The 56,358-nt window shown below is 63.6% G+C and carries 56 protein-coding genes and 2 pseudogenes (1 of these 58 cut by a window edge); 28 read left to right on the forward strand and 30 right to left on the reverse strand.

What is annotated here, in order from left to right:
- Positions 1–172, reverse strand: the 5' portion of a protein-coding gene (locus tag HOP58_RS12715; protein WP_010628131.1) for an AraC family transcriptional regulator. Its footprint begins 662 nt before the window's first position; only the first 172 of its 834 coding nucleotides appear in the window; the start codon lies at positions 170–172; its stop codon lies off the left edge, out of view.
- A gap of 237 nt (positions 173–409) precedes the next feature.
- Between HOP58_RS12715 and HOP58_RS12720 the strand changes: the two genes are divergently transcribed.
- Positions 410–1,936 (forward strand): GGDEF domain-containing protein, encoded by a 1,527-nt coding sequence (locus HOP58_RS12720; RefSeq protein WP_010628130.1) that lies wholly within the window; start codon positions 410–412, stop codon positions 1,934–1,936.
- 74 nt (positions 1,937–2,010) lie between these two features.
- Here HOP58_RS12720 and HOP58_RS12725 read toward each other — a convergent pair whose 3' ends face one another.
- The 3 genes from HOP58_RS12725 to HOP58_RS12735 all read right to left on the reverse strand — a co-directional run bounded on the left by HOP58_RS12725 (position 2,011) and on the right by HOP58_RS12735 (position 6,525).
- Positions 2,011–3,363: a cytochrome P450 gene (locus HOP58_RS12725; protein ID WP_010628129.1), complete on the reverse strand. Its 1,353-nt coding sequence runs from the start codon at positions 3,361–3,363 to the stop codon at positions 2,011–2,013.
- Positions 3,364–3,489: 126 nt separating this feature from the next.
- Positions 3,490–5,196 (reverse strand): methyl-accepting chemotaxis protein, encoded by a 1,707-nt coding sequence (locus tag HOP58_RS12730; protein WP_010628128.1) that lies wholly within the window; start codon positions 5,194–5,196, stop codon positions 3,490–3,492.
- 117 nt (positions 5,197–5,313) lie between these two features.
- Positions 5,314–6,525, reverse strand: a complete 1,212-nt coding sequence (locus HOP58_RS12735; protein WP_010628127.1) for a methionine gamma-lyase — start codon at positions 6,523–6,525, stop codon at positions 5,314–5,316.
- Between the two features lie 130 nt (positions 6,526–6,655).
- Between HOP58_RS12735 and HOP58_RS12740 the strand changes: the two genes are divergently transcribed.
- From HOP58_RS12740 to HOP58_RS12755, 4 genes are all read left to right on the forward strand, one after another.
- On the forward strand, positions 6,656–7,111 hold the full coding sequence (locus HOP58_RS12740) for an Lrp/AsnC family transcriptional regulator (RefSeq protein ID WP_010628126.1): 456 nt from the start codon (positions 6,656–6,658) through the stop codon (positions 7,109–7,111).
- Positions 7,112–7,216: 105 nt separating this feature from the next.
- Positions 7,217–8,122, forward strand: coding sequence for a cation diffusion facilitator family transporter (locus HOP58_RS12745; protein ID WP_234260490.1), 906 nt, complete (start codon positions 7,217–7,219; stop codon positions 8,120–8,122).
- Between the two features lie 70 nt (positions 8,123–8,192).
- The gene (locus tag HOP58_RS12750; protein ID WP_234260491.1) at positions 8,193–8,810 is read left to right on the forward strand and encodes an exopolysaccharide biosynthesis protein; all 618 of its coding nucleotides are present in this window, start codon (positions 8,193–8,195) and stop codon (positions 8,808–8,810) included.
- A gap of 9 nt (positions 8,811–8,819) precedes the next feature.
- Positions 8,820–9,767: a threonine/serine dehydratase gene (locus HOP58_RS12755; RefSeq protein ID WP_234260492.1), complete on the forward strand. Its 948-nt coding sequence runs from the start codon at positions 8,820–8,822 to the stop codon at positions 9,765–9,767.
- 18 nt (positions 9,768–9,785) lie between these two features.
- Here the strand turns inward: HOP58_RS12755 and HOP58_RS12760 are convergent, their stop codons facing one another.
- On the reverse strand, positions 9,786–10,388 hold the full coding sequence (locus HOP58_RS12760) for a LysE family translocator (protein ID WP_234260493.1): 603 nt from the start codon (positions 10,386–10,388) through the stop codon (positions 9,786–9,788).
- A 99-nt stretch (positions 10,389–10,487) separates the two neighbouring features.
- Between HOP58_RS12760 and HOP58_RS12765 the strand changes: the two genes are divergently transcribed.
- Positions 10,488–11,885 carry a PLP-dependent aminotransferase family protein gene (locus HOP58_RS12765; protein WP_234260494.1) on the forward strand — a complete coding sequence of 466 codons (1,398 nt, stop codon included), beginning with the start codon at positions 10,488–10,490 and terminating at the stop codon, positions 11,883–11,885.
- Positions 11,886–11,970: 85 nt separating this feature from the next.
- On the opposite strand, the gene HOP58_RS12770 is transcribed toward HOP58_RS12765, so the two are convergent.
- The 6 genes from HOP58_RS12770 to HOP58_RS12795 all read right to left on the reverse strand — a co-directional run bounded on the left by HOP58_RS12770 (position 11,971) and on the right by HOP58_RS12795 (position 16,813).
- The gene (locus tag HOP58_RS12770; RefSeq protein WP_234260495.1) at positions 11,971–12,762 is read right to left on the reverse strand and encodes a DUF2182 domain-containing protein; all 792 of its coding nucleotides are present in this window, start codon (positions 12,760–12,762) and stop codon (positions 11,971–11,973) included.
- Complete coding sequence (locus HOP58_RS12775) at positions 12,759–13,346, reverse strand: DUF1326 domain-containing protein (RefSeq protein ID WP_234260543.1); 588 nt, start codon at positions 13,344–13,346, stop codon at positions 12,759–12,761. Before HOP58_RS12775 ends, HOP58_RS12770 begins: the two co-directional genes overlap by 4 nt.
- Positions 13,297–13,476 carry a hypothetical protein gene (locus tag HOP58_RS12780; protein ID WP_234260545.1) on the reverse strand — a complete coding sequence of 60 codons (180 nt, stop codon included), beginning with the start codon at positions 13,474–13,476 and terminating at the stop codon, positions 13,297–13,299. Before HOP58_RS12780 ends, HOP58_RS12775 begins: the two co-directional genes overlap by 50 nt.
- Complete coding sequence (locus tag HOP58_RS12785; RefSeq protein WP_010628118.1) at positions 13,466–14,047, reverse strand: TetR/AcrR family transcriptional regulator; 582 nt, start codon at positions 14,045–14,047, stop codon at positions 13,466–13,468. The genes HOP58_RS12780 and HOP58_RS12785 overlap by 11 nt, the downstream gene beginning before the upstream one ends.
- A gap of 130 nt (positions 14,048–14,177) precedes the next feature.
- Positions 14,178–15,398, reverse strand: a complete 1,221-nt coding sequence (locus HOP58_RS12790) for an acetate/propionate family kinase (protein ID WP_234260496.1) — start codon at positions 15,396–15,398, stop codon at positions 14,178–14,180.
- Positions 15,395–16,813, reverse strand: a complete 1,419-nt coding sequence (locus HOP58_RS12795) for a bifunctional enoyl-CoA hydratase/phosphate acetyltransferase (RefSeq protein ID WP_234260497.1) — start codon at positions 16,811–16,813, stop codon at positions 15,395–15,397. The genes HOP58_RS12790 and HOP58_RS12795 overlap by 4 nt, the downstream gene beginning before the upstream one ends.
- A gap of 151 nt (positions 16,814–16,964) precedes the next feature.
- On the opposite strand from HOP58_RS12795, the gene HOP58_RS12800 reads away from it, so the two are divergent.
- Positions 16,965–17,366, forward strand: coding sequence for a RidA family protein (locus HOP58_RS12800; RefSeq protein ID WP_234260498.1), 402 nt, complete (start codon positions 16,965–16,967; stop codon positions 17,364–17,366).
- Between the two features lie 10 nt (positions 17,367–17,376).
- On the opposite strand, the gene HOP58_RS12805 is transcribed toward HOP58_RS12800, so the two are convergent.
- The 9 genes from HOP58_RS12805 to HOP58_RS12845 all read right to left on the reverse strand — a co-directional run bounded on the left by HOP58_RS12805 (position 17,377) and on the right by HOP58_RS12845 (position 25,621).
- A complete protein-coding gene (locus HOP58_RS12805) occupies positions 17,377–18,372 on the reverse strand; it encodes a substrate-binding domain-containing protein (RefSeq protein ID WP_234260544.1) in 996 nt (331 codons plus the stop codon).
- Between the two features lie 116 nt (positions 18,373–18,488).
- The gene (locus HOP58_RS12810) at positions 18,489–19,007 is read right to left on the reverse strand and encodes a gluconokinase (protein ID WP_026038087.1); all 519 of its coding nucleotides are present in this window, start codon (positions 19,005–19,007) and stop codon (positions 18,489–18,491) included.
- Positions 19,008–19,022: 15 nt separating this feature from the next.
- A complete protein-coding gene (locus HOP58_RS12815; protein ID WP_234255447.1) occupies positions 19,023–20,306 on the reverse strand; it encodes a TRAP transporter large permease in 1,284 nt (427 codons plus the stop codon).
- Between the two features lie 3 nt (positions 20,307–20,309).
- Positions 20,310–20,900, reverse strand: coding sequence for a TRAP transporter small permease (locus HOP58_RS12820; RefSeq protein ID WP_010628111.1), 591 nt, complete (start codon positions 20,898–20,900; stop codon positions 20,310–20,312).
- A 63-nt stretch (positions 20,901–20,963) separates the two neighbouring features.
- Complete coding sequence (locus tag HOP58_RS12825; RefSeq protein WP_234260499.1) at positions 20,964–22,034, reverse strand: TRAP transporter substrate-binding protein; 1,071 nt, start codon at positions 22,032–22,034, stop codon at positions 20,964–20,966.
- Positions 22,035–22,235: 201 nt separating this feature from the next.
- Positions 22,236–23,324: a serine hydrolase gene (locus tag HOP58_RS12830; protein ID WP_234260500.1), complete on the reverse strand. Its 1,089-nt coding sequence runs from the start codon at positions 23,322–23,324 to the stop codon at positions 22,236–22,238.
- Positions 23,325–23,361: 37 nt separating this feature from the next.
- Positions 23,362–24,468, reverse strand: coding sequence for an acyltransferase family protein (locus tag HOP58_RS12835; RefSeq protein ID WP_234260501.1), 1,107 nt, complete (start codon positions 24,466–24,468; stop codon positions 23,362–23,364).
- A gap of 54 nt (positions 24,469–24,522) precedes the next feature.
- On the reverse strand, positions 24,523–24,876 hold the full coding sequence (locus HOP58_RS12840) for a hypothetical protein (RefSeq protein WP_010628106.1): 354 nt from the start codon (positions 24,874–24,876) through the stop codon (positions 24,523–24,525).
- Positions 24,877–24,970: 94 nt separating this feature from the next.
- Positions 24,971–25,621 (reverse strand): LysM peptidoglycan-binding domain-containing protein, encoded by a 651-nt coding sequence (locus HOP58_RS12845; protein ID WP_010628105.1) that lies wholly within the window; start codon positions 25,619–25,621, stop codon positions 24,971–24,973.
- 289 nt (positions 25,622–25,910) lie between these two features.
- On the opposite strand from HOP58_RS12845, the gene glnH reads away from it, so the two are divergent.
- The 6 genes from glnH (at position 25,911) to HOP58_RS12875 (ending at position 30,504) form a co-directional block, all read left to right on the forward strand.
- On the forward strand, positions 25,911–26,648 hold the full coding sequence (gene glnH / locus HOP58_RS12850; protein WP_010628104.1) for a glutamine ABC transporter substrate-binding protein GlnH: 738 nt from the start codon (positions 25,911–25,913) through the stop codon (positions 26,646–26,648).
- 46 nt (positions 26,649–26,694) lie between these two features.
- Positions 26,695–27,351 carry a glutamine ABC transporter permease GlnP gene (glnP, locus tag HOP58_RS12855; protein WP_010628103.1) on the forward strand — a complete coding sequence of 219 codons (657 nt, stop codon included), beginning with the start codon at positions 26,695–26,697 and terminating at the stop codon, positions 27,349–27,351.
- On the forward strand, positions 27,348–28,076 hold the full coding sequence (gene glnQ, locus HOP58_RS12860) for a glutamine ABC transporter ATP-binding protein GlnQ (protein ID WP_010628102.1): 729 nt from the start codon (positions 27,348–27,350) through the stop codon (positions 28,074–28,076). The genes glnP and glnQ overlap by 4 nt, the downstream gene beginning before the upstream one ends.
- Complete coding sequence (locus HOP58_RS12865) at positions 28,066–29,121, forward strand: C45 family peptidase (protein WP_010628101.1); 1,056 nt, start codon at positions 28,066–28,068, stop codon at positions 29,119–29,121. Before glnQ ends, HOP58_RS12865 begins: the two co-directional genes overlap by 11 nt.
- Complete coding sequence (locus HOP58_RS12870; RefSeq protein ID WP_083861832.1) at positions 29,090–30,016, forward strand: MurR/RpiR family transcriptional regulator; 927 nt, start codon at positions 29,090–29,092, stop codon at positions 30,014–30,016. Before HOP58_RS12865 ends, HOP58_RS12870 begins: the two co-directional genes overlap by 32 nt.
- 83 nt (positions 30,017–30,099) lie before the next feature.
- Positions 30,100–30,504, forward strand: a complete 405-nt coding sequence (locus tag HOP58_RS12875; protein WP_234255452.1) for a glutaredoxin — start codon at positions 30,100–30,102, stop codon at positions 30,502–30,504.
- Here the strand turns inward: HOP58_RS12875 and HOP58_RS12880 are convergent.
- Complete coding sequence (locus HOP58_RS12880; protein WP_010628098.1) at positions 30,492–32,033, reverse strand: PH domain-containing protein; 1,542 nt, start codon at positions 32,031–32,033, stop codon at positions 30,492–30,494. The genes HOP58_RS12875 and HOP58_RS12880 overlap by 13 nt on opposite strands.
- Positions 32,030–32,569, reverse strand: a complete 540-nt coding sequence (locus HOP58_RS12885; protein WP_010628097.1) for a PH domain-containing protein — start codon at positions 32,567–32,569, stop codon at positions 32,030–32,032. Before HOP58_RS12885 ends, HOP58_RS12880 begins: the two co-directional genes overlap by 4 nt.
- A 139-nt stretch (positions 32,570–32,708) precedes the next feature.
- Between HOP58_RS12885 and HOP58_RS12890 the strand changes: the two genes are divergently transcribed.
- Positions 32,709–33,179 (forward strand): YbaK/EbsC family protein, encoded by a 471-nt coding sequence (locus tag HOP58_RS12890; RefSeq protein WP_010628096.1) that lies wholly within the window; start codon positions 32,709–32,711, stop codon positions 33,177–33,179.
- Positions 33,180–33,268: 89 nt separating this feature from the next.
- Here HOP58_RS12890 and HOP58_RS12895 read toward each other — a convergent pair whose 3' ends face one another.
- On the reverse strand, positions 33,269–34,279 hold the full coding sequence (locus tag HOP58_RS12895; protein WP_010628095.1) for a M28 family peptidase: 1,011 nt from the start codon (positions 34,277–34,279) through the stop codon (positions 33,269–33,271).
- Positions 34,280–34,498: 219 nt separating this feature from the next.
- On the opposite strand from HOP58_RS12895, the gene HOP58_RS12900 reads away from it, so the two are divergent.
- Positions 34,499–35,620: a site-2 protease family protein gene (locus tag HOP58_RS12900; RefSeq protein WP_010628094.1), complete on the forward strand. Its 1,122-nt coding sequence runs from the start codon at positions 34,499–34,501 to the stop codon at positions 35,618–35,620.
- On the opposite strand, the gene HOP58_RS12905 is transcribed toward HOP58_RS12900, so the two are convergent.
- The 3 genes from HOP58_RS12905 to HOP58_RS12915 form a co-directional block, all read right to left on the reverse strand.
- The gene (locus HOP58_RS12905) at positions 35,589–37,220 is read right to left on the reverse strand and encodes a sensor domain-containing diguanylate cyclase (protein WP_234260502.1); all 1,632 of its coding nucleotides are present in this window, start codon (positions 37,218–37,220) and stop codon (positions 35,589–35,591) included. The two genes, HOP58_RS12900 and HOP58_RS12905, sit on opposite strands and share 32 nt — an antisense overlap.
- Before the next feature lie 126 nt (positions 37,221–37,346).
- Positions 37,347–38,558: a methyltransferase gene (locus HOP58_RS12910; protein WP_234260503.1), complete on the reverse strand. Its 1,212-nt coding sequence runs from the start codon at positions 38,556–38,558 to the stop codon at positions 37,347–37,349.
- A complete protein-coding gene (locus HOP58_RS12915; protein ID WP_234260504.1) occupies positions 38,530–39,060 on the reverse strand; it encodes a hypothetical protein in 531 nt (176 codons plus the stop codon). Before HOP58_RS12915 ends, HOP58_RS12910 begins: the two co-directional genes overlap by 29 nt.
- 309 nt (positions 39,061–39,369) lie before the next feature.
- Between HOP58_RS12915 and HOP58_RS12920 the strand changes: the two genes are divergently transcribed.
- From HOP58_RS12920 to yejK, 9 genes are all read left to right on the forward strand, one after another.
- Positions 39,370–40,002, forward strand: a complete 633-nt coding sequence (locus HOP58_RS12920) for a glutathione binding-like protein (RefSeq protein WP_010628090.1) — start codon at positions 39,370–39,372, stop codon at positions 40,000–40,002.
- On the forward strand, positions 39,999–40,889 hold the full coding sequence (locus HOP58_RS12925) for an SDR family oxidoreductase (RefSeq protein WP_234260505.1): 891 nt from the start codon (positions 39,999–40,001) through the stop codon (positions 40,887–40,889). The genes HOP58_RS12920 and HOP58_RS12925 overlap by 4 nt, the downstream gene beginning before the upstream one ends.
- Before the next feature lie 2 nt (positions 40,890–40,891).
- On the forward strand, positions 40,892–41,212 hold the full coding sequence (locus HOP58_RS12930; RefSeq protein WP_010628088.1) for a hypothetical protein: 321 nt from the start codon (positions 40,892–40,894) through the stop codon (positions 41,210–41,212).
- 17 nt (positions 41,213–41,229) lie between these two features.
- The gene (locus HOP58_RS12935; protein ID WP_234260506.1) at positions 41,230–41,517 is read left to right on the forward strand and encodes a DUF1330 domain-containing protein; all 288 of its coding nucleotides are present in this window, start codon (positions 41,230–41,232) and stop codon (positions 41,515–41,517) included.
- Positions 41,518–41,591: 74 nt separating this feature from the next.
- A complete protein-coding gene (locus tag HOP58_RS12940; RefSeq protein ID WP_010628086.1) occupies positions 41,592–41,870 on the forward strand; it encodes a peptidylprolyl isomerase in 279 nt (92 codons plus the stop codon).
- Between the two features lie 252 nt (positions 41,871–42,122).
- Entirely contained in the window at positions 42,123–43,046 is a 924-nt protein-coding gene (locus HOP58_RS12945; RefSeq protein ID WP_026038082.1) for an ABC transporter ATP-binding protein, read from the forward strand.
- Positions 43,043–43,804, forward strand: coding sequence for an ABC transporter permease (locus HOP58_RS12950; RefSeq protein ID WP_010628084.1), 762 nt, complete (start codon positions 43,043–43,045; stop codon positions 43,802–43,804). Before HOP58_RS12945 ends, HOP58_RS12950 begins: the two co-directional genes overlap by 4 nt.
- A 221-nt stretch (positions 43,805–44,025) precedes the next feature.
- The gene (locus tag HOP58_RS12955) at positions 44,026–45,252 is read left to right on the forward strand and encodes a GGDEF domain-containing protein (protein WP_234260507.1); all 1,227 of its coding nucleotides are present in this window, start codon (positions 44,026–44,028) and stop codon (positions 45,250–45,252) included.
- A 130-nt stretch (positions 45,253–45,382) separates the two neighbouring features.
- A complete protein-coding gene (yejK, locus tag HOP58_RS12960) occupies positions 45,383–46,399 on the forward strand; it encodes a nucleoid-associated protein YejK (RefSeq protein ID WP_010628082.1) in 1,017 nt (338 codons plus the stop codon).
- A 12-nt stretch (positions 46,400–46,411) separates the two neighbouring features.
- Here the strand turns inward: yejK and HOP58_RS12965 are convergent, their stop codons facing one another.
- On the reverse strand, positions 46,412–47,137 hold the full coding sequence (locus tag HOP58_RS12965) for a glutamine amidotransferase (RefSeq protein WP_010628081.1): 726 nt from the start codon (positions 47,135–47,137) through the stop codon (positions 46,412–46,414).
- Between the two features lie 178 nt (positions 47,138–47,315).
- Between HOP58_RS12965 and HOP58_RS12970 the strand changes: the two genes are divergently transcribed.
- Entirely contained in the window at positions 47,316–49,790 is a 2,475-nt protein-coding gene (locus HOP58_RS12970; protein WP_234260508.1) for an NAD-dependent epimerase/dehydratase family protein, read from the forward strand.
- 117 nt (positions 49,791–49,907) lie between these two features.
- Positions 49,908–51,683: an ABC transporter transmembrane domain-containing protein gene (locus tag HOP58_RS12975; protein WP_234260509.1), complete on the forward strand. Its 1,776-nt coding sequence runs from the start codon at positions 49,908–49,910 to the stop codon at positions 51,681–51,683.
- Between the two features lie 24 nt (positions 51,684–51,707).
- On the opposite strand, the gene HOP58_RS12980 is transcribed toward HOP58_RS12975, so the two are convergent.
- Both HOP58_RS12980 and HOP58_RS12985 read right to left on the reverse strand, forming a co-directional pair.
- Positions 51,708–52,676 (reverse strand): DUF523 and DUF1722 domain-containing protein, encoded by a 969-nt coding sequence (locus HOP58_RS12980; RefSeq protein ID WP_010628078.1) that lies wholly within the window; start codon positions 52,674–52,676, stop codon positions 51,708–51,710.
- 81 nt (positions 52,677–52,757) lie between these two features.
- The gene (locus tag HOP58_RS12985; protein ID WP_234260510.1) at positions 52,758–54,293 is read right to left on the reverse strand and encodes a methyl-accepting chemotaxis protein; all 1,536 of its coding nucleotides are present in this window, start codon (positions 54,291–54,293) and stop codon (positions 52,758–52,760) included.
- 546 nt (positions 54,294–54,839) lie between these two features.
- Between HOP58_RS12985 and HOP58_RS12990 the strand changes: the two are divergent.
- Both HOP58_RS12990 and HOP58_RS12995 read left to right on the forward strand, forming a co-directional pair.
- A pseudogene (locus tag HOP58_RS12990) lies at positions 54,840–54,991 on the forward strand (general stress protein); the annotation flags it as partial.
- Between the two features lie 12 nt (positions 54,992–55,003).
- Positions 55,004–55,199 (forward strand): annotated as a pseudogene (locus tag HOP58_RS12995) (general stress protein); the annotation flags it as partial.
- A gap of 129 nt (positions 55,200–55,328) precedes the next feature.
- On the opposite strand, the gene HOP58_RS13000 reads toward HOP58_RS12995, so the two are convergent.
- Positions 55,329–56,315, reverse strand: coding sequence for a patatin-like phospholipase family protein (locus HOP58_RS13000; RefSeq protein ID WP_010628075.1), 987 nt, complete (start codon positions 56,313–56,315; stop codon positions 55,329–55,331).
- Positions 56,316–56,358 lie beyond the last annotated feature (43 nt).

Below are 56,358 nucleotides of genomic sequence, written 5' to 3' on the forward strand. Positions count from 1 at the left end.
GGCGGTCGTCCCGGTAGCGGAAGGTACTCTCCCCCGCGGTGATCGCCCCCAGCGACCATTGGGTATGACTGTGTGGCGCGTAACAGACCTTGCGCCCATCCTCTACCTTGCGCAGCTCCACGTGGGGCATGCGCGCATCGCGCCAGAACAGCGGCTTGGTGGGAGTCGTCATGATGAGTTTCCTTACTGGCAGCTCACCACAGTGTAGCGCCTTGCCACACTCGATGCGCCACAGCCACATCTTCACACTCACACGATAAAGGGCGTTGGCCTGAATACGAACGATCCCATTGATGGGTACTGTCTACTGCTTTCACTAATGCTAGGCTAATGGAAATTCGTACGAGACGCCCGGGCTCAATGTGCTAGCGCCGTCTCATCCGTTCGGCCTTCAAAATAGACTGAGATCTTGCTGACATCCAAGGCCTACTCTCACAAGTTGCTCGGTGCCAGGCGTCCTCATCGACTCGCCCTGGCAACGCTGCCTCCCCGTGCCTTTGCCTTTCTCCACACCTTCGGCCTTACAGTATGGATCGCGCTCGCGGAAGGCCGCGGCTGGTCGCTGATTCTACCGGGGCTGCTCCTGCTGCTATGGCCGGCGATGGCCTACCTGCACGCGGCCCAAGCCCAGGATTCGAAGCGAGCCGAGTTCAAGAATCTGCTGTGCGACAGCCTGCTGTTTGGTGTGTGGTGCAGCGTGCTGGATTTTTACGTGCTGGCCACACTGTCCATCGCACTCGCCTGCTTCATGAACAACATGGTGGTAGCCGGCCCGCGCCGCATGCTGGTCTCCATGTCACTGTTCGCCGGCGGCGCCCTGGGCTGGAGCGCGTTGTCCGGCTTCGAGATTCGGCCTTACGTCAGCACCGGGCTGGACATCTATCAGGGAGCCGGCGCCGTGGTCTATTTTCTGGCCATTGCCTACGTGATGTACGGGCAAAATCGTCAGCTCGGTCGCAGCATGCGCGAGACCAAGTTCCAGAACCGGGTCTTCCACGCCCTGCTCGAACTGGGCGGCGTTGCCAACAGCGCCTCGAACATTCATATGCTGCTGGACGACTCCCTGAAACACCTGCATGCCGATTTCCCCGAGTACGGATTCGCCGTGTTCCTGCAGGAGCGCAGTCGGCCCGAAGTGACACGCTACGCCGCCGTGGCCGGTCTGCAGCTCGGCGTCGAGGATGAGCGACGGCTGGGCGGCCTGCTGGCAACGCTCCATGATCGGCAGGAAAGTGTGGTCAAGCTACGCGAGCAGAGTGTCGGCGAACAGCTTTATGCTACCTCGATGGCGGGCCGGCTAAGCCTGTACGATGGCTGGTTGATCGTGCGTGCCCCCATGCTGGATGACCGGCTGGAGCGCATGCTGCCCCTTTTCGTCGACCAGTTGGCGGCCGCCACCGAGAACAAGCTGCTGCACCTCGCGCTGAAGAAAACGGCGGAGCGCGACGGGCTGACAGGGCTCTACAACCGTGGCTTCTTCGAATCGGCCTTGCAGTTGAGCATCCAGGGTAAGGGGCAGACGCCAAGCCTGAATTTTGCCGTGTTGATGATGGATGTCGACGGACTCAAGGCGGTGAACGACCGCTACGGTCATGTAGCGGGCGATCAGCTCATCACCACGGTGGCCGAGCGCCTGCAAGTCCACTGCCGCGCCAGTGACATCCTGGCGCGATACGGCGGTGACGAATTCGTCGTCCTGTTTCCTTCTGCGGACCTCACGGCCGCGAATCGCCTGGCCAGCCTGATCAGAACGCATATCGAAGGCCAACGCTGCAGCATCACCACGGCCGACGGCAAGCAACTGACGCTGGAGCTACGCTTGAGCCTCGGTAGTGCCAGCTCCACCGAGGTGCCTGCCCAGGAAGTGCTTGCCCTGGCCGACGAGCGCATGTACGACGACAAGAGCGAGCGGCGCAAGCAGCGAGCCCTCAGTTGAGCGACACCGCACCCCTCATGCTGTGGTAGCACGGTGTCACTGCTGAGTGGTACCCACATTCTCTATCTAGATGTTCACTGTCTGCCGCCGACCTTGAACTCCAGGTCGTAGTTGTTGAGCAGCGGCGGCATCGGTTTGCTGCTGAGCAGGCGCGTCGGTGGGTTCAACTGGAACTCTCGGCCTTGCAACAGCTTGGCTAGCATGTGGCTGGTCACCGTCAGCACCACGCGGCGCCCCGGGCAGATGCCGGTACCGCCGCTGAAGGGGATCAGCGGCCAGTCGCCAACGGCATCAGGCTTCAGCCAGAGGTCGGGGTTGAAGCGATCGGCTTCATCCAGGTGGCGATCATCGCGATGGAAATAGGGCGCCAGGATGAGTATCGACGTTTCGGCCGGCATGGTGCCGTTCTCCCACTCGGTCTCCTCGGTGGTCTGGCGCAGCACCATGGGCGTGGTGGGCCATAGCCGCAGCGACTCGAGCAGACAGGCTCGCAGAAAGTCGAGTTTGGGGGCGGGGTTACCGGCATTCTCGGCTATCTCGGCCTGGGCCCGCTCGGCCTGATTGGGGTGAGCGGCAAGCAGCGCCAGGGCGCGGAAAGTAGCCATACCCGCGGGGTCGAAGGCGAACAGGTACTGTGGCACCTGATGTTCGGGCTGAGTGGTCTCGTTGGTCGGCGTGCGGGCGATCTCCCCTGCCAGGCTGCCCTCTTCCCCACGCTTCAGGTAGGTGCGGATTCGCTCGAGAAAGTCGTCCTTCACGCGGTCGTGGCCCGGGTGGAAGAAGGCCCAGTTGGCAGCGGAACGCAGCTTCTCCAACATCTCCGTCAGGGCATGGTCGTCGCGGGCGGTATCGCCCAGTACCACACGGCGTACCACGCGATTCCAGGTCGCTTCGAACATGTCCCAGTCGAGCTTGTTCTCATGCCGTTCGACCTGGGTGAGCAGCTCGCCGGCCTCTTGCTCGACCACTTGCACGAAACGAGCCCCCAGGCCGTGCACCGGGCACTCGCTGTGCAGCACCTTTTCGTTGAAACGACGGCGCTCGGCCCGTTCGGGACCGTGAGAAACCAACGCCATATCGGGCTCGAAGTGCTCGAGCGCCTTGCGCTTGGCCCATTCGGCAGTAGCGAACGGCTCGGGAGTTTCGTTGAGCACCCGATTGGCGTGGTCGGGGTCGAGAATCAACGCCATCGGCTTGCCCTCGGGCGTGTTCAGCATCAGCGGGCCCGGGCCGTACTTCTCGTTGAGCGATTTCAGGCGGCTAATGGCTCTCGCATCGAGGCCAAGTTTTTCCGCCACTCCCACCACCTTGGGCCGGCGAATGATCACCCCTTTGGCGATGTTGGGTACGAAGACATCGCCCATCACCGCCAACGTTTCGCCTGTGGTGGCTTGAGGCAGGCTGTTGGATGTCGAATCCTTCGTCATGTTGCACTCCTTCTGCTATCCATCCTGGTTCGCAGTCTAGTCGCGCAACTTATGACAAGCCTTTGTTCTCACAAAAATTTACAGCAGTTAACTCGAAGCTTCCGACTCACCAACGGCGAGAAGCGGTTAGAACTCGCTCCAGTCCTCCTCTACGGTGGAGCGCCGACGTGCCCCTGGCTTGGGATCGACCAGTTTGACGGACTGACGCTTCTCGGCAGGCCCTTGCGTCGTTTCGCCCTGCTCCGGGTGACGCTCACGCGGCTGAGCCGCGGCAGTGGCCGAGACGGCATGTTCGTCGACGCGGAAGGTGGCAATCAATCCCGCCAGACTGCTGGCCTGCTGCTCCAACGAGGCAGCGGCGGCACTCGTCTGCTGGACCAGAGAGGCATTCTGCTGGGTGACGGAATCCATCTCGGTGAGCGCAGCATTGATCTGCTCGATGCCGCTGTTCTGCTCTCGTGTCGCGGTGGAAATCTCGGCCATCAGCGCGGTGACCTGCCGAATCGAGTCGACGGTGGCATTGATGGTTTCACCGCTGCGCTCGGCCTGCTCGGCACCGGTGCCAATCTGGCTGGTAGTGGCTTCGATCAGGGTGCGAATCTCTCTGGCCGACTCCGCACTGCGGCTGGCCAGGGAGCGGACCTCGCTTGCCACCACGGCGAAGCCGCGACCCTGCTCGCCCGCCCGCGCCGCCTCGACCGAGGCATTGAGCGCCAGGATGTTGGTCTGGAAGGCAATGGAATCGATCACGCCGATGATCTCGTTGATACGTTTGGCACTCTCGGAAATCTCGCGCATCAGCTTGACGGTGCGCTCCACCTCTTCGCCCCCCGCCTCGGCGGTTTTCGAAGCCGAAGCGGCAAGCCGGTCGGCCTCGACGGCGGTGTCGGTATTCTTGCTCACCGTGGAGGCCATTTCCTCCATGCTGGAGGCCGTCTGCTGCAGGGCAGCAGCCTGCTCCTCGGTACGCGACGATAGGTCCTGGCTGCCCGAGGCGATCTCTCCGGCGCCGGTGAAGACGAATTCACTGCTTTGCCGCAGCGATACCACCAGCGTCTTGAGCTTCTCCTGCATGCGCCCCAAGGCACCGTAGAGCTGGCCGATCTCGTTGCGGCCCCGGTCTTCGATACGTGCCGTCAGGTCGCCATCGGCGATACGCTCGAAGTGGGCAATGGCTTCACGCAGGGGTGTCACGACCGCCCGCATCATGGCGAGGCGAATGAAGAAAGCGGCGGCCAAGGCCACGATCAACAGACCGAGGGCAGTCGCCCCGATGCGATTGCTCAGGGTTTTCACTTGTGCGATGGCAACGGCGCCACGCTGATCGCTGTAGGCAATGAAGGCCTCCATGGCATCGTCCAGGCCTGCCCCCAGTTCGGCCAACTGGTCCTGTCGGCGCTGTACGAGGAAGGGAGCGGCATCCAGTAGCGGCACCAGCCCTTCATTGACGTAGGCATCGTATGCTTCGGCAATGGCTGCCACGTATGGCGCGCGGGTATCGTCAGGCGCGATGGCAATCTGCCGAAACTCGGCGAAACGCTCCTGCGCGGTCTCTACCGCCGCCACGGCCATTTCCTGATTCTCGCGGCCGAGGTCGGGGTTGCCCTGGGCGCTGTGCGCGGCATAGCGATCGAGGAAGGTTTGCGCACGCAGTACGTTGACCTGGGCGCGGTTGGCCAGGTTGGAGAGCTGAGCATTGGTTTCCGCCAGCTCGTGCAGGGCGGCTTCACTGGTGCTGTTGGAATAGAACGCCAACCCACTGATCAGTCCGATCATCAGCACCAGCGCGGCCAGGGCTGCCGTCAGGCTCCACTTGATGGAAAGATGCTTCATCGTACCGCTCCCATGGGTCGTAGAACTTTGTGAAACCTCCAGATATAAAGTTTTCATCGGCAGCCAAGCGGCAGATTTTAGCCAAAAGTCCAAAATTACGACTTTTGTCTATCCCGATTACGTCCTGGCCTCCAGCGCCTGGGCCAGATCCGCTTGTATGTCCGACGGCGTTTCAAGTCCCACGGAAAGGCGGATCAGCGTTTCGGAAATCCCATGCTCGGCACGCTCTTCGGGGCTCAGTACCGAGTGGGTCATGCTGGCCGGATGCTGGATCAGGCTTTCCGCGTCGCCCAGCGATACGGCTCGCTGAATCAGTTCGAGGCGGTTCATGAAGCGGCGCCCTGCCACCAGGCCACCGGCGAGTTCGAAGGCGATGATGCCGCCGAAATCGCTCATCTGCCGCCGCGCCAGCTCATGCTGCGGAAAGCTGGTAAGCCCGGGGTAATGGACGCGCTCGACCGCCGGATGCCGCTCCAGCCAGCGGGCCACCTCGAGCGCCGAGGCAGATTGCCGCTGCATGCGGATTTCGAGCGTCTTCAGGCCGCGCATGATCAGAAAGGCGGTGAAGGGCGACATCACCGCGCCGGTGAAGTCCTTCAGTCCGGTGAGACGCACCCGGTGCATCTCCTCCTCGCTGCCCACCAGCATGCCAGCGATCAAATCGCCGTGGCCGCCCAGGTACTTGGTGGCGGAGTGGACCACGAAATCCGCGCCCCGCTCGATAGGCCGAGTGATGACGGGGGTGGCGTAGGTGTTGTCCACCACCACGCGCGCGCCGTGCCGGTGCGCGATGCGGCTCACCGCCTCGATGTCCACCAGACGCATGGTGGGGTTGGCCGGCGTCTCGAAGTAGACGAGCTTGATGCGCTCGCCGATTGCCGCTTCCAACGCCTCCGGTCGGGAGAGGTCCACGTGCTTGACCCGAATGCCGAACTCGGTCAGGCCGTGATGAAAGAAGGCATGCGTACAGCCGTATAGATGGCTGTCCGTAATCAGCTCATCCCCGGGGCGCAGCAGGCTCCACATCAGCGCGGTGATGGCCCCCATGCCCGAGGCGGTGGCCAGGCCGGCCTCGGCACCCTCCAGGTTGGCCATGCGCTGTTCCAGAGTGGCCACCGTGGGATTGGAAATCCGGGAGTAGAAATGGCCGGGAGCTTCGCCGGCAAAGCGTTCGGCGCCCTGCTCGACACTCTCGAAGGTGAAAGTAGAGGTCAGATGCACGGGCGGCGTCAGCGCCCCTTGCTCGTCCCGGCTGTCGTAGCCGGCATGAATGGCTCGCGTGGCGAAGCCCTGTTCTTGGTGATAACAGCCCTGCTGAGAATGCTGCATGACTCGACTCCACGGTGAGGAATGTCGCTTGTTGTCTTGTCATGCTATGCCCGCATCAAGAGAATTTGCTTTCGTTCTCTGCCTCGTTTGGCTAGTTTTTGGCAATAATATTCCAAGAACAGGCTCAGTCATGGACAAGATCGACCGCAAGATCCTGCATGAGCTCCAGCTCGATGGACGCCTGAGCAATCAGGACCTGGCCCAGCGGGTCAATCTCTCTCCCTCCCCCTGCCTGCGGCGGGTCCGGCGGCTCGAGGAGCAGGGTGTGATACGCGGCTACACGGCAATCATCGATCAGAAACGCTACGGCTATCCCCTAACCGTCTTCACCCGCATCTCGCTGGCCCGCCACGATACCGAGACGGTGGCCAAGTTCGAGCGCAGGGTGCGGGAGATCGACGAGATCATCGACTGCTTCGTGCTGACGGGGCAGCGCGATTACCAATTGCGCGTAGTGGCAGCCAGCCTCGAGGACTACGAGCGCTTCATGCGCGACACTCTGCATACTATCCCCGGCATCGGCTCCATCGATACCAGCTTTGCGTTTGGGGTGGTGAAGCAGGCGCCGTCGCTTCCACACCTTTAGCCGCTTCCTCACCTTTAGCCTCTTTCACACGCCTAGTTGCCCTCCCTCTCCCCTCTTTCTCCCGGCTCGGTTAGCATGAGAGGTTTTGCGTTTCGAGGAACCATCATGCAAGCCTCTCTCGAGCAGCGGGCGCTCAAGATCTCCATCGTCGTCACCCTCGTGGTCTCCAGCCTGGGGGTGACGTTCGGGCTGCTGGCCGGCTCACAGTCGATCCTGTTCGACGGGGTGTTCTCTACCATCGACGCCGCCATGTCGGCACTCGCCCTGCTGGTGGCAAGGCTGGCGGTGCGCGAGGCCAGCCAGCGCTTTCAGCACGGCTATTGGCACCTGGAACCGCTGGTGGCGGCACTCAACGGCAGCATCCTGATGCTGCTGTGCTTCTACGCCTTTCTCAATGCCCTACAGGGGCTGATGGAGGGCGGCCAGCCGCTGGCCTTCGACATGGCCATCGGCTACGCCGTGGTAGTCGCCACCATGTGCTACGCCATGGTGTTCTACCAGCGCCGCATCAACCGCCGGGCGCAGTCGGAGTTCGTGCGGATCGACATGCAGGGCTGGCTGATGGCCGCGCTCATCACCACCTCGCTGCTGGTGGCTTTCAGCATCGGCCTGCTGCTGCAGGGCACCGAGTGGGAACACCTGACCCGCTACATCGATTCGCTGCTGCTGGTAATACTCACGGTCTGCTTCATGCCGGTGCCCATCGGTATCGTGCGCCGTGCGCTGCGCGAGATCCTGCTGATCGCTCCCAGCAATATCGACCGCGAAGTGCACGCCGCCATGGAACCGGTGATGCAGCGTGAAGGACTGCTCGAATACTTCAGCCACGTGGCCAAGGCCGGGCGCGGGCATTACATCGAGATCCATATCGTCACCACGCCGGAGTTTGCCGCCGAGCGGGGCATCGCCGCGCTGGACGAGATACGCGAGGAGATCGCCGCGCAACTCAGCCCGCCGCCGGAGCGACGCTGGTTCACGGTGGCCTTCACCGCCGACCCGCGCTGGGCCTAAGCGATAGTGAAGCTATGCTGAATGTGGCGCCGCCCCTGAGGCGGCCCTGGACCCAGGCAGCGAGGAGACTATGGCAGTATCCAAGGGGGACACTGAGGATGAGCCCAGAGAACCGCACAATCTGATCGAACTGATCGAGACCATCGAAGCGATCGAAACCCCCTCGGGCAAGCTGCGTTTCGATGCCGTACTGGAGGCGATCGGACGTCGCTCCTTCGGCCCCCTGCTGTTGCTGGCTGGCCTGGTGACCTTGGCGCCGGTCATCAGCGGGATTCCCGGGGTGCCTTCACTGATGGGCATGTTTACCTTTCTGGTATGCGCTCAGTTACTGGTCGGCCGACGCACCTTTTGGCTACCGGCTTGGCTGCGAAATCGCCAGCTTTCAAGCGACAAGGTTCACAAGGGTCTGGGCTGGATGCGCAAGCCATCACGAATGATCGACCGCCTGGTCTACCATCGCATCTCGTTCATGACCGGCGACTTCGCCATACGTGTGATCGCCGTAACCTGTTTCGTGCTCTCCATCGCCATGCCCCCCATGGAACTCGTACCGCTGACGGTCAACATTGCCGGCGTGGCGCTGACCTTCTTCGGCTTGGCGATCATGGCCCGTGATGGGCTGCTCTCCATCATCGCCTTCATCATTACCGGTATCAGTCTGTTCACCATGCTCTACAACTTGCTGTAGGAGTCTTCCATGCTACCGCTTGAACGTATTCTGGAAGCCCAGCGCCGTATCGCCGACAGCCTGCCGCCCACGCCGCTGCTGCTCGACCATGTGCTGTCCGAGCAGTTCGGGCGGCGCATCTGGCTCAAGGGCGAGCTGTTTCAGCGCACCGGCTCGTTCAAGCCTCGCGGTGGGCTCAACTGGTTGCGCAGCGCCGGCGAAGAGGAGTTGGCCGGCGGGCTGGGAGCGGTCTCGGCGGGCAATCACGCTCTGGGGCTCGCCTGGGCGGCCGGCGAGGCTGGTGTGCCGGTGACAATCGTGATGCCCGAGAACGCCAGCGCGTTCAAGGTGGAAGGCAGCCGCAGGCTCGGCGCCGAGGTGATTCTGCACGGCGACATCAACCAAGCCTGGGAGCTGATGCACAAGCTGGTAGCGGAGCGCGGCCTGACCCTGGTGCACCCCTACGACGACGAGCGCATCATCGCCGGCCAGGGCACGGTGGGGCTGGAGATTCTCGAACAGGCACCCGAGGCTACCGCCATCCTGTGCCCGGTGGGTGGCGGCGGCCTGATCGCCGGTATCGGCTCGGCCGCCGCAGCACTGAGGCCCGAGCTTGCCTTGATCGGCGTGGAACCCAGCGGGGCCGCCAGCATGGCCGCGGCCTGGTCGGCCGGCGCACCTGAGCGCCTGGCGCGGGTCGCTACCTGCGCCAAGAGCCTGGGCGCCGCCATCGTCGGTGAGCATACCTACCCCGTATGCCGTAAAACGACCCAGACACTGCTGCAAGTGGACGACGATGCCATCGGCCGCGCCATGCGCCATCTGCTCTACCAGGCCAAGCTGCTGGCAGAACCGGGCGCGGCCGTGGGTGTGGCCGCCCTGCTCGAAGGGGCGGTCGCACTGCCCCCCGAAGGCGATGTGGTGGTGGTGATCACTGGCGGCAACATGAGCCCGGAGGAGCTGACCGATTTCCTGTAACCACGGTTACCCCCTCGATCAGGCCAGGATGAAGTAGACGCAGGCGGCGGTCAGCGTCCCCATGGTCCAGTTGAAGATTCGCCAGGCGCGGGGCGTGTCGAGCCAGCGCCCGATGGCCACACCGAACCCGGCCCACAGGGCGATGCAGGGCAGACCGACCAGCTCGGCGAAGGCCGCCAGCATCAGTGCGTTGATCACCAGGTTACCGCCTTCAGGCAGAAACCCCGCCATCAGCGCCAGCCCCATGACCCAGGCCTTGGGATTGGCGAACTGGAACGCCGCCGCCTGCCAGAAGCTTAAGGGTCGTCCTTCGCCCTCCAGGCGAAAATCGGGCGGCGGCGCGGTGGCAATCTTCCACGCCAGATAGAGCAGGTAGGCACTGCCGATCACCCGTAGCACCGTCTGCACCGCCGGGTAGCGCTCGAAGATCAGCCCCAACCCCAGGGCAATGCCGGCGAACAGCAGGAAGCAGCCGCCCAGAATGCCGAAGATGTGCGGCAAGGTGCGCATGAAGCCGTAGTTGGCTCCCGAGGCCGTGAGCATCACGTTGTTGGGCCCGGGAGTGATGGTCATCGAGATCATATAGAGGGCCGCCGGCCCGAGTAACGCCAAAGCTTCCATTGCATTTGCACCCATACAATTTTTGATTTTCGCTTGGATTGTGCGCACAATTTCCAGCATAATCCTGCCAATATTGGCGTCAAAGGTTTTATTGTCACCATGACAATATGGGTTCCTCAGCTCCCTTCCGAGGGCGTGCGCTACCGCGTGATTGCCGATGCCATCGCCCTGGCGATTCAGACCGGCGAGCTCGCTCCGGGTCAGAAGCTGCCGCCGCAGCGCCAGCTGGCCGACCGGCTTGGCGTTACGGTGGGCACCGTGACCCGCGCCTATGCCGAGGCGGAGCGCCAGGGCCGGGTAGTGGCCCGCGTGGGAAGCGGCACCTACGTGCGCGGCAACGAAGCGCCGTCGGGCCAGTACTTTCTCGCCAGTCGCCCCGCCGAAGACGGCCTCATCGACCTCAGCCTGAGCCTGCCCCCGCCGCATCCGCTGCGGGCCGCCTCGCTGGGGCGCGTACTGCAGGAGATCGCCGTCGAGGAGCCGCTGCTGCAGCGTGCGGTCGAATACCAGTCGGATCGCGGCGTGCCGGAGCACCGCGAACGGCTGGCGGCCTGGATGATCGAGCTCGGCATGCCCGCCGAGGCCGAGTCGCTGCTGGTCACCCAGGGCGGGCAGCACGGTATCAGCCTAGCCCTGCAGGCGCTGACACGCCCGGGCGAGCGCATTGCCGCGGACGTGTTGACCTACCCCGGGTTGATCAGCGCTGCCAGCCAGGCGCACCTCAAGCTGCTTGGCGTGCCGATGGACGAGCACGGCATGGACGTCGATGCCCTCGCCCGGCTGTGCGCCCAGCAGCAGCCACCGCGGCTGGTCTACGTCACCCCCGATCAGAACAACCCGACCGGTACGCCGCTGAGCGAGAGCCGCCGCGAACGACTGGCGGCACTGGCCCACCGCCATGACTTCTGGATCGTCGAGGATGGTGTGCAGTACCTGCCCGCCGTGGAGCGGGGCACCCCGCTCTATCGCTTGGCACCGGAACGCACGCTGTTTATCTTCAGCACCTCCAAGGTACTGGCCGGGGGACTGCGCATCGGTACCCTGCTGGCGCCCGCCATGCTGCGTGAACGCTTGGGGACGGCGCTGCGCGCTCAGAGCTGGATGGTGCCGCCCTTGATGGTCGAGGCGGTGTGCCGCTGGGTCGCCAGCGACGACAGCCGTGTACTGCTCGACTGGCTGATCGAAGAGCTGGGAGCACGCCAGCGGTTGGCACGAGAACGACTTGTCGGATACTCCCTAGGTGGACGGGCACACGGCAACAATCTGTGGCTGCCGTTACCCGAAGGCCAGCGCAGCGCCATCCTGACGGCGGCCCTGGCGCAGCGTAACGTGCTGGTCAGCAGCGCAGAGCCCTTCTGCGTAGGCAGCGAACCGGCGCCCCAGGCACTGCGGCTGTGCCTCAGCGCCGCCGTGTCGCGGGAGGCACTGACCCAGGCGCTGGACACACTAGTCGAACTGCTCGCCGAGCCCCCTGCCGCTCCCTGGCAGACGCTGTAGCATTCCCCGGCATGGCACGGCGGCTCCTGCACGGCAGGAGCCACCGCGAACTTCCTTTCAATCCATGTTCATCAGTGCAGGTTCATCAATGCATGTGCACCAGGGTCGGCATCCACGCCGGGCCGATGAACACCAGTGCACCCAGCAGGATCAGGGCCGTGCCGGCCGGTCGCACCAGCCTGTCTCCATGGCGGCCGATCTTCTCGTAAATCATGAGCGCAGCCAGGGGCGCCATCCACGCCAGGTTGGCAATGCCGACCACGAACATCACCAGCATGAGCGCCCAGCAACACCCCAGGCAGAACAGCCCATGTCGGAGGCCGAGCGTCATGGCCCCACCCAGCCCTCGCCGGTAATGCGCCAGCAGGAAGGAGCGTGGCTGGCGGCACTTGTCCAGACACCGCGACTTGAGTGAGGTGAACTGGAAGGCTCCGGCCAGCACCAGCACGGCTCCCATCATCCATTCAGGTCGATGCATCAACCAGTGCCAGTCCGAAAGAACCATCCCCAGCAGCGTGTCACCCAGCAGGGCCAACACACCGAACATGGTCCACACGACCAGATAGCCGCCCAGGAAGCAGGCCCGCGCTACCCCCGGATGGGGCTGGCCGGTTGCCGCCTGACGGAACAGGCCGATCATGGGCAGGGTGGACGGCAGCATCATGGCTGCGATGTGCAGCTGCCAGGCGAGCAGGAACAGGAGCAGGCTGATCCATAGCGCCATGTCGTCGACGACCAGCTGGTGATGATGCACCCACTGCACCCTGCCGGTCAGCTCGGCCACGATGGCCAACAGCCACGCCAGGCAAATGATGCCCAACAGCAGAAGGTTATCAGCGGTAATCCGATTCGGCTGACGGTCGAGCGCGGCACTCACGGCTCGAACTCCATCTTCCAGGCGGTCTGGATGGCATTCTGCCCGTCGTGAGTCCAGCTCATGCCATGCTGCGGCATGCTGACCCGATAGCGCCGTGACTTGCCGAGATAGGCCGGGGCACCCTTGACCGTGGTGAAGGCACTGTCATGCATCGTGGCCGTGGTTCCGTCCGGTGAGGATTGGATCGGGGCAAGTTCCGCCTCGACCCTGCCCTGTGCGATCAAGCGCCCTTCCACCTGCTGCGTCTCATGCACGATCGGCACACGCTCCACGGCCACGATCTCACCTACCAGGCCTGCAAGGTCGGCCAGCGGCCCACCCAACTTGCCACCGAAGGCGTCCAGTAGCGCTTCGTATTGCGCGTCGTCAGCGGCACTGTCGATCAGGATGACCGAACGCCAGCCGCCGGCCAGCGCATTGCCCGGTATGTGCGCCACGTTCATGAGAGTCAAACCGGATACATCGACGCCCCTGGCCTGCCCGTTTTCCAGCTTGAAGGCGATCACGCCATGGCATTCGCTGCCGTCGGGGTCTTCACCGAGAAAGCATGGACAGGGTGCGGAACACGAGCAGATTTCCAGCATCGTGCCCTCGAGTCGATAGCCTGCCTTTGTCGTTGTCGTTGTCGTTGTCGGCGTCGTCATTGTTGTTGTCATGGTCCACCTCCATCAGCTTGAGTGTGAGCACCGGCGACCCGGCACGTTCAAGCGTCACGAGTCGCCGCTGCAAAATAGAAATCCAGCATTCGATCGAGCGGTGCCGGATCTCTGAGTAAACGGCTGCGCAAGGCAGCCCCCTCCCAGCAGTTCAGCAGCAGGTTGGCCAGCTCCACGGGGTCGGCATCGGGCGCCAGTTGGCCCTGCTGTCTTGCCTCTTCCAGGCACTCCGCAATATGTCGCGTCACCACGGAGAAACAGTTCTCGATCTTGCGCGCGAAGGTCGGATTCACGCCGGAGAGTTCCTGCCCTAAAGCTCCGAGCATGCAGCCCAGGTGACCGTCTTGACGGTACTTCTCCCGCGATAGCTCGAAGAAGCGTCGTGCCCGATCCAACGGTTGCAGCGTCTGGTCCTGCAAGGCGGCTTCCAGCCCCTGATGCACCTCCTGCATGTAGCGATCGACGACCTGCAGGGCGAAGTCCTCCTTGCTGCCGAAGTGATGATAGAAGGACCCCTTGGGTACGCCCGTTGCCTCCAGCAGTGCCTGAATGCCCAAATCGTTGTAACCGTGCTTGAGCAGCATCGATAGCCCGACTTCGAGCAGTTGCTCCTTGGTGTTGAGTGCCATTCTCTCTCCTAGACCGACCGGTCTATTCAGAATAGAACGTATGCAGGCGACGTCAAGGCCGGCTTGAAAGCCGGCCCCCTGACTGAGAAGGCGATGAAGCGATATATAGAGGTGCGGTCGATAGTGCGGATCAGGTCCGTCGCGCCAGCTCGGTGGCGGTGTACCAGGCGATCATGCGCTCTTCGTCGGTGGGTATGACCCACAGCCCGAGCCGGCTGTCCGGCCCGGCGATATCGAGGGCATTCGCTGCATTGGCCGCGTCGTCGAGGCGCGCACCGAGCCATTCGCAGCCCTGCGCCACGGCGGCGCGGATCGGAGCGGCCCGCTCGCCGATGCCGGCGGTGAAGACGAGGTGATCGAGCCCACCCAGGGCCGCCGCCAGGCTGCCGATCTCACGCACGATGCGATAGACAAACAACGCAATGGCCTCAGCGGCTTCGGGCGCCTCGCTGGCCAGCAGTTCACGCATGTCGCCGCTGATACCGGACACCCCAAGCAAACCCGACTCCTTGTAGAGCAGCCGCTGCACGGCCTCGGCGCTCATGCCCTCATGCAGAATCAGATGCAGCACCAGGCCAGGGTCGAGGCTGCCGCTGCGGGTGCCCATCATCAGCCCTTCCACAGCGGTGAACCCGGTGGTGGCGGCCACGCTCTTGCCGTCGCGCAGCGCACACAGACTGGCCCCGTTACCCAAGTGGGCAATGACCACGCGCCCGCCCGGTAGCGCCTGACCATGCTGGCGCTCAGCGCTCAGTGCACGACTGACGTAGTCGAAGGAGAGCCCATGAAAGCCGTAGCGGATCACGCCCTGCTCGCGAAAACGACGCGGCAGCGGAAAGGTCTGCGCCACTGCCGGCTGAGTGGCATGAAAGGCGGTGTCGAAGCAGGCGTACTGGGGCAACCCCGGACGCAGGCCGATCAACGCGCGAACCGGCGCCAGGCCATGCGGCTGATGCAGTGGCGCCAGCTCGTTCAGCGCCTCCAGAGCGGCAAAGGATTCGGCATCCAGGCGCAGCGGTTCGCGGTAGCGGGCGCCGCCATGCACGATGCGGTGGCCCACGGCGCGAATGTCGCCCAATGCCGGGTTGTCCTCGACCCATTGCAGCAGGCGTTCCAACGCCCCTGCGTGGTCCAGCGCTGCCGGTACGTCGTAAAGCGCGGCGTCTTGCTCTTCATTCAGCTCGGTACCGAACCCAGCCTGCAGCTCAGCCCGAGCCCGACTGCCGAGGCCCGAGAACTGGCCTCGGTAGCGCACTTGCATGGCCATGGGGCTGGCAGTGCTGGCGGCATCGAACAGGGCAAACTTGAGGCTCGAGGAGCCGCTGTTCACGGCCAGGATCTCGCCGCTCATGCCCGCGCCCTCTTCTGCTGCTCGGAAACCAGCAGCGCCAGGGCACAGGAGGCCATGCGCGTGATGGCGTCATCGGCGCGGCTGGTGAGCACGATCGGTACCCGCGCGCCGACTACCAGCCCGGCGCCGGTGGCGTCGGCCAGGTAGGTGAGCTGCTTCATCAGCATGTTGGCCGATTCGAGATCGGGTGCCACCAGGATGTCGGCGCGCCCCGCCACCGGCGAGTCGATCCCCTTGGCCGCCGCGGCCGCCTCGGAAACCGCGTTGTCGAAGGCCAGCGGACCGTCGAGCACCCCGCCGCGGATCTGCCCACGCTCCGCCATCTTGCACAGGGCCGCGGCTTCCACGGTCGAGGCAATTTTTGGGTTGACCGTCTCCACCGCCGACAAAATCGCCACTCTGGGCGAAGTGAGCCCGACCGCATGTGCCAGATCGATGGCGTTCTGCACGATGTCCTTCTTGTGCGCCAGGGTCGGATAGATGTTGATCGCCGCATCGGTGATGAACAGCGGGCGCGGGTAGGTCGGCACGTCGAAGGCCATCACGTGGCTCAGGCAGCGCTCGGTGCGCAGGCCGGTGTCGCGCTTGACCACTTCGTGCAACAGCTCGTCGGTGTGCAGCGCCCCTTTCATCAGCGCCTCCACCCGGCCCGCCCGAGTCATGGCCACTGCCTCGGCCGCGGCGGCATGGCTATGGGGCACGTCGACCAGTTCGAACTCGGCGATATCGACACCGGCAGCCTCGGCGGCGGCATGCACTTTGGCCTTGGGCCCCACCAGCACCGGGCGAATGAGCCCCTGGCGTGCCGATTCGTAGGCGCCCATGATCGAGACCTCATCCACCGGATGCACCACGGCCATGCTCACTGGCGCGGGATGCTCGGCGGCACTGAGCATCTCGTGCAGGTGCGCCCGCTCGGCCAGCCGTACCCGCGGCAGCACGGTGCGCGGCCGGCGTATCTTTTCTGTCGGCGCCTGCACCTCCGCCTGTCCTTCGATCACGGTTTCACCGTTCTGGTTGGTGCACAGACAGTCGAAGGTGATGCGCTTTTGCGCTTCGTCCTTGGCCTGGGCGCGCACGCTCACTCGCAGCACGTCGCCGAGCCTCACCGGCTTGCGAAAGCGCAGGGTCTGGCCCAGGTAAAGAGTACCGGGCCCAGGCAGTTCGGTGCCGAGCACGGTGGAGATCAGCGCCCCGCCCCACATGCCATGAGCGATGACTTCCTGAAAGCGGGTACTCTTGGCGAAATCATCGTCCAGGTGGGCCGGGTTGATGTCGCCGGACATGATCGCAAAGAGCTTGATGTCGTCCAGCGTCAGGCGTTTCTCCAGTGCAGCCGTATCGCCTACCTTGATCTCGTCGAAGGTCCGGTTCTCGATGTAGCCGTTGCCTGCCTGTGGTTCCTGACCGTCCATGCGCGTCGCCCTGATCGAATGAAGGAAAATACTGCGTCGCAGCATACTTCAGTCGATAGCATCGGCCAGGCATTCAGCGAAGGCAAGCGCCTTGCACCTCTGACAGATGCAACCACAATGAGGGAACGCCATCGCAGCCAGGGGCAGCGCCATGCACCGTTTCCGCAACGACCCGACGCTCGCCATTCCGATCTTTCCCGGCAACCATATCGTGCTGGACGGCCACTACATCTTCCTTTCCGGCCTGACGGTGACCGACATCCAGGGCGGCGAAGCCGTGTTGGGTGATATCGCCGAGGAGACCCGCTGGGTGATGCGCCGCCTCTCACGCATGCTGGAATATGCCGGCGCCTCGATGGCCGACGTGGTACGGGTAGACGTTCACCTGACCAACCTGGATACCATCCACACCATGGACGCCGCCTACGCCGAATTCTTCGAGAACAAGCGCTACCCCGCCCGCACCTGCACCGAATCGCCACGCCTGAGCGGCGGCTCCAACGTCGAGATCACGCTGATGGCGCGCCAACCCGAGCAAAACGACACAGCCTGAGGAAGCGGGGCTACAGCGTCATGCCCGGCTCGATCCGATACCCCAGATCGATCACGGCCTCCTCCAGCGCCTTGCCCTGGATTCTGGCCATCAGCTCGGTGGCGGCTCGCCTGCCGATGTCCCGCCGCGGCGTGATCACGCTGGCCAGCCGCGGCGACATCACCTGGCCCACGTCGTGGCCGTGGAAACCGGCGATGGCCATGCGCTGTGGTACCGCCACGCCCTGTCGCAGGCATTCGAAGTAGGCGCCGACCGCGACGTCGTCGTTGGTGCAGAAGATACCGTCGGTTTCCGGGTGCTCGACGAGAATCTCGTTGAGCAGCGCCGCCCCCACGCTGTAGGAGGAGCGCTGGCTGCGATGCAACGTGAGCGGTTCGAGCCTGTGCTCTGCCATGGCCCGTCGATACCCCTCTTCCCGCTGGCGCGTACGCTGGTCGAGGCGCACGGCGAGATAGACGATGCGCCGACGACCTTGGCGAATCATCTCGCTGATCATGTCGTAGGCAGCACGTACGTTGTCGTAGCCCACCGCCTGATGCAGCGGCTTGCTCAGCGAGTCCATGATCTCGACCGTGGGAATGCCCGCGGTTTCCAGCATGCGGCAGGTGCGCGCGGTGTGGTGGCTATCGGAGAGGATCAGCCCGTCGACGTTGTAGGAGAGTAGCGATGCCAGGCTGCGCTCTTCCAGCTCCGGGCTGTAACCGTAGTGCGCCAGCATCAGGTGGTAGCCCAGCGGCTCGGTCACCTCCTCGATACCCACCAGCACGTCGGCAAATACCTGGTTGGAGAGCGACGGCACCAGCAGGCCGATGGAGTGGCTGGTGGCACGCGAAAGCAGGTCGGGCGCCCGATTGGGGATGTAGCCGACCTGCTCCGCCACGCTGAAGATGCGCTCACGCAGGCCCTCGGAGACCGTCGCCGGATCGCGCAGACAACGACTGACCGTCATCTTGGTCGCCCCGACCCGGTCGGCGATGTCCTGAAGTGTCGGTCGCTTCTTTTTCACGATTCCCCGCTGACGGTAGTTGGGCCTGCCGGCATCCCGTTGCCCGATATCGGCAAAGCAACGCATGATACCGGAGTTCCTCAGGCCACGCTGCCCAGCCCAACCGCTCCGGGCCGTCAGCCTCGGCAGTGTGGCAAGGCCTCGAGAAAGGTGTCGACGATGACCTCCGGCGCATCGGCAATGCCGCAGGTCACGGCCTCGTGCACAGCGGGCGCCTCGAGATCGCGCAGCTGGCTGTCGAGCATCGCATCGCCACGAAAGAAGTGCTCTTCTCTGCTCGCCAGGCGCTCGCGCAGCTGGGCGCGCTCACCTTGGAGGAACAGGAACACGAGCTCCGGGTCGCCTTGCCGCAGCAGCTCACGATAGCGCTCCTTGAGCGCCGAGCAGGCCAGCACCAGGGTCTCATCGCGGCGGCGATGATCGTCGATCAATTGCGCCAAAGTCTCGAGCCATTCGCGGCGATCCTCGTCGTCGAGCGGAATGCCGCTCGCCATCTTGGCGACGCTGGTCGGCGAGTGGTAGTCGTCGCCGTCGATGAAGGCGACGCCGAGACGGCGGGCAAGCAGCGCGCCAACGCACGACTTGCCCGACCCCGACACCCCCATCACCACGATGCGGTACGTAGCATCCTTCACGAGATCTCCCTGTGCTCAGTTGCCGCGCACGGCAGCCAGATCGGGCAGCCAGGTCACGATGCCGGGGAAGGCGATCAGCACCACCAGCACCACCAGCAACGCCGCGTAGTAGGGCAACATGGCTTGCACCAGTTGCTCCATGCTGACACGGCCGACGCCGCAACCCACGTAGAGGCAGGTACCCACCGGTGGGGTCAACAGACCGATGCCGAGGATGAAGGCCATCAACACGCCGAAGTAGACCGGGTCGACCCCCACCGAGGTGACGATGGGCGTGAGCATCGGCGCCATGATCACCATGGCCGGGGTCAGGTCCATGACGAAGCCCACCAGCAGCAGCAGGGCCGCCACAATCAGCAGCAGCAGGAACGGCTCTTCGGTGATCGCCTGCACTTGGCGCACCAGGGTCTGCGGCACCATGTTGATGGTCAGGAACCAGGCGATGACGGTGGCGAAGGCAAGCAGCAGCAATACCATACCGGTCAGCCGCGCGGTGCGGATCAACATGCCCCACAGCTCGCGGGGGTGGAACTCGCGATAGAACACCAGTGAGATGAATAGCGAATAGAGCAGTGCCACCACCGCCGCTTCAGTAGCGGTGAAGACGCCGCCGATGATGCCGCCGATCACGATCACCGGCAGTACCAGCGCCAGCCAGGCTGCCTTGAACGCACGCCACAGACGGCCCAGCTCGAAGCGGCGGGTCTGCCCGGCATGCTCGATGCTGGCCATGATGAAGGTGGTCACCATCAGCGCGAAGCCGATCATCAAGCCCGGCACGATCCCGGCAATGAAGAGCCGGCTGATCGAGGTCTCGGTGACGATGCCGAACAGAATCAGCGGAATCGACGGCGGGATGATGATGCCGATCACCGAGGAGACGGTATTGATCGCCGTGGCATGGGGCGCGGAATAGCCCTGCTGTTTCATCGACGGAATCATCATCGAGCCGGTGGCGGCGGTGTCGGCCACGGCCGAGCCGCTGATGCCACCGAAGAACATCGACCCGGTGATGGCGACCTGGCCCAGGCCACCGCGCACGAAGCCTACCAGCGCACCTGCCAGCTCCATCAGGCGACGGGCGATACCGCCATGGCTCATCACCTCACCCACCAGAATGAAGAAAGGAATGGCCAGCAGCGGGAAATTGTTGACCCCGCGGATCGATTGCTCGATCAGGATCGACAGCGGAATATCGGAGAGTATGGCCAGGACCACGGCGGCCACGCCGAGGCCGAAGGCAATCGGCAGCCCCATGGCGATGGAGGCGAACAGGATGCCCAGAAAAATCCACAGCATGGTTCAGTCTCCCGCCTGAGGTTGGTCGAGATTCGGGTCGCGAATCAAGCGCAGGCACTGCCACGCGCGCCACAGCGCAACGGCGACGATGAACAGCGAACAGAGCACCAGCGAGACGTTGATCAGGTTCCATGGAACGCCGAGGATGGCGGTGCGCCCGGTGGAGCGGGACATCACCAGATAACCGCCCCACACCATGATGCTCATCAATGTGGCGATGATCAGGTGCTGCAGCAGATAGAGCGCGTAAGCAGCCCGCGGTTGCAGCCGGCGGACGAGAAAATCGACGGCAATATGTTCGTAGCGGGCGAACGCCGCCGCCGCGCCGATGAAGATCAGCCAGATGAACAGCATGCGGGCCAGCTCATCGGCCCAGGGCAGCGAGCGATTGAGCAGCGAGCGCCCGATGACGTTGGCCGACACCGAGACGATCAGCGCCACCAGAATCGTGGCAATAAGGTGCTCCATTAGGCGGGTGAGCCAGCGAAACGGAGCCGGACCACGGCCACCTTCGATATCGAGTTCGAGCGGCTCGCGCCGAGGGTCTGCCAAGTAGGCACTCGCCTCGTCGGGCAGGGGATTGGGCGAAGTCATGCGGCGCTCCGTACAGGAGCAGGGGGAAGCCCCCTGCCCTGCAAATTCAGACGGATGGGTGAATTACTGGGTTGCGTCGACGATGGACTGGATTTCGGCGATCAGGTCCTCACCGATACGCGGTGCCCAACGGTCGTAGACCGGCTGCACGGCTTCCTGGAAGGCGGCGACCTGGTCGTCATCGAGCCGCGTGATCTGCATGCCGCGCTCCTCGAGCTGGTCACGTGCCCAGTCGTCGTACTCGGTCGACAGCTGAATCTCGTACTCGGCCGAAAGACGCGCCGCTTCCTGCACCAGCTCCTGATACTCCGGCGCCAGACGATCCCAGGTGCGCTGGGACATCATCATGATGAAGGGCGTATAGACGTGACGGGTCTCGGAACCGTAGTCCTGCACCTCGTAGAAGTTGGAGGTCAGGATGGTGCTCCAGGGGTTCTCCTGGCCATCGACGACGCCCTGCTCCATGGCGGAGAACAGCTCACCGAAGGCCATCGGCGTGGGGTTGGCGCCCAGGGTTTCCCAGATCGACAGATGCACCGGGTTCTCCATGGTGCGGACGCTGAGACCGCGCACGTCGAGCCCTGCCACATCCTCCGGCGACTCCACCGCACGCGCGCTGTTGGTGAGCTGACGGTAGCCGTTCTCGGAGAAGGTCAACGCCTTGATGCCGGTACCGTCGAAGGCATCGAGCATGCGCTGGGCGGTATCGCTCTGCATTACGGCGATGGCCGCTTCACGGCTCGGCAGCAGGAACGGCAGGTCGAAGACGGCCAGTTCCTGAACGTACGTCGTGGCCGGAGACGAAGAGGGATAGCTCATGTCCAGCGAGCCGGTCTGCAGCATTTCCATCATCTGCACGTCGTCGCCCAACTGGCTGTTGGGGAAGATGTTGACGGTAATGCGGCCTTCGGTGCGCTGTTCGAGGATATCGGCAAAATAGCGGCTTGAGAGGTACTGCGGCGAGGTATCGGACAGGCCGAGCCCCATGCGCAGCGTGTGGCTGCCGTGATCGCCCACCGCTTCACCCTCGATAGCGGGCGGATCGGAGAGGTCAGGGGTTTGTGCGTAAGCAATGCCCAGCGAGAGCGTAGCCGCACCGGCTAGCGTGAGGGTATTGCGCCAGAAAATGGTCATGGCGGACTCCAGTCGATTGTCGTTGTGTATGGCACGTCTTGGCATCTCCCCGATGGCGTGTGGCCTCGAGCGTCGAATGTGGCTCTTGTTAAATGCAGCCATTGTTACCGGTAACATTCGATGTAGGAAAGGCTAGCCAGGCACGGGAGAGGTGTCAATCACGAACAGGTCGGCATGAAATAGACTTTGGTCGCAGACGGTTCAAGGTTCAAACGCACCCGTCTCGCGAATGGCCCGCCCCACCGCCGCGAGGATCTGCTCATTGCGAGCCAGATCCAGCTCACCCCGTACGCAGGCAACGATCACCACGCGGCGGGCATCGTCGCCATAGCCTTGAGTGGCGATGCCGGCATCGCAAACGCGGCGGTGCTGGGTGCCGGTCTTGTGGGCCAGACGAATGTCGCGCCCCAGGCCGGCCTTGAGCCGCCATTCCCCGCTGGTGGTGCGCGCCATAATCGCCAGCAGCTCGGCGGTGGCTTGCGTGCCCAGGGCGCGGTCTTCGGCGAGTTCCTCGAGAAGGTCGGCGAAGGCATCCAGCCGCCCGGCGTTGAGGTCGGTGGCGTAGTAGAGCTGGAAGGCCTGATCGATGCTCGGAACCTGCAGCTGCTGCGGCGTCAGGCCGAGGCGCTGACGCAGCCATGCAAGTCGGGTGGAATCGCTTTGCCGCTTGCGCAGTTCGATGAAATCCATGCCGCCGAGGGTGAAGGCGCTGGGGTGCAGGTTGGCATAGGCATGGCGCCGCACGTCGACCAGCGTGGTAATCGGCCCCAGCCCACCGCCCGGCGTCAGGTGCCGGGCACGATAATTGACGCTCTCCAGGCCCAGGTGGCGAATCAGCATGTCGCTGGCGGTGTTGTCGCTGACGATCATCATCGACTCTAGCAGTTGCCGCAGCGGCAAGGCGCTGCCAGGCGATGCCCAGTTGGTGGAGCCGGCACCGTCGACGTAGTCGCTGCGCTGTAGCGTCAGGCGATCCTGAAGCGACATTTCACCGGTCTCTACCCGCGCCATCAGCTCGATTGCCACCGGCAGCTTGACCAGCGAGGCCAGGTACCAGTATTCATCGTCGCGCCAGCCCAGTCGCGCGCCGCTGCCGAGCTCGCGGACATGCACGCCGATCTCGCCGGCGTAACCGGCCTCGAGCAGCGCCAGCCTGGCTTCCAGGCGCTCCGCCCAGACCGGCTCCAAACGGGCGTCGACCTGCTCCGCCCAGCTCGGCTGCGCCATGGCCATCGAAGGTAGCACCATGACCAGCAGCAACAGTACTTGCGTGACCCACCTGCCCTTCATCTATCGTCCTTCTTCCATCGTCCTTGTTCCACCACCCTCATCGACTGTGCTGCCTGAACCAGCGCATGAAGGCGATCCAGCCTGCCGCGAGGAGAATCAGCGTCAGGCCGATACCCAATACCTGCGGATAGCTGTAGACCTGCCAGGCGTCGAACAGCAAGCGCAGCACCAGGAAAATCGCCACGATGTGGAAGATGAACGCCCGCAGAGCGTCCGTGCCGATCACGGTGAGCGGCTTGAGCCACCGAGCCGCCGACCGGCCACCCAGCAAGCACAGCGCCAGAATGATCAATGCCCCGCCGACGCTGAACAGCATGAAGGGCACCTCCGGGGGGTGCTTGCCGGCGTTCCAGGCCACCGCCAGCAGCGCTGCGTCGAGTTCGGGCAGAGAGAGCACCACGAACCCCAGCAGGAACACCGCTCCCACACCTGCCAGAGCGGCGACCAAGCGCCGTCTGGTCGAGGGCTCGCCGTAGCAGCGCAGAATGGCCTCGCCGATCAGCAGGCCCAGCATGACCAGCGGCAGCCGTGCCAGCTGCCCCCAGGTGTAGTGGTCGGCGTCCTCCACCAGCAGCGCCTTGAGAATCACGCTGTCCCAGAAGTGGAAGTGACGTTCGAGCATCACCGACAGCACGCCGACCACAACCGGCGCCAACAAGCGCGACCACAGCGGCATGCGACACCACAGCGGCAGGGCCCAGGGAATCCACAGCAGCGCCAGCGCATAGAAGCCGAGGATTTCCACCCAGATGGCGAAGCGCTGATAGAGCAGCGCATCGACGATGTCCTGGGTGGTGAACATCGGCAGCATCTCGACGATGGTCAGCGCCTTGTACCAGAACAGCACTTCCAGCCCACGCAGCATCAGCTTGAGCCTGCGCTGCGGCCAGTCGGCCGCTCCCGTCTTGGGCAGGAAAGCCACCGCCAGAGCGATGCCGAACACCATGATGAACAGCGAGGAAGAGAATTTGGTGATGAGGTGGATCGGCACCATGCCCCAGTCGGGCACCTGGCGAATGCCGAGCAGGCCACTCACCGCGTGGCTGAGAATCATCAGGGCGATGGCAATGCCGCGGGCGAGGTCGATGGCATCCACCCGGGAGGACAAGGCCGGCAGCTGCGGTGGCTGGTTGAGCCTGATCATGGCGATTCCCTAAATGATGTGCTTCCCTGATGCCACCGCCCCACCCGCCATGGCCTACTGACCTGCGACTGGCTCGACGCTCTCCAGCGTCAAACGACGCCCTTCCGTGGCAGAGTACTCGAAACTACCGACGACGCGCACCGTTTCCCCCAGGTGAGGCGCGATATCCTCGTGTGGAAATATTTCGACCCGGTTCAGGTCTTCGTCCTCGATCCAGTAATGCAGCGGATCCTCGAAGTGCCGCACCACGCCCTGGGTGCGCACCCTGGCACCATCGAGCTGTTCGGCCTGGTCGACCAGCACCGGCAGGGTGACCTCGCGCAGTTCGTCCGACGGACCCGAGCAGGCCGTAAGGCCTGCCAGCATCAAGCCTGCGACGATTCCCTGACGCTGCCATCTCGCTTTCATGTCCTTGATCCTTCGCTCCTTCAAAGAAGTACTGCACAAATAAGTCCGCTACATACCGCTCCGCCGCCAGCCCGGAGGCCGGCGGCGGCAGCCATCAGCGCGGAATGACGAGCGTCAGCCCCGGCCACACGAGATCGGGATTCTCGAGCACGTGCCGGTTGGCCTCATGCAGCTCCTGCCAACGCTGGGAGCTGCCGTAGAAGCGCCCGGCGATGCTGGCCAGGGTATCGCCACGGCGCACCTGGTACAGGTTGGCATCCAGCGCACGAGCCACCAGCCGCTGATCCCGCTCGAGCTCCTCGACCAGCTCGTCGATGCTCTCCAGCAGGGCTTCATCGCGCCCCCCGGCTCGCATCAGTTCAGCACGAGTCGAACGAATCGCACCCATGGTCACGCTGGCCGAGCGCAAGGCGCCGTCGAGGTCTATCTCACCGCCCTCTTCCGCCGGCAGGCGTGCGCGTAGCGCGGCAATTTCCCGCTGCGCCGCACGCAGCTGGCGCTCGTGCGCTTCCAGCTGTTCGGCCAGCGCAGCAGCATCCTGCCCGGCAGTGTCATCCGCGGCTTCGTCGGCGATTGCCTCATCGGCAGCCTCCTCGACCTGCTCTTCCGCGTCGGTTTCCGCCGCTTCATCCTGCTGCGCGTGAACGGTCTGGCCGAGCGTCAGCACCAGCAAGGCCACCAGCAACAGCCCGGCGAACGGCCAATGCCGGGAGCCCTCCCCGCGTGTCTCTTTCGCTTCTTTCATGACGCAACCTCTCTGCTGTTCTTGTGATTTCGACCGACGTCATCGTCAACCATCGGCACTCAAGAGGAGCCCGGCAAGCTCGCAAGCCCGCCCACATGAACAGTATGGCCAGAGTGGGCCATTCATGCCCGCTTGCTAATCAACGCAACGCAATATGCAAATTTCTTGCGCTTTCATTTTTTATGTACAAATATATTTGCAGACAAGGTTCGCATGCACTGCTTCTGCTCGAACCTTGTTCCACAAGCAGCGCAACAATGCTCAACAACAATGCCAACGAGGAAGCATGATGAAAACGCAGATTCTGTATGCCGCCATGGGGGTCAGCCTTGCCCTTGCCCCTACTGCCTTTGCCGACAAGCTGATCGTAGCTACCGATACCGCCTTCGTTCCCTTCGAGTTCATGAAAGACGGCGAATACGTCGGATTCGACATTGACATGTGGAGGGCCATCGCCGAGGAAAACGGCTGGGAGTATGAGCTAAGGCCGATGGACTTTTCCGGCATCATCCCAGCGCTTCAGACCAATCAGGTCGACGTGGCGCTGGCCGGCATCACCATCCGCCCGGACCGTCAGGAGGTGATCGACTTTTCGGATGGCTACTACGATAGCGGCTTCACCCTGATGGTCCCCGTGGACAGCGACATCGAGAATACCGACGATCTGGCCGGCCGTACTCTGGCGCTGCGCATGGGTACCTCGGCAGCCGATTACGCCCAGGAACACTTCACCGAGACAGAACTTAGGCTGCTGCCCAATATCGACAACGCCTATCTGGAGCTACGCACCGGTCGCGTCGATGCCGCCATGCACGACACGCCCAACGTGCTTTACTACATCGCCACTGCAGGAGACGGTCAGGTGAAAGCCGTCGGGGAGCAGATGATGGCCCATGAATACGGCATCGGCTTCCCCAAAGGCAGCCCTTTGGTGGAAGACGTGAATGCCACTCTGGCCACCATGCGTGAGGACGGTCGTTACGACGATATCTACGAGACCTGGTTCGGCACCCGCCCCAACCAATGAGTCGAGTATCTGCACCCCTCATCCCTGACGAATCTCGAGGTTCCCAATGAATACGGATTGGTCCGTCATCGTCACCTTCATGCCTCAGCTGCTCAAAGGTGCACAGATGACGATCTTCATCACCGTAGTGGGGCTGTGCGGCGGCATGGCGGTAGGCGCCATCGCAGGCCTTATGCGCGCCTACGGCAATTGGCTGCTCAACTACACGGCGATGGTCTACATCGAGGTGATTCGCGGCACACCCATCGTGGTGCAGGTAATGTTTCTCTACTTTGCGTTGCCGGTGCTGGCGAGCATTCGCATCGACCCGCTCACCGCTGCCATGATCGCCATCGTAATCAATGCGGGAGCCTACATTGCCGAGATCGTCAGGGGTTCCCTGCAATCAATCAGTCGTGGCCTCGCCGAGGCCGGACTGGCTCTCGGCCTGCCCCGCTGGAAGGTGTTGCTTTATATCGTCGGGCCACTCGCCTTTCGGCGGTTGATTCCACCTCTTGGCAACCAGTTCATCATCAGCCTCAAGGACACCTCGTTGTTCATCGTGATCGGCGTCGGTGAGCTGACACGAACCGGGCAGGAAATCATGGCGGCCAATTTCCGTGCCGTGGAGATCTGGAGCGCCATCGCCATCATGTATCTCATCATGACCGGAAGCCTGACCCTAATGCTGCGCTTCATCGAGAGAAGGATGAAGATTCTATGAGCATCATCGAATTCAGAAACGTATCCAAGCACTTCGGTTCGCTCAAGGTGCTCGATGAGGTTGACCTTACCATCGACCGCGGCGAAGTGGTCGTGTTGATTGGTCCTTCGGGATCGGGAAAATCGACGCTGCTGCGCTGTATCAACGGGCTGGAAATGATCACCGGCGGAGACTTGGTGGTGGATGACCTCAGCGTGCTGGCAGGTAACGCTCGGCTGAGAGAGATTCGTCAGGAAGCCGGCATGGTATTTCAGCAATTCAACCTTTTTCCGCAGCTGACCGCCGTGGAGAACGTCGCTTTCGGCCCCAGGCACGTACGCGGCATGAGCCGAACTCAAGCACGGGCACAAGCGTTGGCGCTGCTCGACAAAGTGGGTCTGAAAGCTCAAGCCGAGCAATATCCCGACTCACTCTCCGGTGGGCAGCAGCAGCGTGTTGCCATCGCCCGGGCGCTGGCCGTCAAACCCAAGGTGATGCTCTTTGATGAGCCGACTTCGGCGCTCGACCCCGAGCTGAAACAGGAGGTGCTCAACGTGATGCGCACACTCGCAGAAGAGGGGATGACCATGGTGGTAGTGACCCATGAAATGTCCTTCGCCAGGCAGGTGGGCTCACGCCTGATATTCATGGAACACGGCAAGATCGCCGTCGACGGAGACCCGCGAGAGATGATCTCGGCTCCCACCAACCCCAGGCTCAAGGACTTTCTCAGACATGTACATTGACCCGCCGAACGGCACGGAGCGCCGAGCCGGGCTGGGATGCCTGCGCGCTAGCGGCAATCACCGGCAGTTGGGTTATGCACTGGGGCAGGCCGGACACCGTGCCGTGCATGACAAGCTGCTGTCCAGCGAGCTGTGGCAAGACATCACCCATCCCCGTCACGATGCTGCGGTCGCTCGCATGCTGGCATGCTGCAGGAGCCGTTTCCCCTGGGTGCTCGAAGAGCTCGAAGGCCTGGCCGAGGGGCTCGAACTGCCCTTTCTGCAGGTTTTCGCATGGAACAGCCGAGGAGACTTGCTCACTCACTGTCCGGACGGATGCACTACCGTCGTCCTTCCTGGCCACGAGCCCTGCATCGCACACAACGAAGATGGGCTCCCTTGCTTCGACGGCGACGTCTTCGTGGCTCAGCTGTCGCCGGTCGGCCAGCCGAGCTTCATGGCTTGCTGCTATCCAGGCTCACTGCCAGGTCATACCTTCGCCCTTACCGAGTTAGGCATCGTTCAGGCCGTCAACAACCTGCGCTTCGATGGCGTAGTACCCGCGATACCCCGCATGGTGCTGGGCCGCGCCATGCTGGCCGAACCCACACTTGACGCCATTCTCAGCCTGCTCGCTGAGGCACCGGCCAGCGGGGGATTTCATTTCACGTTGGCCCAGCAGGGCGAGCGCAGGCTCTACAGCGTAGAAATAGGAAGCGGCCAATTATCCATCAAAGTCATCGACAACGCCTATGTGCACGCCAACCATGCGCTGCACCATCCACGAGCTGAGGACGGTCAGACGATCACCCGCTCCTCTCGCGACCGCCAGCAGCGAGGCGACGAACTGATTGCATCGACGCAGCTAGACCCCCTACGCATCTTGCGAGATACCGGGGGCAACGGGTTGCCCATCTATCGTCGTGCGCCAGACGACCCCGATCACGAGAATACCCTTGCGACTGGCGTGTTCCGCCTGCTTAATGACGGCGTTCAATGGGAGATACACCCACCTGGCCATAGCGAGCCCTTTCATGGCAGCAGACACACCCTCTTTGACGGATAACGAACGCGCCCCATCCGACCTCGAGTCGCTCCGAGCCCTCTCCCTAGCCATCGCCCGAGGCGAAAGTGACCGACACCTGGGACCCAAGGCTCAGGAGGTGCTTTCGCGACTGATCGAACTGCGCGGCGACCCGGCGCTGCTCTCCATCTCCGCGCTGGCCGAGAAGCTCGAAGTCAATCCCTCGACGATTTCCCGGCTGGCCAGATCGCTCGGTTATACTCGCTTCGGAGAGCTCCAGCGCATCCTTCTCAGCGACTCGCTGACCCCGCCCCATTCGTTCTACCGCCAGCATGCCAGCGTTGCCCTGGCCGCGGACAAGAGCGATCTGCTGAATCAGGCTCGCCAGCTTGCCGGCGAGCAGTGCCGCAATATAGAGCGCTTGCTGGACAACCTGCGCAGCGACGAACTGGAAGCCTTTGCCAACGCCGTGATGAATGCAGCCCGCGTTCGCTTGTACGGCGTGCGTCAGTTCCATGCCTTCGCCAGCTTTCTGGCCTACGGCCTGGGAATGCTGCGCTCCGACGTCAGTCTGCTCAGCGACAGCGGTCACGGCATTGCCGAGGGTCTGGCCGGCATGGGTACCGACGACGTGCTGATCGCCGCTAGCTGCAAACCCTACACACGTGAAGTGGTGAACGTCTGCAAGGCGGCCCGCAACCACGGCATCCGGGTCCTAGTGGTCACGGACATGTCCAACTCCCCGCTTGTACGCCACTCCGAACAGGCCCTGCTGGTACCTCACGAAACCAGCTTCATCTCGAACAGCATGGTGGCTTTCCTGAGTGCTGTGGAATGTCTGGTCAATACGTGCGCCACGCTATCGGGTGAAACGGCTGCCGAGGCGCTGTCACGCCGTGATCGCTTCATCGACGAGCTGAAAATCGAGATGCGTTGATCTCTTGTGCCCCTTGGCTTGGAACTCGATGCCTGGCACGGCATCATGTGGCCCGTGAAAAATTCATTCATCCTGGGGTCACAATGAGAATCGTGTTGCGCTACTTCTTTCGCGGCGTACGGCTGGTGCTGTCGCCGGTCATGCTGATCGCCGAAAAGCTCTCCACGCCGCAGAGCGTCGAACGCAGCGAACAGGAGCAGGCTGAGGTCGACGAGGCGTGCCGCCAGCTGGCGCTGTATCAGTTTCGCTCCTGCCCGTTCTGCATCAAGGTGCGCAAGGAGATGGCACGGCTGGGCCTGAAGATCGAGGTCCGCGATGCCCAGCTCGACCCGGATCGTCGCCTTGAGCTGGAAGAAGGCGGTGGCAAGGTCAAGGTTCCGTGCCTGCTGATCGAGCATGACGATGGCCGCCATGAGTGGCTGTACGAGTCCAACGCCATCAACGCCTGGCTGCACCGGCGCTTCGGTGCTGATGCTCAAACGAGCTGAGCGCTCTCGGCGGTGAACAGCAGCGTATCGGCCAGGCGGCGGGCATCGTCCTCCTTCAGATAGGGCAGGGTCTGGCGACCGTTGGCCAGCTCCAGGTGCAGGGTGGCAACGCCGCGCCGGCGTTGCAGCCAGCTCTGCTGAAGCCGCAGCGAGATGAGATGCTGCATGGGAAAGATGCCGGTGCGCTGGCCCACCACCCCGCGCCGAACGCGCAAGAAGCCCTGCTCTTGAGCCCAGCCGGTCGCGATCCAGCGCCAGTGGGCCAACACGGCGGCCAACAGCGGCAGCACCGCGGCCAAGCCGCTCCAGGCAGGCCATGAGAGCTCGAGCGGTATCAACACGCCCAGCACCAGTACCGCCCCACCGGCGAGCAGCAACAGGTAACGCAGGAACAGCACCCGCCGATAGCTGGGGTCGACACGCCGCAGCGGTTGCCCGGCAGCACCCTGTCTTGAATCGCTCTGCCTTGAATAGGTCTGCCAGAAATGGGCCGTCAGCGCCGCCCCCTGCGCCTCGCTGAGCCCCGGCACCAGGAAGCGGCGCGACTCCCCCGCATCGCCGCCCAGTGCACCGTACTGATGACACACCAGATAGCCACGCCCGAGCAGCCGGCCGAGCCCCGTCTGTACCCACTCCACCACCTGCAGCCGCGCCAGGCTCAGGGTCTGCTCCTGGCGATGAAACAGGCCGCTGCGCTGGATCTGTCGCTCGCCGGCGTCGAGCAGCACGAAACCGTGAAAGCGCCACCAGGCCGCCAGAATGGCCAACAATGCCAGTAATGTCAGCGCCGCCAAGAGTCCCACGAGGACCGCCAGCAGCGGCGAACCCGGCATCCAGGTGTCGAGATCTAGCTGCGGCAGCCGGTCGTGCAGCCAGCGCTCGAGCGGGCGCACCAGCGGCGACAGCATCGCCGCGATGAGATAGATCGAACGGCTGGCCAGACCATGAAGCACGATGGCCTTGCCACTGATGGCAAAGCACGGCACGACCTGTCTCTCCGCCGCCGGGGCGGACTCGGACGCTACGCCCGGCCACTGCTCGGGCGGCCGCAGCTCCCTTTCGAGCGCTTCCGCCCGTTCGCGGCGAATGCCCGGCAAGGCGATGCGCGAGGCTTCGCCGGCCAGCGTTTCCACTTCCCACAGCACCAGGCCGAAGGGGCGCATGTAGACCGGCTGGCGAATGACGATGCTCTGCACGTGGCGTGCCGCCACCTTGAACTCGCGATGCTCCAACAATCCCTTCTGCACGATCAGCACATCGCCGTCGCAGCAGTAGCGAAAGCGGCGGTAGTAGAGCAGGCTGATCAGCACTGCCAAGATGAGTAGCACCGCCCCACCCAGCGCCAGCTCACGCAGGCCCAGGCGCTCCACCAGTGCCAGGCCGGCCCCGGCGCCGAGTACCAGCGGCATGTGCTGGCGCAGCAGCGACGCACTGCCGCTGAGCAGCAGCAGGAGTACTGCCCAAGGTGAAAGACGCTGCCACTTCAACTCTCCGCCCTGCCTTTCGCCGAGTGGCGACGCTTCGCTCATGGCGCATCCGCCCCCGTGGGCTCCGGTTCCGCACTCTCAAGGCGGGCCAGCAGATGCTGACGAATCGCCGCGGCCCGATCGGCGGTCAAGCCTTCGAGTACCATGTCCGCCCCTCTTCCTCCCGCCGTGAAGCACACCAGGCGTACCAGGCCGAAGGCACGTTCGACCGGGTTGCTCGTCGTCTCGATGTGCTGCAGGCGAGCCAACGGCAGCACCTGAGTGCTCTGCACCAGCAGGCCGCGCCGATAGATCAGGTCGTGCTGACGCAGGCCGTAGGCCCGGCGACGCGCCTCGAGCCAGCCGAGCACGATGCCGCTGGCGCCCAGCAGAGCCACAGCGACCGCCGGCCACGGCTGCCAGGCGGCGATATCGGCAATCATGAAGGGCACTAACGCGGCCAGCCCCGTCAGCAGCAGCCAGTGCAGGCTGCGCAGCACTGCCTGGCAGGGCGCCAGACGAGGAGAAACGGGCTCCAATGGCGCCTCCGCAAGCGCAGGGAGATTCTGTGGATCCAGCGAAGCATTGGTGAAGGTCACATCGGCTCCTTGCTCGACGGCTGGGCGAACACCCTGCTCAGCAGGCCCACAGGCGCTATGCTGATAGATGAGGAAAACACTGCAGCATGGATGCGCTCCACCAGCGAACGTCGGCCCTTGCGCCGAGGGAGACAGTGTCATGGCGATCCCGGCCACCCTAAGGGAATACTTGAGAGCCTGTGATATCGACTACGAGGAGGTCAAGCACGACTACGAAGTCAGTGCCAGCCGCATTGCCCAACAGTCGCACGTTACCGGTGAGCAGCTCGCCAAGGCCATCATGCTGCACGGCCGCTCCGGCTATCGCGTCGCGGTGCTGCCCAGCACTTGCGATGCCGATCTGGAGAGCCTGTCGCGGCTGTTCAACGAACCGGTCGAACTGGCCGAGGAAGAGGAGATCGTGAATCGCTTCAACGACTGCGACCCAGGGGCCATCACTCCTGTCGGCCAGGCCTATGGCCTGCAGGTCTATGTCGACGACATGTTGCGACACCAGCCGGATATCTATTTCGACGCCGGCGATCACGAAACGCTGCTGCACATGAGCGGCAGGGAGTTCGAGAAGCTGATGGGCGAATGCCCCCACGGCCAGTTCAGCCGTCATCACTGAACGAGCCGGTGGTAGTGATTTTCGCACCCGGTCGCCCCGGTCGGGTGCTCTCGGGTCTCGCCCGCGCGGGGCCCTAGCCTGCTGTTGCGCTATCGTTGGGCCATGCTCTCGAGCATGGCCGCCAGGGCCTCGGTCACCCTGGCCATGGTGACGTAGTCCAATCGCTCGGGGGTGTCGCTGGGGCGATGGTAGTGAGGGTTGCGGAAGTTGGCGGTATCCGTGAGCATCATGGCCGGAAAGCCCATTTCCCAGAACGCCCAGTGGTCCGAGCGATGTATGTCGCCCATCTGCGGCGGCGCCACCAAGCCCTCCGAAGGTACCGTCGCGTGACGACGAAACGCACCGATAGCGTTATGGAGCAGCCGGCGCGATTCCAGCTTGGTGACGAAGGCGAGGAAGTTCCCCCGGTCCGGATAGAACAGATCGAGAGGGAATGGGTAGAACTGACTGCCGGGCTCGTCACTGTAGTAGCCGAGCATCTCCAGCGAGATCATGCCCACGATGGTCCACCCCTCGGCCTTGGCCTGCCGCGCGTAGTGCAGGCTACCCATGGCATCGCTGCCGAAGAACGGCGCCTCTTCATTGACGAACGCCACCAGCCGCAGTGAACGATCGAGCTCTGCTCCCTGCAACTGGCGCGCCAGTTCGAGCAGTACGGCCACGCCGGAGGCATTGTCGTCGGCTCCGGGACTACCACGCACCGTGTCGTAGTGCGCCCCCACCACCAGCACCTCATCGGCGCGCCGGGCACCGGGCAGCTCCACCTCGATATTGTGAAATACCCGGCTGCCGGTGGGCACTTCCAGCCTCCGAGGCCGATGTCCTGCCTCCTGGAAGGCCCGCTCGATGTAATCGGCAGCGGCCTGGAGCGCCTCCGGCCGCCAGTAGTGGCGCTCGCCGATCTCATCCGCCAGGATTCGCACATGCTGGTGAAGCCGTTCGCTCAGCCGCTCGCCTTCGGCGCTCAGTGGCGGCGGCTCGCCGCGGAAGGATGTACCGGGCATATGCAACATCAGCCAGTAGCCTCCGCCCAGCACGAGAACGCAGACGAGCCCCAGCCCGCCCAGCACGGCCGCCAGCGGCGAGCGGGTACGCTTCATCTCAGGCCGCTCTCAGCGGTACCTGCAGCGCTACCGGCCCTGTTACCGAGGTCTTCGCGGTCCGTTGCCATCATCTCCCTCTCCCTGGACACCCCACCCTGCTCAAGATAGGTGCCTGACCCGTTGCTGCAAAGGGGAAACATGCCTAACGGCCAGACGGCTTGGATTTCCTCTCATAATGCCGCCAAACTGGGACCAAACAGAGCGAGGTGGCCGTCGATGTTCAAGTCCGTGCTGGTCATAGGGCGTTTCCGTGACATCCGGCTGGAAGTCCATATCAGCTGGCTGATCATTTTTGCCCTGCTGTTGATGACCATGAGCGCAGGGTTCAGGCATCAGTATCCGGACTGGACCACCGCCACCGCCGTGCTCACTGCCTTGGTGACGGCTCTGCTCTTCTTCTCCTCGATATTGGCCCATGAGTTGGGGCATAGCCTGGTAGCCATCCGCCGCGGCGTACCCGTCACGGCCATCACTCTGTTCATCTTCGGCGGCGTAGCCCAGATGGCCCGCGACCCCGACAAGGCAAACGATGAGTTCTCGATCGCCATTGCCGGGCCAATCGTCAGCTTTGCTCTGGCGGCCACCTTCGCTGTGCTGGCCATGCTGACGGCGGGCTGGTACCAACCGCTTACCGTTGCGCTGAATTGGCTGGCAACGATCAATCTGCTGGTGGCGCTATTCAACCTCATTCCCGGCTTCCCCCTCGACGGTGGTCGCGTGCTGCGAGCGCTGGTCTGGAAAGTGACCGGCGACGCCAAGAAGGCCAACGAAACCGCCTTTGCCAGCGGCAAGCTGGTCGCCTACGGCCTGTTCGGCCTGGCCATCTGGAATCTGGTGGCTGGCAATCTCGTGGGCGGCCTGTGGATCATGCTGATCGCCTGGTTCCTGCTCAACATGACCCAGGCACAGGGTCGCATGCACATGCTCAGGGAGCGGCTTGCCGGCGTGCGCGCCCGCGACCTGGCCGAAGCGGAGATACCGCTGGTAGATCCGCAACGCTCCATTGAGGCGTGGCTGCATCAGGACGTATTGCCTTCCGGTCGTCGGGCCTTCCTGGTGGGGACCAACGTCGCCGAAGTGGTTGGACTGGTATCACTCAGCGATGCGCGGCATGTAGAGCACTCACGGTGGGCCTCGACCCAGGTTGCCGACATCATGACACCGGTGAAGAAGCTGCATCACGTATCACCCGGAGCCAAGGCCGACGAAGTGCTTCAGCTTCTCAACGAGCACGGGCTGAATCAGATCCCGGTCATGCAGGATGGGCGGGTAAGCGGCTGGATCGATCGGCAGCGCCTGCTTCGCACTATCGAGATTCATCTGGAAGTGAACCGTTGAGTGTGGCCGGCTCGGCCATGCAGACCCGGTTGCGCCCGGTCGCCTTGGCACGGTAGAGCGCCTTATCGAGGCGCTTGTAGCACTGTGCCTCTGCTTCCTCTTCCCCCAGCTCGGCAACGCCGAAGCTGCTGGTAAGAGTCGGAACTGGAGTAAACGGCTCGTCGGCGATGGCCTGACGCAGCCGCTCGGCAAGGTTAACCGCCCCCGTCAGCGGCGTGGCCGGCAGCAGCACCATGAATTCCTCGCCGCCCCAGCGCGCCAGCACGTCCACGTCTCGCAGCAGTGCATGGCAGGTGTGCACCAGCTTTTTCAGCACCATGTCTCCAACACTGTGACCGAAGGTGTCGTTGATGCGCTTGAAGTGATCCAGATCGAACATGATCAGGCTAAGCGGCTCGCCGCTGCGATGCGCTCTCTTACGCTCGCGGGCCAGCAGATCGAGAAAGCGGTTACGGTTGACCGCCCCGGTAAGCGGGTCGTGGCCGGCATGATACTCGAGCTCCGCCTGGTGCTGTTTGGTCTGACTGATGTCGCGCATGATGGTAGCGATGCTGTCGATTTCGCCGCTTTCATTGCGGCGCGTCACGATCAGTTGTGAAACGGGAATCTCACCGTCACGCCCCAGCACGGCGGTCTCCGCGTACCAGTAGCCGTGCTCCATGGCGTAGGGAATACCTTCCTCCTCGATGAGATGGCACACCCATGGCGGATGCGCGCTGACCAACGCATCGGCCAGCTTGTCGGGCAGAACGCCGAACTGGTCGCGCCCGGCCTTGTTGAGATAGACCACACGGCCCTGGCCATCGGCGATGGCGACGATGTCGGGCGAAGCGTCCAGCAGGTGTGTCAGCCGATCCCGATTCATCTCGGCGGCATGGCGAGCCGTCACGTCCTCGACGATGCCGCTGAAGTCGACACTGCCGTCTTCCGCGACCTGGCGCAGCACGGTGACCTCGGTGTGGATGAGCGTTCCCTTCAAGGTACGCAGACGCAGCGGGCGGCGGCTCACGACCCCGTCCCGTTCCAGATCCGCGATGAACGACTTGAGTTCCTCGCTGCAAACATACAGCGATGAGGGCCGCACCCCCAGCAATGCCTCGAGCGACTCGGCCTCGAAGATCCTCAGCATGGCGGGATTGGCTGCCGTGAAGCGGCTTTCCGGCTCGGCGGAGTTGCGATAGACCCCTACGGGGAGGTTATGGAACAAGTCGTTGTAGGTCTCCAACTGAGCGTAGTAACGCTTCTCGTCGGTGACGTCGATGATGATCGAGTGGAGATATTCGCGCCCCTCGAGACAGACCGGCCCCGAGTAGACGTGCACGTCGCGCACATCCCCGTTGGCCAAGCGATGCTTGAATTCGAAGAACAGCTGCTGGCAGGCTTCCGCCTTGGCCATGTTGGCGAGCACCACCTCAGGATCGAGGCAGTTGATGTCGGTGACACTCAACTGCTTCAGCACTTCGGCGGGATAGCCGTAGAAGCGCACGGCGGAAGCATTGGCATCGACGATCCGCCCATCGCTGGGGTCGATCAGCAGCTTGATGGCCGGATTGGTATTGAACAGCTGTTCGAAGAACGAAGCGTTATCGTCACTGGTCAACGGCGAGCCCCTTGCGTATCGACGGCTTGTCTCGAACATGAGCAGGCGTCGTTATAATAATGGTCATATCGTTATTTCGGCAGTTTCAGTCTGAGCTGAAGGCATGAGCCTGCCGATACTTTGAGATTATGACGTCCTGGCGCGAATGCATAGATTGCGCGGGGTCAATCGATGCGCACAGAATGTGCCGATTTCCACCCTGAAGCCGGCTTCTTCAAGCCGCCGGACGCGATCCATGACCAGCCAAATCTCCAGCGGACGCCGAAACAGGTGACGTACCAGCTCCAGCCGGCTCACCTCCGCCAGCCGCTGCCAGCCCGCGGCCTCGTAACGCCGATAGTCGAGTCCGTCCTCAAGCGCCAACCCCTTGCACTGCGCCGCCCAGTGGCAGAAGGCGTCGAAGCGCTCGGGCATCTGGCCATAGGCCAGGCTGGGCACAGGCAGGTAGGTATCCACGCCACGCAGCTCGCGCTGCAGCTCATCGAAACCCAGCCGCCAGGCATTGGCCCGCTCACGATGCCGACGCACTCCCAGCGGCGCCGTAACGGTTTCCTGAACCGCCAGCGCCAGGTCGGCACGTTCCAGATGCAGGGAGTGACTGTGACACAACGTCCGCCCGAGCTGAGATACGGGGCGATAGTCCGCCGCTTGCGTGCGGTGGTAGCAACATGGCGCCAGGGTCACGGCGAAGCCCGATGCCACGGCGCGCTCGAGCAGCCCGAGATGCAGGTCGCCGCAGGCGTGCAGCGCGACGACATGCGTATCGGCAGAGAGAAAACCCACCACCTCGTCGGCCAACACGTCCTGCCGGTACAACCGTACCGCCGCCTGCTGCGCCACAGCCAACCGTTGGCCTTCCTCGCATAGGCTGGCCTGCCACTCCAGGGCGCTGACCTCCCGGCCATGCCACCTGGCCAGGGCGCGGGAAAGATGCCCCTTGCCAGCGCACCACTCCAGCAAGCGCTCATGGGGCGCGACGTCCAGGTGCCGGACGAAGGCCTCGATCTGTTGCCATTTGCGCCCGCCGACATGTTGGCTCCAGGCCTCCGGCAACGACTCGCCTGTGGAAGACAGTGGCGACAGTTCGACCAGCTCGGCCAGCTCAGCGACCGGCAGTCGGTCCGCGAGCGGAGAGTCGTGCCAGGGATCGGCCTGCAGATGGGCGAGATGGGCGTCGCTGAGCCCCAGCAGCGTTTCGGTCAGTTCCGGGTAACGGTCACACCAGGCGGCGCGACGCTGAGTGAACGGAAGCGGACGCCAGACCGCTTGCCATTCGGCCAGCAGAGCGGTAAGGCGGGAAAACTGCGGCTCAATATTCGATGCGGGATGCGCTGGCATCGAACTCCACCGCGATGTCGATACCCTCTTCCAGGCTCGCCTCTTCGCCCAGGGCCTGCTGCAGGGCCAGAACGCCCTCCACCCTACCCACCACATGAGCCTTGCTGCCTTCCACCTCGAAGGTATCCAAGGCCAGGCGAACCTCGGCGTTGTCGGAAGTGAATACCGGCGGCATCACGCTGGCACCGATGGGGTGCAACAGATCGAACTTGGCGATTTCACCCTCCACCAGGGTGATGCTGAGCGAGAGCGAATCACGCACACGCCAGCTGTCCGGTGCGGTGAAGCCGACCAGATCGATCACGACCCGATCGCCCAATTCGGTGAAGGTGGCGTTGGAGTCCAGACCCTGGCTAAGAATGAACCATTCGCGCTCCTGGCCATCCAGCAGCCCCGTCATCATGCCGACGGTCTCGACCTCCTCCTGGGCCTGGGCCGCCCCTGTCATGGCCAGCAGCATCACAGGCCCCAGCCATGACCACAGCGTCGCTCTCACCCTCATGTTTCCCCCTTGACGTGCTTCGGCACGCATCGGCAACTGCGTCGCGGCCATTCTCCCGGGCACTTACCTGACTGACAAGCCCCGTGAAAAAACGCCAGGCCCCGTGTGTGGCACACTGAACTCCCGACCGTGCCACGCTACTCATTTAGCCAGCATGTCATTCAGCATAGCCTGCATGGCACCACACGAACCCGACCGCGCCGACAGTGCAGCTGGCCGTTACGCCGATGGGTGACGGAATGGTAAGGTCTCCGACAACCCTGCGGGTCTGATGTTGCGCAATCCGTTCCCGGTGACAAGGACTACACGATGATCGATTTCTGGACCTGGACCACTCCCAATGGCCGCAAGGTTTCCATTCTGCTCGAAGAGCTCGGCCTGCCCTACCGTACCCACGCCGTGGACATTACCCGGGGCGAGCAGTTCGAGCCGGCTTTCCTCGAGGTGAGCCCCAACAACAAGATTCCCGCCATTCGCGACGCCGAAACCGGCACGGCCTTGATGGAATCGGGTGCGATCCTGATCTATCTGGCCGAGAAGACGGGACGCTTCCTGCCCAGCGAACCCGAAAAACGCTACCGCACCCTGGAATGGCTGATGTGGCAGATGGGCGGGCTTGGCCCCATCCTGGGTCAGGCCCACCACTTCCTGAAGTTCAACGCCGGCAAGGCCCCCTATGCCGAGGAACGCTTCCACGCCGAGGCCGAGCGCCTCTACCGCGTACTGGATGCACGCCTGGCCGACAACGCTTACCTGGCCGGCGATGAGTACACCATTGCCGACATCGCCTGCTGGCCCTGGGTATCGCGCTACGAGTGGCAGCGTATCACTCTCGACGATTATCCCAACGTGAAGCGCTGGTACCTGGAGATCGCTGCCCGCCCGGCGGTGCAACGCGGTTATCAGGTACCGCACAAGGTCAACGAGATTCCTCTGCCATGAGCCACGCTGCCACGACGAATAGGCAGGACGCGACTCAGCGCAGCGTGCTGGTAACGGGCTGCTCCAGCGGGATCGGCCATGCCGCCGCCCATGCCTTGGCCAAGCGGGGCTGGCGCGTGTTTGCCACCGCGCGGCGCGAGGAAGACCTGACGCGCCTGCACGACGAAGGGCTCGAGGCACTGCCGCTGGAGCTGGCCTCGAGCGACTCCATTACCGCCTGCGTGGAGCAGTTGCTGGCGCACACAGGCGGCAGGCTCGACGCACTGTTCAACAATGCCGCCTACGGCCAGCCGGGAGCCGTCGAAGACCTCTCCCGCGAGGCGCTGCGTACGCAGTTGGAAGTCAACCTGCTCGGCACCCACGAACTGACCACGCGCATCGTTCCCGTCATGCGCGAACAGGGCTTCGGCCGGATCGTGCAGAACAGCTCGGTGCTCGGTTTCGCCGCCCTGCCGTATCGCGGTGCCTATGTGTGCTCCAAGTTCGCCCTGGAAGGGCTCACCGATACGCTGCGTCAGGAGCTTTACGGCAGCGGCATCCACGTCAGCCTGATCGAGCCTGGCCCGATCGCCAGCCGCTTCCGCGAGAACGCCTACCGCGCCTTTCTCGAGCACATCGATGCCCAGCGTAGTTACCATCGCGACATCTACCGTGTCGTCGAGGCTCGCCTGGCAGGGAAAGGGACATCCTCGGGTGGAGCCTTCACGCTGGGGCCGGACGCCGTGGTCGACAAGCTGATCCACGCGCTGGAGAGCCGTAGGCCGAAAGCGCGTTATCATGTCACGCTGCCCACCCATCTGTTCGGCGTGCTCAAGCGCCTGCTCACCACCCGGGGGATGGACCGGATACTGCTGGCATCGACACGCGACGAACGCAAAGGAGACTGAACTTGGGCCGACTCATTTCGTTGATCTTCCTGGCCGCCCTAGCCTATGGAGGCCTCTATTTCTACTACGGCCATGTCGTCAGGCAGGCCATCGATGAGCAGCTCGAGGCGCGCGGTCTCTCGGCCGTGGAGGTGCGACGGGTCACCTATGAGCCGCTGGCACCGCTGAGTACACGAGCCACCATCGCTGCCGAGATCCACTATCGCGGCGCCGACGCCACGGTTAGCGTTCGTCTCGAGGGCCACCCTATCTTTTCCGACGAGGTGCGCATGGAGCTCGACGGCCTGCAGAACCTGCGGCTAAGGTTTGGCGTGGGAGGATAACCAACAGGAGGACACCCATGAGCAGTGCCTACGTGGTCGGACAAGTTACGGTACATGACCCCGAGCGCTGGATGGAGTATGTCGAACGGGTACCTGAAACTCTCGCCCCCTGGGGCGGCGAGGTGATCATGCGTGGTCAACGTACGGCCATGCTGGCAGGCGAGCCGGGGCATCCCAACATCGTGATGCTGCGCTTCCCCGACCGGCTGGCCGTGGAGCAGTGGTACGCTTCTCCCGAGTACCAGGCCCTGGTGCCGTTGCGCGACTCGGCGGCCCAGGTCGAGCTGGCCGCCTACGAGGGATAAACTTCGGCACTGCGTACACGCATGCTATGCTGCGGGCTTTATCTCACGACAGCCTCTCACGACAGGAGCACGACATGGCCAAGGCAACTGCGCGACACATTCTGGTGAACAGCGAAGAGAAGTGCGAGGCTCTCAAGGCCGAGATCGAAGGCGGTCGCGACTTTGCCGAGGTTGCGCGCGAGCACTCCACCTGCCCTTCCAGTCGCCAGGGCGGCGACCTCGGCAGCTTCGGCCCCGGCCAGATGGTGCGCGAATTCGACGAGGTGGTGTTTTCCGGCGAGCTGAACAAGGTCCATGGTCCGGTGAAGACCCAGTTCGGCTATCATTTGCTGGAGATCACCAGCCGTAGCTGATAACCAGCCACAGCCGGTTATTGGCGACAGCATGACGCCACCTCCAGGAGAAGCCGCTCGTGCCTTGAACCGCACGGCGGCTTTTCTCGTTTGGCCCCCTGTGCCGAGCGGCCTCACGCGCTAGGATAGAGCCATGTCGAATCGATCTTTCGCCAACAGGGACGTCGCATGACTCTCTCAGCCAACCCTTCGCGGATCAGTATGCCGGAACCAGGCTCCGCTGCCGGCAACGGCGGCGAGGCCGGCACGCCGATGATTCAGGTCGAACAGCTCTCCAAGATCTATGGTGGCGGTTTCCAGGCGCTCAAGGAGGTGAGCCTGACCATCCGCCGCGGCGAGATCTTCGCCCTGCTCGGCCCCAACGGAGCCGGCAAGACCACGCTGATCAGCGTGATCTGCGGGCTGGTCAATGCCACCAGCGGCAGCGTCCGGGTCGATGGCTTCGACAACGTGGCCCACTACCGTGAAGCGCGCGAGCGCATCGGCCTGGTACCCCAGGAGCTGACCAACGAGGCCTTCACCACGGTATGGGACACGGTCAGCTTCAGCCGCGGGCTGTTCGGCAAGCCCAAGGATCCGGCGCATATCGAGAACGTGCTGCGCGCCCTGACCTTGTGGGACAAGCGTGACAACCGCCTGCTGGAGCTCTCCGGCGGCATGAAGCGGCGGGTGCTGATTGCCAAGGCACTGTCGCACAACCCTCAGGTGCTGTTCCTCGACGAACCCACGGCCGGCGTCGACGTGGAACTGCGCCGGGAGATGTGGGAAGTGGTGCGCGGGCTGCGCGACCAGGGCGTGACCATCATTCTCACCACCCACTATATCGAAGAGGCCGAGGAGATGGCTGACCGCATCGGTGTCATCCGTCGCGGCGAGCTGGTCCTGGTGGAGGAGAAAGCCGCCCTGATGCAGCAACTCGGGCGCAAGGAGCTGACCCTGCACCTGGCGGTACCGCTCGAAGCCGTGCCTGCAGCCCTTAGCGGCCACGACCTCGTATTGGCCGACGAGGGCCATGCGCTGGTCTACACCTACGACGTCAGCCGTCAGGACGAAGGCACCGGCATCGCCGGGCTGCTGGCCGACCTGGAGGCAACCGGCATCAGGGTGAAGGACCTGCACACGCGACAGAGCTCGCTGGAGGAGATCTTCGTCAACCTGGTCAGGGAGAGTGCATGAACCTGCAATCGGTGAAAACCATCTACCAGGCCGAGATGGCTCGCAGCCTGCGTACGGTGCTGCAGAGCATCGTCTCCCCGGTGGTCTCCACGTCGCTCTACTTCGTGGTGTTCGGCGCGGCCATTGGCACCCGCATCAGCGAAGTGGACGGCGTGAGCTACGGCGCGTTCATCGTGCCGGGGCTGATCATGCTGATGCTGCTCACTCAGAGCGTCTCGACCGCTTCGTTCGGCATCTTCTTCCCGCGCTTCTCGGGGGCCATCTACGAAATCCTCTCAGCGCCGATCTCCTATTTCGAGATCGTGCTCGGCTATGTCGGGGCAGCGGCCACAAAGTCGATCATCCTGGGCCTGATCGTACTCGGCACGGCGCGGCTGTTCGTACCATTTTCCATTCAGCATCCGTTGATGATGCTGCTGTTCCTGATCCTTACCGCGGTGACCTTCAGCCTGCTCGGCTTCATCATCGGCATCTGGGCCGACGGCTTCGAAAAGCTGCAGTTGGTACCGCTGCTGATCGTCACGCCGTTGACCTTCCTCGGCGGCACCTTCTACTCCATCGACATGCTGCCCCCTCTGTGGCAGGCGGTGACACTGCTCAACCCGGTGGTTTACCTGGTCAGCGGCTTCCGCTGGAGTTTCTATGGCACCGGTGACGTGAGTATCTGGGCCAGCCTCGCCATCATCACACTGTTTCTCGGTGTAGCCCTGGCGGTGATCAACTGGATTTTCCGCACCGGCTATCGGCTCAAACCTTGAGGCAACGCATGCAGCCGGTGGTTAGCGCGCAGCGTTGAGCGCTACGGCACAGTTGCCGCTGGCGCTCGCGAGCGTTATTGGCCATGCTTTCACAGATTGCGTTTACATATTTGTAACAGGAGGCACAGACTACTTACAGCACGAGCAGAACACGAGAATAAGCGAGCAGCGGAGTGATCCATTCCACGACGACTCCATTGCTCCATCACAAGGGAACTGCAATGACTGCTGGCAAGAACGAAGCTAGGCAGGGAGCTTCGCTCAATTGGTGCGTCGAGTTTCACGACGCCCCGCTGGAAGCCCTCTATCGCCGCACCATGCGCTTACAGGACGCACAGCAGTTGCGCTATGCGCTATGGCTGATTGCTGCCACCTTCCTCTTGTTCATCGCAGCTGACTATCTCCTGCTCGGCGCAAGCGGCACCTTTCTCATCCTGGCCACCACCCGTATCGGCGTGACACTCAGCTGCCTGGTGCTGGCCCGTTACATCACCCGAGACCCTGCCCAGGCCCACCGGCCGCTGCCGCTCAATCTGGTCTACTTCGCCGCCATCAGCGGTTTGCTGCTGACGATCTACCTCCACCCGGGCAGTGTCGGGCTGCACATCTCGAGCATCGTGGTGGCCAGTCTGACCATCTATCTGCTGGTGCCCAACCGGCTGACCTGGATTCTCGTCTGGAATGGCTATCTGTCGTTCGGCTTCATTCTGCTGGCGCTGCTGTGGAAACCCCTGGCCCCCGGCATGCTGGCGAGCACCCTGATGATCATCGCCTTCGCCAATCTGATGGGCTGGCTGACCTTCAGCCGACTGAACCGGCTGCAGCGCAAGCAGTTCGCCCTGCTGATGGATGAGCGCGACATCAATCGCAAGCTGCAGAGCGAGATCGAGGAGCGCCAAATGCTCGAAGCCCAGCTACGCCACATGGCAAGTACCGACCCACTGACCGGTATCGCCAACCGCAGGCACTTCTTCGAACTGGCGGAGCGCGAGCTGACCCGGGCTCATCGCGAGCACACGCCGCTGGCCATCTGCATGGTCGATATCGATCTGTTCAAGACCCTCAACGATCATCATGGCCATGCCGTGGGCGACCTGGTGCTGACGACGGTGGCCTCCTGTTGCGCCTCGGTGCTGCGCGAGACGGACATCATCGGCCGCTACGGCGGCGAGGAGTTCGTCATCGCCCTGCCCCAGGCCGATCTCGAGACCGCCAACTCAATCGCCGAACGCCTGCGAGACAAGGTGACCTCCCTGCAGCTCCCCATGCTGCCCCTCGGCCAGCGTCTTTCCGTCACGGTCGGCATCAGCCAGGTCGCGCCAGGGGAAACGAGGCTGGAACCGGCACTGCAACGCGCCGACGACGCTCTTTATGTCGGCAAGTCGCGCGGCAGAAATTGCGTCGTGGTGGCCGGCGAGGCTCCGCCCGCGTTCTCGGCAAGAGCCTGAGCGTGGCCACCACCCCGGCTTGAACTCGACGCCGGGCCCGGTATGATTCGTCTCCTGCCCAGGCTCTGTCCGAGTAGCTGGCACAGCCCACCCAACGCCTATCACGGCGCCCTTCACGGCGGAGATGGTCATGCCGATACAGCACTGCATCGTCCACGAGATCGACAAGGAGAGCGGCGAGCAGCCGGCAAGCCTGCGGGCAGCCACTGCCGAGCTGGCATCGTCGCCGCTGCTGGAAGACCTGCTGTCGGGATTTCACGATGCCTACCATGCCAAGACCAAGGCATGGGGTCACTTTCAGGAGCCGGACGCCAGCGAACCGGGCTCGGCAACGCCCTTCGCCCAAGAGCTGACCGACTATCTGGAAGCGCGCAGCGACTTTGCCGCTTTCAGCCAGGCTCTGGCCAATCGCCTGCTGCCGCTGGTCGACGCGCACCTCTCCGCCTCCGGCCATCTCCTGTGCATCGACTATCGTCAGGGTGAAACCCACTATCTCGGCGTGGCATTGCTGCATCAACGTACGGGGTTCGGTATCGACTCGGCCATGCGGGTCGTGCCCGCGGCGCAGCTCAACCTGGCGCGCATGAGCCTGGGGCTGCGAATCAATCTGACCCAGTGGCGCGACGGCGCCGCTTCGCGTCATTACCTGTCGTGGATTCACGATCGCGGCGGCAGAAAGCTCTCGGAGGATCTGGCCACCGTACTCGGTGCCACCGAGGGGATCGACGCCACCGGCGAGACCCGCACCCTGCTCAAAGCCTTCAGCGACTATGTCGAGCGCGAAGACATGCCCGAGGAGCAGAGCCGGGAGAAGACCGAAGCGCTAATCGACTACGCCAATGAGCAGGCCGGCCGCGGCGAGCCGATCACCCTGGAAGAGCTCTCGGAGCTGCTCGACGAGCAACAGCCCAAGGCATTCTACGACCACATCCGCAACGCCGACTACGGTCTCTCGCCCGAGATACCGCCGGACAAGCGCACCCTCAGACAGTTTCGCCGCTTCACTGGCCGCGCCGGCGGCGTCTCGATCAGCTTCGACTCCCATTTGCTGGGGTCGTCCATCGAGTATGACGAAAGCCAGGACCGGCTGATCATCAAGCAGGTGCCCAAACAACTCAAGGAGCAGCTCAAGCAACGCAAGGAGTGACGCAGCCCGGCGCTACTCGATGTCGTGGGTAGCCTCGGCGTTGGTCAGCCATTCGCGCAGTACCTGCTGACCGCGCCGGGCAATGCCCGGACCGTGCAGCTGCGCCTGCTCACGCAGTTCGACCGGATCGACTTCCGCCACGGCAAGCTCGGCGGCATGACCAATCAGCCAGGGCTCGATTCGGGTCGGGTCCACCTCGAGATGAAACTGCAGCCCCAGCACCTGATCGCCCACGGCGAAGGCCTGGTGCGAACAGGGGTGGCTGTAGGCCAGCCGCGTGGCGCCGGGGGGCGTTTCGAACATGTCGCCATGCCAGTGCAGGACGTGATCGGGATTGCCCAGGTGGCGTAGCGGCCCCTCCTGTCCGTCTCGCGTCAGGTAGACGTCGGCAAAGCCGATCTCCTTTTCCGGCATCGGAAAGACCCGCCCGCCCATAGCGCGGGCGATGAGCTGTGCCCCGAGGCAGATACCGAGCAGCGGACGTCCCGAATCGAGCCGGTGGCGAATGGCGTCCAGCTCGGCGGCGAGAAACGGAAAGAGCGCATCGTCGTTGGCGCCAACCGGCCCGCCCAGCACCACCATCAGCTCGGGGCTGTCAACATCCAGCGATTCCAGAGCATCCGGCCCCAGCAGTCCCGGGTCGAGGTAGCGGATGCGGTAGCCGAACTCCTCGAGGATCGGCTCGAAGATGCCCAGATCCTCGAAAGCAACGTGGCGGATGGCAACGACACTCTTCATGCGCAAGAAACTCCTTTTCCGTTCCGGACGGTTTGGCAGACACGCCAACCGCATCAGCAGCATAGCCAATGGAAACACCAAGCGTAATAACTTGGGTTTGCCGTTCTGAGGTAAAGCCGACTAGCTTGAGGGAGCATCATCGTTCTGTGCGCTCATGGATTGAGAAGGGGTCTTGGTCATGCAAGGCAAGGAAGTCACAAACCGGGATAAACCGGTGGTGATCATCACCGGGGCTTCGGGGGGCGTAGGAACCGCCCTGACCCGCAGCCTGAAGGATGACTATCACATCATCGGACTGGACCGCAGCGCGGGCGAAGAGGCCGACGAGAGTTACGAATTCGACCTCACCGAGGTCGACTCCATCAAGCGCACGATGAATGAGATCGCCGAGCGGCACGGGCGCGACATCGCCGCCGTGGTGCACCTGGCGGCCTATTTCGATTTCACCGGCGAGGAGTCGCCACTCTACGAGAAGGTCAACGAGCAGGGTACGCGCAACCTGCTCGAGGCGCTGGCAGACATGAACGTCGAGCGCTTCATCTACTCCAGCACCATGCTCGTGCACGAGCCTCAGGTACCGGGCCGCCGGGTCAGCGAGGAGACGCCGATCGGCCCCACCTGGGCCTATCCGCAGTCTAAGGCGCGCACCGAGGAGGTGATCAGGGAACATGCCCGCATGCCCTACACCCTGCTGCGCCTGGCCGGTATGTACGACGAGAAGACCAGCGTGCCGACGCTCTCCCACCAGATCGCGCGCATCTACGAGCACACCCTCAAGAGTCATTTCTACTCGGGCAACACCAACGCCGGCCAGGCCTGCGTGCACAAGGAGGACATGATCGAGGCCTTTCGCCGCACCATCGACCGGCGCCGCGAACTGCCCGAAAAGAACGAAATCCTCATCGGTGAGGAGCATGCCGTCAGCTACGAGGCGCTGCAGAACCGTCTGGGTGAGCTGATCCACGGCAAGAAGAAATGGAAGACCGTGGTCATGCCCAAGCCGCTGGCCAAGACCGGTGCGCTGCTGGAAGAGAAAAGCGAGCCGCTGGTGCCGGACGATTTCGACAAGGGCGAGAAGCCCTTCATCCGGCCGTTCATGATCGACATGGCCGACGACCACTACGAGCTGGACATCCGCCGGGCGCGGGAACAGCTCGGCTGGGAGCCGCGCCATGAGGTCTTCGACACCTTGGAGGCGATGGTCGACCACCTGCTCAGCGACCCCCACGGCTGGTACGAGGCCAATGGCATTACCCCCCCGGACTGGATCGAGGAGGCCGAGGAGAAAGGCGTCAATCCCGAGCGGGTACTGGAAGATTATCAGGCACATACCCAGCGCGAGCATTACCGCTTCCTGTGGGCGCACTTCTTCAACATTGCTCTGGGCGCCTGGCTGGTGGTATCCCCCGCCACCCTGGGCTACGACGGCGCCATGGCCTACAGCGACATGGCTTCGGGTCTGCTACTGGCGCTGTTCGGTGCGCTTTCACTGTCGCTGAAGCTGATCTGGACGCGGTGGGTGTGCGCGGCGATCGGCCTTTGGGTGCTGTTCGCCCCGCTGGTGTTCTGGAGTGACAGCGCCGCGGCCTACCTCAACGGCACCGTTGTCGGCACCCTGGCCATCGGCTTCGCTGCGGTGGTGCGGCCGGCGCCCGGTATCTCACCGGCAGCGGCCATGACCGGCCCGACCACGCCGCCCGGGTGGAACAACAACCCGTCGAGCTGGCGCCAGCGCATGCCGATCATCGCGCTGGCCTTCGTTGGCTTCTTCATCTCACGCTATCTCGCCGCCTATCAGTTGGGGCACATCGACGCGGTGTGGGACCCATTCTTCGGCGGCACCCGTGAGGGCCTGAACGGCACCGAGGACATCATCACCTCGGAGGCCTCCGAAGCCTGGCCGGTGCCCGATGCCGGCCTGGGCGGCATGGTCTACATGCTGGAGATCATGCTCGGCCTGATGGGTGCGGCCAACCGCTGGCGCACCATGCCTTGGGTAGTGGCCTCGTTCGGCGTGTTGATCGTCCCCCTCGGTGTGGTCTCGGTGACCTTCATCATCATCCAGCCCATTCTGATCGGCACCTGGTGCACCCTGTGCCTGATCCAGGCCGGGGCGATGCTGCTGCAGATCGCCTACGCCTTCAACGAGTTCGTCGCCACCGGTGAATTCCTCAGGCGGCGGCGCAAGGCCGGTGCTCCGGTGCTCAAGATCTTCTTCACCGGCGATACCGACGAAGGTCCCAACGAATCGCCGGACGAGGATTTCCAGTGCAAGCCCACCGCCATTCTCGGCGACGCGCTGGGTACCGGGGTCAATCTGCCCTGGAACCTGGCCCTGTGCATCCTGATCGGCGCCTGGCTGATGCTGACCCGCATCACCTTCGGCGCCGAGGGCACCCTGGCCAACTGGGAGCACCTGGTTGGGGCGCTGCTCATCACCCTGGGCGTCATCGCCATGGCCGAGTCGGCCCGTCCGGCCCGCTGGCTGATGATACCGCTGGCCACCATCCTGCTGTTCACACCCTTCCTGCACGGCGCCGACACGGCCGCGACGATCAACAGTCTGATTTGCGCGGTGGCGGTGATCTTGCTCTGCCTGCGTCGCGGGCCGATCCGCGGCGAGTATGGCATTTGGAGCCGCTTGCTGGCCTGAAGCCTGCTGATCTGAAGAGAGTACCGGGGTTGCCTGCGGGCGCCCCGGGCTCACTCATGCACCGATGCCGCAGCCCTGATATCGTATCCCCATGCCTGCCATGAGTGACCACCCGACATGACCCCACGCCCGGACCCGCGGGTACTGCTGCGCCTGCTGGCGCTGCTCACCCCCTATCGCGGCCGCCTGATCATCGCCGCACTGGCACTGCTGGTGGCCTCCGGCAGCGTGCTGCTGCTGGGCCAGGGGCTGCGCCTGGTGATCGACCAGGGCTTTCTCGCCGCAGACGCCACCCGCCTCAACCAGACCCTGGGCGTGATGCTGGCCGTCGTCAGCGTGCTGGCCGGCGCCTCGGCGCTGCGCTACTACCAGGTGAGCTGGATCGGCGAGCGCCTGGCCGCTGACCTGCGGCGTCAGGTCTTCGATCATCTGCTCGAACTGGAGCCGGCCTACTTCGAGAGCGCCTCCCGGCGCGACCGCGGCGCCGCCGAGATCGCCTCACGCCTGACCGCCGATACCAGCGTGCTGCAGACCCTGTTCGGCTCGTCCATCTCGCTGGCATTGCGCAATCTGGTGATGCTACTGGGTGCGGTGACTCTGATGCTGGTGACCCAACCCTGGCTATCGGCGCTGGTGCTGATCGGCATACCGGCCACGCTGCTGCCGATCCTTTGGTTCGGCCGCCGCGTGCGACGGCTTTCCCGCCACAGCCAGGACCGGGTGGCCGAACTGGGCCGCTACGCCAGCGAGGCACTGGACGGCATTCGCACCGTGCAGGCCTTTTCCCACGAAGCGATCGACCGCCACGACTACGGCGAGCGAGCCGAGCAGGCCTTCGCCACCGCCGTGGTACGTACCCGCCAGCGGGCCTGGCTCACCGCCGCCGCCATGTTGACGGTATTCGCCGCCGTGGGCCTGATGCTGTGGCAAGGCGGTCGGGCAGTATTGGCCGGGGAGATCAGTGCGGGCGAACTCTCGGCCTTCGTCTTCTATGCGGTGCTGGCGGCCGGGGCGGTGGCGACCCTGGCCGAAGTGGCCGGCGACGTGCAGCGTGCCGCCGGTGCCGCCGAACGACTGCTCGAACTGCTCGACGCCGAGCCGACCATTCGTTCGCCAGATGCACCGACGCCCCTGCCCACGCCGCTGCGCGGTGAGATCCGCCTGGAAGGTGTGAGCTTCACCTACCCAGGGCGGGAAAATCCGGCCCTGGATTCACTCGACCTGGAGATTCGCTCCGGCGAGCGCGTGGCGCTGGTGGGCCCTTCCGGCGCCGGCAAGAGTACGCTGTTCACGCTGCTGCTGCGCTTTCACGACCCCGAGCGGGGCCGCGTGACGCTGGACGGTATCGACCTGCGCGAATGCGACCCCAAGGCGCTGCGCGCCGGCATGGGCCTGGTGGCCCAGGAGCCGGTACTGTTCACCGGCACGGTGGCCGATAACCTTCGCTACGGAAAGCCCGACGCCACCGTGGACGAACTACGCGCCGCGGCCCGCGACGCCAATGCCCTGGGCTTCGTCGAGGCCTTGCCCCACGGCTTCGATACCGAGCTCGGCCCCGGCGGCGTGCAGCTCTCCGGTGGCCAGCGTCAGCGCCTGGCGATTGCCCGCGCGCTGCTCAAGGACCCGAGCGTGCTGCTGCTCGACGAGGCGACGAGTGCGCTGGATGCCGAGAGCGAGCGTCTGGTACAGCAGGCGCTGGACCGTCTGATGGTCGGGCGCACCAGCCTGGTGATCGCTCACCGGCTGGCCACGGTGACCGCCGCCGACCGCCTGCTGGTGTTCGACGAGGGACGCCTGGTCGCCGCCGGCCGCCACGGTGAATTGCTCGAGCGCAGCCCGCTCTACCGCCACCTGGCAGAGCTGCAGTTCGGTCGACATCGAGCGGAGGCATGAACTTGCGCGAGGCCCGTGCCTGATTCAAATGGCGTTGCGCAGACCGAGTTCGTAAGGATGCGGATCGAGGTACGTCTGCTGGCGAATGTACTCCGAGCCGTGACGCTTCATGTAATGGTTGAGCAACCTGACCGGCACCGCCAGATGCACATGGCCGAGGCGATACTCCTCGATCGCCTGTAGCAGATCCTGCTTGACCTCGCTGTCGAGCTCCTGCTTCAGGTAGCCCATCACGTGCATCAGCGCATTGGTATGGGTCTTGCGCGTGGCCGGACGCGACAGCGCCGCCATGAAGCGCTGCAGGTAGGAGCGCTTGACCTCTTCCAGCGGCAGGGCATGAGCCTCGCTGCCCAGGTAGCGGCCCAGCTCGCGATAGGCTTCCACGTGGTGTGCCATCAGCAGATATTTCTGGCGGCTGTGGAACTGGATCAGAGCGTGATACTCCCCGGCCTCTTCGACGTTGCGTTTCCAGTCGTCGAAGGCGAACACACGGGTGATGAAGTTCTCGCGCAGCACGGCGTCGTTCATGCGCGCCTCCTCCTCCAGTGGCAGCTCGGGGAAGTGTTCGCGCATGACCTGGACGAAGAGCCCGGAATCGGCATGGCTGGGCATGCCGTTTTCGTGATAGACCTTGACCCGCTCGAGCCCGCAGCTCGGCGAGCCTTTCATCAGGATGAAGCCGCGCAGATGGCGATGGCGCGCCACGAACGCCTCGCCGACTTCACGCAGGCGCTCGGTGACGTCCAGCTCGGGATCCACCGTGCCCTTCACCCGCGGCGGCTCGCCGGGGGCGCCGACCAGACGGATCGGCTCCCGCGGCACGCCCAGGCCGGCTTCGAGTTCGGGGCAGAACGGTACGAAGGCGAAGCACTCCTGCAGCACTTCCAGGCAGTAGCGAGAGCGCTTGTGGCCCCCGTTGTAGCGTACCTGCTCGCCCATCAGGCAAGCGCTGATACCCACCGGGATGGCATTCGTCGTGGTGATGTCAGCCAAGGCAAGGCTCCCTTCCCGTTACCTTGGCTCATCGTCGCTTCTTGGCCGCTTGCGGGCAAGCATCGCAACTCATCCCGCTACCTAGAAAGCTTCCCACTCCGCCTCGGCCTGCACTTTTCCGCCCGCGGGCGCTTTTGCTCGAACCGGCATGGGCGCGGGCGGTGCCGGCACAAGCTCCAGGGGCGGGGCCACCACGGCGGGCCGCTCCAGCTCCCCGCCAAGCACGAAGGTATTGATCAACTGCGTGAGTTTTTCCGCCTGGCTGCGCATGGCCGCGGCCGTAGCGGTGTTGTGTCCCACCATCGCCGCGTTCTGCTGGGTCATCGTATCCATGCGGCTGACAGCCGTATTCACCTCGTGAATACCGATACTCTGCTCACGCGAGCCGGCGCTGATCTCGGCGATGACGTCATTGACCTTGGCGATGCTGTCGAAGATCTCCTGCATGGTGACGCCGGCCTGGTGCACGATGTCGGTGCCCTGCCGGGTATGCGTGATCGATGCTTCGATCAGCCCCTTGATCTCGCGAGCCGCATCCGCCGAGCGCTGGGCCAGGGAGCGAACCTCCTGGGCTACCACGGCGAAGCCGCGGCCGTGCTCGCCCGCCCTGGCGGCCTCGACCGAGGCGTTGAGCGCCAGGATATTGGTCTGGAAAGCGATGCCGTCGATGAGTGAGACGATCTCGCCGATCTTGGTCGAGGAGGCGCTGATCCGCCCCATCGTCTCTTCGACCCTCTGCATCGACTCCCTGCCCTGCCGCGCCACTTCGGCGCTGCCTCGCACCAACTGGTCCGCCTGCCCGGTGTGTTCGGCATTGTTCTCCACCGTCGAGGTGATCTCCTCCATTGCCGAGGAGGTCTGCTGCAGGCTGACCGCCGCCTGGTCGGTGCGCGAGGCCAGCTCGTCGCTGCTGCGAGAAATGCTCAACGAGGCCGAATAGACATCGTTGGCCCCGGCTCTCACTTCGCGCAGGGTGGCCTGGATGCGCGACAGGAAACCGTTGAACTGGCGGGCCAGCTCGCCGATCTCGTCCTTACTGGTGACACGCAGGCGACGAGTGAGATCCCCTCGTCCTTCCGCCACGCCCTGGGCGATCTCGTGCATGTCATTGGCGGTACGCCGAATCTGACGCACCGTCCGGCGGGTGATCCAGATGGCAAAGAAGGTAATGGCCAGGTTGATGACCGAAGCAATGGCCCAGAGCCGCACCAGGGTCTGGATCAGATCTTGCCTGGCCGCCTCTTCGATTACCGCCATGGCGGCATCCACAACCCTGGCATTGTCCTCTTCGAAACGCCGATCACGCAGCAGTTCGACAGCCGCCAGGCGAGCCGCATCCGGGTCGTCGATGGTACCGGCGACGCTCTCCACCAGCGCCGCCGCCATGTCGACGACACTCTCCACTCCCTGGTGTCGGGCTTCGAGCATCAGTTCACGCTGCTGAGCCAACTGGGCACGGTTGGAATCGATGCGCTCCAGGCCCTCGAGTACCAGCAGACAAGATGAAGAGATGATCAGCGGCACCAGCACCAGAAGCAGGATCTTGTTTTGCAGATTGAGCGCCAGCAGCCGCTTGAGGCTGGCGAACGCTTCCCCATTGGATGCGTACGTTTTCATGGAAAGGCCATTCTCGCTGTTGAGTGGGCAGAGTATTTTGTGAAAATTTTCAGGCTGTCATGAAGCCTCAGCTCAGCGAATAGTGCCAGGTCCCTACATACCAATGAGTGGTGCTACCTCACACTCCGTTGATCTACATCAAACCATTTTCTGCCGCGCTTCTTTGACCTTGCTCTTCGCCCCGCTTACCTCGCTACTCGAGGTGCCCCATTGAGCCTGTGGGAAACGAAAAACTACAAGCCGATGGCCCTGCGGCTGGCCCGAAAATGTTTCCGCTGAACAATCTGTCATAGAGACTCTTCGACAGTGAATCAAAGGGTTGAAACGAGACGGCCGACAAGCGCATCACGCCTCCGTCTCAGGACGCAATCTTTTCTTTAGAAACAACAACTTTTCTTAGCATTAGGATACCCGACCTGGCTTGATATGCCGGTTGAGCGCTCCTACGTTTAACCATGCTGGCAAACGCCAGAAGCGCCGGACAGCCGGTAAATGGAAGTACGTTTTCGCTTGTTGAATCGACAGGCATGTAGAAGGAGTTCTGACATGGCACAGCGCAACCAGAATCCGGGCAATTTTGCCAACGATCCGAAGAAGGCATCCGAAGCTGGCCAGAAAGGTGGCCAGCAAAGCAGCGGCAACTTCGCCAACGACCCACAGCGCGCCTCTGAAGCCGGCCAGAAAGGCGGCCAGCACAGCGGGGGCAATTTTGCCAACGACCCGCAGCGCGCCTCCGAGGCCGGACAGAAAGGCGGTAAGGAGAGCAGCGGCAACTTCGCCAACGATCCGCAGCGGGCCTCCGAGGCAGGCCAGAAAGGCGGTCAGCACAGCGGGGGCAATTTTGCCAATGACCCGCAAAAGGCCTCCGAGGCAGGCCGCAAGGGCGGCAAGAACCAAGACCGCTGATATACCGGTGTTGGCTGCAAGCGACAGGGAAGTCGTGTAGAGCTCAGTCTGCTATAGGAAGGCAGATAGGTTTGTAGCCGGCCGGGATCGAACGAGCTGTCAGGGGCCACCCTGGCAGCTCAGTCATTTTCAGCGCTCCTCATTTACCTTGTGGCTGCTTCGGCTCGGAAGAGCCAAATCCAGCGCCCGCTGTGCATCCGCCTCGCCCTGCTCGATCAGATATGTCAGGCGATCTGGCGCCCAGTCCGTCAACCAGAGCGAAGCGCTCTCACCGGGATGTGGATCACGGCGGATACGGGTCAGGCGCAGCTCGGGGTAGCGCTCGGTCGCCTCGCGGGCTTCATCGTCGCTGCGCGCGCCTAGGAATAGACGCCTGAAATGATCTAGGCCCTCACCAAGCCCTTGCGGCATGCCCGGCGTCTGCTTGAACAGTTCCACTGTAATGACATGCCACGGCTGCCCGCTCCTCGGTGACGAAAGGCGTTCGAGAGCTGGCAGCAGCAAGCCGCGATGCCAGACATCTCCATCCCAATAGGCCCGCCCCTCGTGCCGCCCGGGCTTGAACAGTAGCGGAATCGCACTGCTGGCACCGATCATGCTGGGCACGATGGGCTGCTCCTGGCTGTCGAACCAGACCGGTTCCGCCGCTTCGATATCGATGGCGCGTATCATCAGTCGAGGGCCGGCATCGCTCAACGCCGTATAGTGCTCGGCATGACGCGCCACGGTCTCGACCAGTCTGCGGTTGTCGTAGCCCGCCGTGGCAGGATAGCCACCCAGGCCGATCATAAAGCCGCCTGGCACGGCCGAGAATACCGGTGGATTGCCGAAAGTGAGCCCGGTGAGGGTGGCGCTCAGGCGCTGGCTTCTGACATCGAAGAATGGAACGAACGGCAAGGCGGGTTGGGCCACCTCACGCCAGAAGCTTGCCAAGGCTTCCACACCCGCATCCGGAGCTGCGTGGTGCGCCGCCAGCAGATACCCGTTAACCGCCCCGATCGATGCCCCCACCACGACCATGTCACGCCTTGCGCGTTCGTCCAGGCGGTTTACCAGAGTGCGATAAACGCCGAACTGGTAAGCACCCAGGGCGCCACCGCCATTGAGTACGAGCATGATTCTTTCCTGCATGTCACCTCCCTGCGACTTGCTGCATTGC

This window comes from Halomonas sp. MCCC 1A11062 (assembly GCF_021404355.1).
In the GTDB taxonomy this organism is placed as follows: Bacteria; Pseudomonadota; Gammaproteobacteria; order Pseudomonadales; family Halomonadaceae; genus Halomonas; species Halomonas aerodenitrificans.

Coding starts and splice junctions, on each gene's coding strand:
- HOP58_RS12910 (WP_234260503.1), bottom strand. CDS start 38,558: ATGCCAGCGCATCCCGCATCGAATATTGAGCCGCAGTTTTCCCGCCTT.
- HOP58_RS12950 (WP_010628084.1), top strand. CDS start 43,043: ATGAACCTGCAATCGGTGAAAACCATCTACCAGGCCGAGATGGCTCGC.
- glnH (WP_010628104.1), top strand. CDS start 25,911: ATGAAAACGCAGATTCTGTATGCCGCCATGGGGGTCAGCCTTGCCCTT.
- HOP58_RS12965 (WP_010628081.1), bottom strand. CDS start 47,137: ATGAAGAGTGTCGTTGCCATCCGCCACGTTGCTTTCGAGGATCTGGGC.
- HOP58_RS12740 (WP_010628126.1), top strand. CDS start 6,656: ATGGACAAGATCGACCGCAAGATCCTGCATGAGCTCCAGCTCGATGGA.
- HOP58_RS12745 (WP_234260490.1), top strand. CDS start 7,217: ATGCAAGCCTCTCTCGAGCAGCGGGCGCTCAAGATCTCCATCGTCGTC.
- HOP58_RS12800 (WP_234260498.1), top strand. CDS start 16,965: ATGCACCGTTTCCGCAACGACCCGACGCTCGCCATTCCGATCTTTCCC.
- HOP58_RS12955 (WP_234260507.1), top strand. CDS start 44,026: ATGACTGCTGGCAAGAACGAAGCTAGGCAGGGAGCTTCGCTCAATTGG.
- HOP58_RS12750 (WP_234260491.1), top strand. CDS start 8,193: ATGGCAGTATCCAAGGGGGACACTGAGGATGAGCCCAGAGAACCGCAC.
- HOP58_RS12755 (WP_234260492.1), top strand. CDS start 8,820: ATGCTACCGCTTGAACGTATTCTGGAAGCCCAGCGCCGTATCGCCGAC.
- HOP58_RS12825 (WP_234260499.1), bottom strand. CDS start 22,034: ATGACCATTTTCTGGCGCAATACCCTCACGCTAGCCGGTGCGGCTACG.
- HOP58_RS12845 (WP_010628105.1), bottom strand. CDS start 25,621: ATGAAAGAAGCGAAAGAGACACGCGGGGAGGGCTCCCGGCATTGGCCG.
- HOP58_RS12970 (WP_234260508.1), top strand. CDS start 47,316: ATGCAAGGCAAGGAAGTCACAAACCGGGATAAACCGGTGGTGATCATC.
- HOP58_RS12915 (WP_234260504.1), bottom strand. CDS start 39,060: ATGAGGGTGAGAGCGACGCTGTGGTCATGGCTGGGGCCTGTGATGCTG.
- HOP58_RS12925 (WP_234260505.1), top strand. CDS start 39,999: ATGAGCCACGCTGCCACGACGAATAGGCAGGACGCGACTCAGCGCAGC.
- HOP58_RS12880 (WP_010628098.1), bottom strand. CDS start 32,033: ATGAGCGAAGCGTCGCCACTCGGCGAAAGGCAGGGCGGAGAGTTGAAG.
- HOP58_RS12935 (WP_234260506.1), top strand. CDS start 41,230: ATGAGCAGTGCCTACGTGGTCGGACAAGTTACGGTACATGACCCCGAG.
- HOP58_RS12940 (WP_010628086.1), top strand. CDS start 41,592: ATGGCCAAGGCAACTGCGCGACACATTCTGGTGAACAGCGAAGAGAAG.
- HOP58_RS12895 (WP_010628095.1), bottom strand. CDS start 34,279: ATGAAGCGTACCCGCTCGCCGCTGGCGGCCGTGCTGGGCGGGCTGGGG.
- HOP58_RS12875 (WP_234255452.1), top strand. CDS start 30,100: ATGAGAATCGTGTTGCGCTACTTCTTTCGCGGCGTACGGCTGGTGCTG.
- HOP58_RS12790 (WP_234260496.1), bottom strand. CDS start 15,398: ATGAGCGGCGAGATCCTGGCCGTGAACAGCGGCTCCTCGAGCCTCAAG.
- HOP58_RS12725 (WP_010628129.1), bottom strand. CDS start 3,363: ATGACGAAGGATTCGACATCCAACAGCCTGCCTCAAGCCACCACAGGC.
- HOP58_RS12730 (WP_010628128.1), bottom strand. CDS start 5,196: ATGAAGCATCTTTCCATCAAGTGGAGCCTGACGGCAGCCCTGGCCGCG.
- HOP58_RS12870 (WP_083861832.1), top strand. CDS start 29,090: ATGGCAGCAGACACACCCTCTTTGACGGATAACGAACGCGCCCCATCC.
- HOP58_RS12865 (WP_010628101.1), top strand. CDS start 28,066: ATGTACATTGACCCGCCGAACGGCACGGAGCGCCGAGCCGGGCTGGGA.
- HOP58_RS12840 (WP_010628106.1), bottom strand. CDS start 24,876: ATGAAAGCGAGATGGCAGCGTCAGGGAATCGTCGCAGGCTTGATGCTG.
- yejK (WP_010628082.1), top strand. CDS start 45,383: ATGCCGATACAGCACTGCATCGTCCACGAGATCGACAAGGAGAGCGGC.
- HOP58_RS12775 (WP_234260543.1), bottom strand. CDS start 13,346: ATGCTGGAAATCTGCTCGTGTTCCGCACCCTGTCCATGCTTTCTCGGT.
- HOP58_RS12985 (WP_234260510.1), bottom strand. CDS start 54,293: ATGAAAACGTACGCATCCAATGGGGAAGCGTTCGCCAGCCTCAAGCGG.
- HOP58_RS12765 (WP_234260494.1), top strand. CDS start 10,488: ATGACAATATGGGTTCCTCAGCTCCCTTCCGAGGGCGTGCGCTACCGC.
- HOP58_RS13000 (WP_010628075.1), bottom strand. CDS start 56,315: ATGCTCGTACTCAATGGCGGTGGCGCCCTGGGTGCTTACCAGTTCGGC.
- HOP58_RS12945 (WP_026038082.1), top strand. CDS start 42,123: ATGATTCAGGTCGAACAGCTCTCCAAGATCTATGGTGGCGGTTTCCAG.
- HOP58_RS12785 (WP_010628118.1), bottom strand. CDS start 14,047: ATGGCACTCAACACCAAGGAGCAACTGCTCGAAGTCGGGCTATCGATG.
- glnQ (WP_010628102.1), top strand. CDS start 27,348: ATGAGCATCATCGAATTCAGAAACGTATCCAAGCACTTCGGTTCGCTC.
- HOP58_RS12975 (WP_234260509.1), top strand. CDS start 49,908: ATGACCCCACGCCCGGACCCGCGGGTACTGCTGCGCCTGCTGGCGCTG.
- HOP58_RS12760 (WP_234260493.1), bottom strand. CDS start 10,388: ATGGAAGCTTTGGCGTTACTCGGGCCGGCGGCCCTCTATATGATCTCG.
- HOP58_RS12815 (WP_234255447.1), bottom strand. CDS start 20,306: ATGCTGTGGATTTTTCTGGGCATCCTGTTCGCCTCCATCGCCATGGGG.
- HOP58_RS12890 (WP_010628096.1), top strand. CDS start 32,709: ATGGCGATCCCGGCCACCCTAAGGGAATACTTGAGAGCCTGTGATATC.
- HOP58_RS12900 (WP_010628094.1), top strand. CDS start 34,499: ATGTTCAAGTCCGTGCTGGTCATAGGGCGTTTCCGTGACATCCGGCTG.
- HOP58_RS12830 (WP_234260500.1), bottom strand. CDS start 23,324: ATGAAGGGCAGGTGGGTCACGCAAGTACTGTTGCTGCTGGTCATGGTG.
- HOP58_RS12820 (WP_010628111.1), bottom strand. CDS start 20,900: ATGACTTCGCCCAATCCCCTGCCCGACGAGGCGAGTGCCTACTTGGCA.
- glnP (WP_010628103.1), top strand. CDS start 26,695: ATGAATACGGATTGGTCCGTCATCGTCACCTTCATGCCTCAGCTGCTC.
- HOP58_RS12735 (WP_010628127.1), bottom strand. CDS start 6,525: ATGCAGCATTCTCAGCAGGGCTGTTATCACCAAGAACAGGGCTTCGCC.
- HOP58_RS12835 (WP_234260501.1), bottom strand. CDS start 24,468: ATGATCAGGCTCAACCAGCCACCGCAGCTGCCGGCCTTGTCCTCCCGG.
- HOP58_RS12795 (WP_234260497.1), bottom strand. CDS start 16,813: ATGGACGGTCAGGAACCACAGGCAGGCAACGGCTACATCGAGAACCGG.
- HOP58_RS12920 (WP_010628090.1), top strand. CDS start 39,370: ATGATCGATTTCTGGACCTGGACCACTCCCAATGGCCGCAAGGTTTCC.